Source organism: Peribacillus sp. YIM B13482 (assembly GCF_042787975.1).
In the GTDB taxonomy this organism is placed as follows: Bacteria; Bacillota; Bacilli; order Bacillales; family DSM-1321; genus Peribacillus; species Peribacillus simplex_A.
This window is the reverse complement of sequence record NZ_JBHZPF010000012.1, coordinates 1-57,671: the sequence shown is the minus strand read 5'-3', so window position 1 is coordinate 57,671 and position 57,671 is coordinate 1. Positions and strand designations below refer to the sequence as shown.

53 protein-coding genes, 1 pseudogene and 2 riboswitches (1 of these 56 running past the window's edge) are annotated in these 57,671 nt (G+C 37.4%); of the genes and pseudogenes, 12 read left to right on the top strand and 42 right to left on the bottom strand.

From position 1 onward, the window contains the following. The 8 genes from ACFX4L_RS08645 to ACFX4L_RS08610 all read right to left on the bottom strand — a co-directional run. Positions 1–3,711: the beginning of an amino acid adenylation domain-containing protein gene (locus ACFX4L_RS08645; RefSeq protein ID WP_377404762.1), read on the bottom strand. It extends 3,813 nt beyond the left edge of the window; only the first 3,711 of its 7,524 coding nucleotides appear in the window; the start codon lies at positions 3,709–3,711; its stop codon lies off the left edge, out of view. Between the two features lie 12 nt (positions 3,712–3,723). Next, the gene (locus tag ACFX4L_RS08640) at positions 3,724–4,380 is read right to left on the bottom strand and encodes a hypothetical protein (protein WP_377383581.1); all 657 of its coding nucleotides are present in this window, start codon (positions 4,378–4,380) and stop codon (positions 3,724–3,726) included. Positions 4,381–5,216: 836 nt separating this feature from the next. Beyond that, the gene (locus ACFX4L_RS08635) at positions 5,217–5,501 is read right to left on the bottom strand and encodes a transposase (protein WP_377383584.1); all 285 of its coding nucleotides are present in this window, start codon (positions 5,499–5,501) and stop codon (positions 5,217–5,219) included. An 88-nt stretch (positions 5,502–5,589) separates the two neighbouring features. After that, the gene (locus tag ACFX4L_RS08630) at positions 5,590–7,182 is read right to left on the bottom strand and encodes a hypothetical protein (protein ID WP_377404759.1); all 1,593 of its coding nucleotides are present in this window, start codon (positions 7,180–7,182) and stop codon (positions 5,590–5,592) included. Next, entirely contained in the window at positions 7,157–7,873 is a 717-nt protein-coding gene (locus ACFX4L_RS08625) for an ABC transporter ATP-binding protein (protein WP_317777769.1), read from the bottom strand. Before ACFX4L_RS08625 ends, ACFX4L_RS08630 begins: the two co-directional genes overlap by 26 nt. 48 nt (positions 7,874–7,921) lie before the next feature. After that, the gene (locus ACFX4L_RS08620) at positions 7,922–8,710 is read right to left on the bottom strand and encodes an ABC transporter permease (RefSeq protein WP_089362839.1); all 789 of its coding nucleotides are present in this window, start codon (positions 8,708–8,710) and stop codon (positions 7,922–7,924) included. Continuing rightward, on the bottom strand, positions 8,707–9,612 hold the full coding sequence (locus ACFX4L_RS08615) for an ABC transporter ATP-binding protein (RefSeq protein ID WP_377404755.1): 906 nt from the start codon (positions 9,610–9,612) through the stop codon (positions 8,707–8,709). The genes ACFX4L_RS08620 and ACFX4L_RS08615 overlap by 4 nt, the downstream gene beginning before the upstream one ends. Then, positions 9,609–9,848, bottom strand: coding sequence for a PLD nuclease N-terminal domain-containing protein (locus ACFX4L_RS08610; protein WP_061461669.1), 240 nt, complete (start codon positions 9,846–9,848; stop codon positions 9,609–9,611). The genes ACFX4L_RS08615 and ACFX4L_RS08610 overlap by 4 nt, the downstream gene beginning before the upstream one ends. 452 nt (positions 9,849–10,300) lie before the next feature. On the opposite strand from ACFX4L_RS08610, the gene ACFX4L_RS08605 reads away from it, so the two are divergent. Then, complete coding sequence (locus ACFX4L_RS08605; protein WP_089362838.1) at positions 10,301–10,846, top strand: helix-turn-helix domain-containing protein; 546 nt, start codon at positions 10,301–10,303, stop codon at positions 10,844–10,846. A 240-nt stretch (positions 10,847–11,086) separates the two neighbouring features. On the opposite strand, the gene ACFX4L_RS08600 is transcribed toward ACFX4L_RS08605, so the two are convergent. Continuing rightward, complete coding sequence (locus ACFX4L_RS08600) at positions 11,087–11,647, bottom strand: thioredoxin family protein (RefSeq protein WP_377404752.1); 561 nt, start codon at positions 11,645–11,647, stop codon at positions 11,087–11,089. A gap of 200 nt (positions 11,648–11,847) precedes the next feature. Between ACFX4L_RS08600 and ACFX4L_RS08595 the strand changes: the two genes are divergently transcribed. Next, positions 11,848–12,699: a GRP family sugar transporter gene (locus ACFX4L_RS08595; protein WP_377404749.1), complete on the top strand. Its 852-nt coding sequence runs from the start codon at positions 11,848–11,850 to the stop codon at positions 12,697–12,699. A gap of 18 nt (positions 12,700–12,717) precedes the next feature. Beyond that, a complete protein-coding gene (locus ACFX4L_RS08590; RefSeq protein ID WP_377404746.1) occupies positions 12,718–13,503 on the top strand; it encodes a glucose-1-dehydrogenase in 786 nt (261 codons plus the stop codon). An 83-nt stretch (positions 13,504–13,586) separates the two neighbouring features. On the opposite strand, the pseudogene ACFX4L_RS08585 reads toward ACFX4L_RS08590, so the two are convergent. The 4 genes and pseudogenes from ACFX4L_RS08585 to ACFX4L_RS08570 form a co-directional block, all read right to left on the bottom strand. Further along, positions 13,587–13,985: pseudogene (locus ACFX4L_RS08585) on the bottom strand (LysR family transcriptional regulator); the annotation flags it as partial. A 723-nt stretch (positions 13,986–14,708) separates the two neighbouring features. After that, a complete protein-coding gene (locus ACFX4L_RS08580) occupies positions 14,709–16,058 on the bottom strand; it encodes an FAD-binding oxidoreductase (RefSeq protein WP_377383600.1) in 1,350 nt (449 codons plus the stop codon). A 353-nt stretch (positions 16,059–16,411) separates the two neighbouring features. Beyond that, positions 16,412–18,004 carry a glutamate/serine transporter AimA gene (locus tag ACFX4L_RS08575; protein WP_289338198.1) on the bottom strand — a complete coding sequence of 531 codons (1,593 nt, stop codon included), beginning with the start codon at positions 18,002–18,004 and terminating at the stop codon, positions 16,412–16,414. Between the two features lie 52 nt (positions 18,005–18,056). After that, positions 18,057–18,135: riboswitch (ZMP/ZTP riboswitch) on the bottom strand. Between the two features lie 622 nt (positions 18,136–18,757). Beyond that, positions 18,758–20,146, bottom strand: coding sequence for an amino acid permease (locus tag ACFX4L_RS08570; RefSeq protein ID WP_284471787.1), 1,389 nt, complete (start codon positions 20,144–20,146; stop codon positions 18,758–18,760). Positions 20,147–20,699: 553 nt separating this feature from the next. Then, positions 20,700–20,778: riboswitch (glycine riboswitch) on the top strand. 199 nt (positions 20,779–20,977) lie between these two features. On the opposite strand from ACFX4L_RS08570, the gene ACFX4L_RS08565 reads away from it, so the two are divergent. The 3 genes from ACFX4L_RS08565 to ACFX4L_RS08555 all read left to right on the top strand — a co-directional run bounded on the left by ACFX4L_RS08565 (position 20,978) and on the right by ACFX4L_RS08555 (position 24,264). Beyond that, on the top strand, positions 20,978–22,318 hold the full coding sequence (locus ACFX4L_RS08565; protein ID WP_061461661.1) for an amino acid permease: 1,341 nt from the start codon (positions 20,978–20,980) through the stop codon (positions 22,316–22,318). A 267-nt stretch (positions 22,319–22,585) separates the two neighbouring features. Next, positions 22,586–22,786, top strand: coding sequence for a DUF3311 domain-containing protein (locus ACFX4L_RS08560; protein WP_061461660.1), 201 nt, complete (start codon positions 22,586–22,588; stop codon positions 22,784–22,786). Then, on the top strand, positions 22,783–24,264 hold the full coding sequence (locus ACFX4L_RS08555) for a sodium:solute symporter family protein (RefSeq protein WP_377404743.1): 1,482 nt from the start codon (positions 22,783–22,785) through the stop codon (positions 24,262–24,264). Before ACFX4L_RS08560 ends, ACFX4L_RS08555 begins: the two co-directional genes overlap by 4 nt. Positions 24,265–24,427: 163 nt before the next feature. On the opposite strand, the gene ACFX4L_RS08550 is transcribed toward ACFX4L_RS08555, so the two are convergent. Further along, positions 24,428–24,622 (bottom strand): hypothetical protein, encoded by a 195-nt coding sequence (locus ACFX4L_RS08550; RefSeq protein WP_377404740.1) that lies wholly within the window; start codon positions 24,620–24,622, stop codon positions 24,428–24,430. 147 nt (positions 24,623–24,769) lie between these two features. Here ACFX4L_RS08550 and ACFX4L_RS08545 point away from each other — a divergent pair, with 147 nt between their 5' ends. Both ACFX4L_RS08545 and ACFX4L_RS08540 read left to right on the top strand, forming a co-directional pair. Beyond that, entirely contained in the window at positions 24,770–25,075 is a 306-nt protein-coding gene (locus ACFX4L_RS08545) for a hypothetical protein (RefSeq protein WP_377404737.1), read from the top strand. After that, on the top strand, positions 25,032–25,217 hold the full coding sequence (locus ACFX4L_RS08540; protein WP_377404735.1) for a hypothetical protein: 186 nt from the start codon (positions 25,032–25,034) through the stop codon (positions 25,215–25,217). Before ACFX4L_RS08545 ends, ACFX4L_RS08540 begins: the two co-directional genes overlap by 44 nt. A 42-nt stretch (positions 25,218–25,259) precedes the next feature. Here the strand turns inward: ACFX4L_RS08540 and argH are convergent, their stop codons facing one another. From argH to ACFX4L_RS08515, 5 genes are read right to left on the bottom strand one after another with little or no spacing between them, the layout of a single operon-like run. Beyond that, complete coding sequence (gene argH / locus ACFX4L_RS08535) at positions 25,260–26,711, bottom strand: argininosuccinate lyase (RefSeq protein ID WP_377404732.1); 1,452 nt, start codon at positions 26,709–26,711, stop codon at positions 25,260–25,262. Between the two features lie 15 nt (positions 26,712–26,726). Continuing rightward, entirely contained in the window at positions 26,727–28,415 is a 1,689-nt protein-coding gene (locus tag ACFX4L_RS08530) for an ABC transporter permease (protein WP_377404729.1), read from the bottom strand. After that, entirely contained in the window at positions 28,412–29,524 is a 1,113-nt protein-coding gene (locus tag ACFX4L_RS08525) for an ABC transporter ATP-binding protein (protein ID WP_377383614.1), read from the bottom strand. The genes ACFX4L_RS08530 and ACFX4L_RS08525 overlap by 4 nt, the downstream gene beginning before the upstream one ends. A 14-nt stretch (positions 29,525–29,538) precedes the next feature. After that, positions 29,539–30,630, bottom strand: a complete 1,092-nt coding sequence (locus ACFX4L_RS08520) for an extracellular solute-binding protein (RefSeq protein WP_377404726.1) — start codon at positions 30,628–30,630, stop codon at positions 29,539–29,541. Positions 30,631–30,632: 2 nt separating this feature from the next. Continuing rightward, on the bottom strand, positions 30,633–31,856 hold the full coding sequence (locus ACFX4L_RS08515) for an ROK family transcriptional regulator (protein WP_377383620.1): 1,224 nt from the start codon (positions 31,854–31,856) through the stop codon (positions 30,633–30,635). Between the two features lie 264 nt (positions 31,857–32,120). Between ACFX4L_RS08515 and ACFX4L_RS08510 the strand changes: the two genes are divergently transcribed. Next, the gene (locus ACFX4L_RS08510) at positions 32,121–34,625 is read left to right on the top strand and encodes an NEW3 domain-containing protein (RefSeq protein ID WP_377404724.1); all 2,505 of its coding nucleotides are present in this window, start codon (positions 32,121–32,123) and stop codon (positions 34,623–34,625) included. Between the two features lie 379 nt (positions 34,626–35,004). On the opposite strand, the gene ACFX4L_RS08505 is transcribed toward ACFX4L_RS08510, so the two are convergent. The 9 genes from ACFX4L_RS08505 to ACFX4L_RS08465 form a co-directional block, all read right to left on the bottom strand. Continuing rightward, positions 35,005–35,616: a PadR family transcriptional regulator gene (locus ACFX4L_RS08505; RefSeq protein ID WP_284471795.1), complete on the bottom strand. Its 612-nt coding sequence runs from the start codon at positions 35,614–35,616 to the stop codon at positions 35,005–35,007. 79 nt (positions 35,617–35,695) lie between these two features. Continuing rightward, on the bottom strand, positions 35,696–36,409 hold the full coding sequence (locus tag ACFX4L_RS08500) for a HoxN/HupN/NixA family nickel/cobalt transporter (protein ID WP_061461649.1): 714 nt from the start codon (positions 36,407–36,409) through the stop codon (positions 35,696–35,698). A gap of 122 nt (positions 36,410–36,531) precedes the next feature. Then, a complete protein-coding gene (locus tag ACFX4L_RS08495; protein ID WP_377404722.1) occupies positions 36,532–37,356 on the bottom strand; it encodes an urease accessory protein UreD in 825 nt (274 codons plus the stop codon). Further along, complete coding sequence (ureG, locus tag ACFX4L_RS08490) at positions 37,356–37,967, bottom strand: urease accessory protein UreG (protein ID WP_061461647.1); 612 nt, start codon at positions 37,965–37,967, stop codon at positions 37,356–37,358. Before ureG ends, ACFX4L_RS08495 begins: the two co-directional genes overlap by 1 nt. A gap of 20 nt (positions 37,968–37,987) precedes the next feature. After that, on the bottom strand, positions 37,988–38,674 hold the full coding sequence (locus ACFX4L_RS08485) for an urease accessory protein UreF (protein WP_144529933.1): 687 nt from the start codon (positions 38,672–38,674) through the stop codon (positions 37,988–37,990). Further along, positions 38,664–39,122, bottom strand: coding sequence for an urease accessory protein UreE (gene ureE, locus ACFX4L_RS08480; RefSeq protein WP_284471797.1), 459 nt, complete (start codon positions 39,120–39,122; stop codon positions 38,664–38,666). The genes ACFX4L_RS08485 and ureE overlap by 11 nt, the downstream gene beginning before the upstream one ends. Before the next feature lie 22 nt (positions 39,123–39,144). Continuing rightward, entirely contained in the window at positions 39,145–40,857 is a 1,713-nt protein-coding gene (gene ureC / locus ACFX4L_RS08475) for an urease subunit alpha (RefSeq protein ID WP_284471798.1), read from the bottom strand. Continuing rightward, complete coding sequence (locus tag ACFX4L_RS08470) at positions 40,854–41,177, bottom strand: urease subunit beta (protein WP_089362802.1); 324 nt, start codon at positions 41,175–41,177, stop codon at positions 40,854–40,856. Before ACFX4L_RS08470 ends, ureC begins: the two co-directional genes overlap by 4 nt. A gap of 23 nt (positions 41,178–41,200) precedes the next feature. Beyond that, positions 41,201–41,503 (bottom strand): urease subunit gamma, encoded by a 303-nt coding sequence (locus ACFX4L_RS08465; protein WP_061465959.1) that lies wholly within the window; start codon positions 41,501–41,503, stop codon positions 41,201–41,203. 748 nt (positions 41,504–42,251) lie between these two features. Here ACFX4L_RS08465 and ACFX4L_RS08460 point away from each other — a divergent pair. Continuing rightward, entirely contained in the window at positions 42,252–43,196 is a 945-nt protein-coding gene (locus ACFX4L_RS08460) for an urea transporter (RefSeq protein WP_081108688.1), read from the top strand. Between the two features lie 429 nt (positions 43,197–43,625). Here ACFX4L_RS08460 and ACFX4L_RS08455 read toward each other — a convergent pair whose 3' ends face one another. Then, positions 43,626–44,042, bottom strand: coding sequence for a hypothetical protein (locus tag ACFX4L_RS08455; RefSeq protein ID WP_377404719.1), 417 nt, complete (start codon positions 44,040–44,042; stop codon positions 43,626–43,628). Positions 44,043–44,975: 933 nt separating this feature from the next. On the opposite strand from ACFX4L_RS08455, the gene ACFX4L_RS08450 reads away from it, so the two are divergent. Then, positions 44,976–46,166, top strand: a complete 1,191-nt coding sequence (locus ACFX4L_RS08450; protein WP_089362800.1) for an MFS transporter — start codon at positions 44,976–44,978, stop codon at positions 46,164–46,166. Between the two features lie 232 nt (positions 46,167–46,398). Here the strand turns inward: ACFX4L_RS08450 and ACFX4L_RS08445 are convergent, their stop codons facing one another. From ACFX4L_RS08445 to ACFX4L_RS08405, 9 genes are all read right to left on the bottom strand, one after another. Then, complete coding sequence (locus ACFX4L_RS08445) at positions 46,399–47,670, bottom strand: MFS transporter (protein WP_377383629.1); 1,272 nt, start codon at positions 47,668–47,670, stop codon at positions 46,399–46,401. An 11-nt stretch (positions 47,671–47,681) separates the two neighbouring features. After that, on the bottom strand, positions 47,682–48,335 hold the full coding sequence (locus ACFX4L_RS08440) for an ArsR/SmtB family transcription factor (RefSeq protein WP_377383632.1): 654 nt from the start codon (positions 48,333–48,335) through the stop codon (positions 47,682–47,684). A 377-nt stretch (positions 48,336–48,712) separates the two neighbouring features. Continuing rightward, entirely contained in the window at positions 48,713–49,099 is a 387-nt protein-coding gene (locus ACFX4L_RS08435) for a DUF1259 domain-containing protein (RefSeq protein ID WP_377383635.1), read from the bottom strand. Between the two features lie 307 nt (positions 49,100–49,406). Continuing rightward, positions 49,407–49,796 carry a cupredoxin domain-containing protein gene (locus ACFX4L_RS08430; RefSeq protein WP_377404716.1) on the bottom strand — a complete coding sequence of 130 codons (390 nt, stop codon included), beginning with the start codon at positions 49,794–49,796 and terminating at the stop codon, positions 49,407–49,409. Between the two features lie 441 nt (positions 49,797–50,237). After that, the gene (locus tag ACFX4L_RS08425; RefSeq protein ID WP_284471806.1) at positions 50,238–50,612 is read right to left on the bottom strand and encodes a metallophosphoesterase family protein; all 375 of its coding nucleotides are present in this window, start codon (positions 50,610–50,612) and stop codon (positions 50,238–50,240) included. 82 nt (positions 50,613–50,694) lie between these two features. Continuing rightward, on the bottom strand, positions 50,695–51,015 hold the full coding sequence (locus ACFX4L_RS08420) for a metallophosphoesterase family protein (RefSeq protein ID WP_284471807.1): 321 nt from the start codon (positions 51,013–51,015) through the stop codon (positions 50,695–50,697). A gap of 348 nt (positions 51,016–51,363) precedes the next feature. Next, a complete protein-coding gene (locus ACFX4L_RS08415) occupies positions 51,364–51,975 on the bottom strand; it encodes an FMN-binding negative transcriptional regulator (protein WP_284471808.1) in 612 nt (203 codons plus the stop codon). A gap of 181 nt (positions 51,976–52,156) precedes the next feature. Then, positions 52,157–52,675 carry a spermidine/spermine N(1)-acetyltransferase gene (gene paiA / locus ACFX4L_RS08410; RefSeq protein ID WP_284471809.1) on the bottom strand — a complete coding sequence of 173 codons (519 nt, stop codon included), beginning with the start codon at positions 52,673–52,675 and terminating at the stop codon, positions 52,157–52,159. A gap of 25 nt (positions 52,676–52,700) precedes the next feature. Then, positions 52,701–53,153: a MarR family winged helix-turn-helix transcriptional regulator gene (locus ACFX4L_RS08405; protein WP_284471810.1), complete on the bottom strand. Its 453-nt coding sequence runs from the start codon at positions 53,151–53,153 to the stop codon at positions 52,701–52,703. A 117-nt stretch (positions 53,154–53,270) separates the two neighbouring features. Here ACFX4L_RS08405 and ACFX4L_RS08400 point away from each other — a divergent pair, with 117 nt between their 5' ends. Then, positions 53,271–53,915, top strand: coding sequence for a YczE/YyaS/YitT family protein (locus ACFX4L_RS08400; RefSeq protein WP_377383652.1), 645 nt, complete (start codon positions 53,271–53,273; stop codon positions 53,913–53,915). A 114-nt stretch (positions 53,916–54,029) separates the two neighbouring features. On the opposite strand, the gene ACFX4L_RS08395 is transcribed toward ACFX4L_RS08400, so the two are convergent. From ACFX4L_RS08395 to ACFX4L_RS08380, 4 genes are all read right to left on the bottom strand, one after another. Then, on the bottom strand, positions 54,030–55,013 hold the full coding sequence (locus tag ACFX4L_RS08395; protein WP_377404711.1) for a ketoacyl-ACP synthase III: 984 nt from the start codon (positions 55,011–55,013) through the stop codon (positions 54,030–54,032). A 237-nt stretch (positions 55,014–55,250) separates the two neighbouring features. Further along, positions 55,251–55,343, bottom strand: coding sequence for a CPCC family cysteine-rich protein (locus tag ACFX4L_RS08390; protein WP_377404817.1), 93 nt, complete (start codon positions 55,341–55,343; stop codon positions 55,251–55,253). Between the two features lie 249 nt (positions 55,344–55,592). Further along, complete coding sequence (locus tag ACFX4L_RS08385) at positions 55,593–55,904, bottom strand: DUF6980 family protein (protein ID WP_377383657.1); 312 nt, start codon at positions 55,902–55,904, stop codon at positions 55,593–55,595. Positions 55,905–56,120: 216 nt separating this feature from the next. Then, on the bottom strand, positions 56,121–57,227 hold the full coding sequence (locus tag ACFX4L_RS08380) for a spore germination protein (protein WP_377404814.1): 1,107 nt from the start codon (positions 57,225–57,227) through the stop codon (positions 56,121–56,123). Between the last annotated feature and the right edge of the window lie 444 nt (positions 57,228–57,671).

The following is a 57,671-nucleotide window of genomic DNA, read 5'->3' as shown; positions in this document are numbered from 1 at the left end:
CCAATCACAGAGGTTTGCCAATCCGCCATGTTCAATCATGACTCCTTTAGGTTTTCCCGTTGTTCCTGAAGTGTAGATGATATAGGCCAAATCATTATCCGATAGCTTTCTTGAATCGAATTCTTCACATTCACTTTCTCTTACTTTTAGTATGTCTTCGATCAATATTAGTTTTCCTTCATCACCGGGATACTTTGAAAGTCCTTCTTCATTACTTAAACAATATATGATTTGAGAATCCTCAATCATATGTTTCAGCCGCGACTCTGGCTGTGACGGGTCCAAAGGCACGTACCCTGCCCCAACTTTCATAACGGCTAAAATAGCCGTTACCATATTGATCGATCGATCCATAAAAATACCTATTCTATCTTCTGCACCTACATCGTTTCGGAATAATTTATGTGCCACCTGATTTGCCCGGGCATTTAACTCGCTATACGATACTTGATCATCTCCATGAACAATGGCAATATCATTGAAATTTGTACGTACTTTATTCTCAAACCTAGTTATTACATCTTCAAAATGTTGATCTTCCATTTCTTGTTTTACGTTACTTGTCCCCATTTCGATTAGTGATTGTAACTGTGCAGGCTCTAAATAGGTAATGTCCTTTAATTTCCTGCTTTCCTGGGCTGTAATCTCTTGCAGCCAATATTTGAAATTTTTAGCCATTCTTTGAATCGTCGTTTTATTGAATAATGATTTGTTGAATTCAAACGAAATGACTAATTCATCCTCATCAATTTCCTCTACCTGAACAACCAAATCAAATTTAGCTTTAAAGGTATTGATTTTTTTTGGTTTTAATTTGAAATCTTTATACGCCAGCTTTTCTTTTTGGTTATTCTGCAGAACAAATACTGTATCGAACAAAGGCGTATTTTCCATGGTTCTTTCTTCCGATGAATATTTTAAAATTTCTTTAGTAGGTAAATTTTGATGGTCAAAAACACCTGCAATATTTTTTATATTTTTTCTTAAAATCCCTTTAAATGAATCATCCTGAGATACCTTTATTTTAAAGGGCAAGGTGTTGACGAAATAACCTATCAATTGTTCTGTATCCACATGGTTTCTCTTCGCCAATGGACTTCCGACGACAACTTCCTCTTCATCAAAATAAACAGACAAAAAGGTTTGATAGGCTGTAAGTAAACTCATGAACAAAGTCGACTTCGTTTTTTTATGAAGACTTTCTAGATTGTGTTGAATATCTTTTGGTAACAAGAAGCTGATAATATCGGAAGTGCTTTTACCTTCTCCTGTTTTTTGATGATCATATTGTAATAAGGACTTTTGCTGTAATGCAGTTATTTCATTACTCCAGAACTCATTATCCTTGCCACTTATATAATTTGGTGAGTTTTTTTGCCATAAAGCATAATCTCCATATTGAATGGATTTGTTATTTATATCATTTTGTTCCCCATTCTCGATTTCCTCATAAATGGAAAACCAATCATTGATCATTAATGGAATCGACCAACCATCAAAAATAATATGATGGATATTACATATTAATTGATATTCACATTCATTTTTCTTCACTAACGCAATCCATAAGAGAGGACCATTACTTATATCGAATTGTCGTTCCGTTTCTTCATTCACCAAGTGATTTATTTTTTCTTCCTGTATGTCTAAAGGAATGTCCGAAACATCAATATAGTTAATACAATGGTTAATCGACTCATCAAAAACCAAGATGCCTTTTCCAGATTGTTCTCTTATGATACTTTTTAAAATTTGATGTTTATTGCTCAGCTTATCTAAAGATATCTCCAGTTTTCCTTTATTCACTTCACCTGATATTTCATAAGAAAAAACTATGTTATATAACGATTTATCTACATTGGTTTGGTGAATGAACCACAAATTTTCTTGTTCATATGTTAAAGGGTATGTATTCATGTCATTTATAGGTATATAATCTTGCTTTACCTCTTCTTTTTTACGGGTTTCTAAAACTTGGGATAATTTCGCAATCGTATCGTTATCCAAAAAAACTGAAGGAGCGATTTCGGTATTGAATTGATCTTTTATCTTGACAATTAATCTCATTATCGATAATGAGTTCATTCCACTTTCAAGTAATGACTGATTATTTTTTATAACCTCATTACCTATGATGCTAACAACCACTTCTCTTACTTTTTCACTTATTTTTTCATCTGCTGGACTCTTAATACTCGATGCAGTTTCACTGTCTTTTATAATGACTTTGGGTAATAATGCTTTGTCCAGTTTTCCGTTTACAGTTAAAGGGATGTTGTCTACCTTGATAAAAAAGCTTGGTATCATATAGGACGGTAATGAGCTTCCTACACTTTCCCTCAAATAATCAGCAGCTAATTCCTCATCAGCAACATAGTATAAAAATAAATGCTTATCATCATTAAACGCTGTATCTATTGTAACGACAGCATTCTTGATGTTTTTCAATTCATTGTACGAGCTCTCAATTTCCCCTAATTCAATCCTGAAACCCCTTAGCTGCACTTGCTCATCATTCCTGGAGATATATTGCAGATCCCCATCATCTAAAACTTTCACTACATCCCCTGACTTATAGTAGCGAACATTATCGATATAAGTAAATTTCATCTTATTCATCATGGCATTTTTATAGTAACCTAGCGAAACACCTTTTCCTGAAACGTATAACTCGCCCTCTTCATCTCCAATTACTTCTTCTCCATTTTGATTCATTACTTTAAATCCAAGATGAGGCAGGACTTTTCCGATATTAGTGATTCCTTTTTCAACATCACTTTTAGCGATTTCTTTGTATGTTACATGAACGGTGGTTTCAGTTATTCCATACATATTTATTAGCTTTGGCAGCCTGCCGTTTTCTGGCGAAAACCACTGCGCCAATTTTTTGAAGTTTAATGCTTCCCCTCCAAATATAATGTATTTTAAACTCAATTCATTTTGACGATTTATGAGCTCTCCACTCACCTCGAAGAAAGCACTTGGCGTACAATTAAAAACGGTTGTTTGAGTACTTACCATTAAATCAACAAAAGATATTGGATTTCTGCTTTCTTCAAATGAAACCATTACGACTTCTCCGCCATAAATCCAAGCTCCCCACATCTCCCAAACGGAAAAGTCAAATGCGTAGGAATGGAAAAATGTCCATTTATCTTTATTACTAAACTCGAACAAACCCTCGCAACCTAAAAACAAGTTCATGACATTTTCATGTGAAACACAAACTCCTTTAGGCTTGCCGGTTGAGCCCGATGTAAAAATGATATAAGCTGGATCCTTTGGGTCAATTAAGGTATGTAAATTATCACCTGTCATATCTTTAGAATTCTCTACCACCTCATCAATGGTTAAATGCCCACAATCAATATCGTCAAGCTGACCTTTATCCCCTATTAATAACTTCAATTCCGAATTCCTTATTATATGCTTTACTCTTTCATCCGGACTTTTAGGGTCGATAGGTACATAGGTAACACCCAATTTAAGGAGTGCTATGATTAAAAATAAAACATACTCGGACTTTTCAATATAGATTCCGACATTGTCTCCTATATTTATCCCTTGATCCTTTATATACATCGCCATTTTATTTGCCAAAATATTTGTTTCTTTATATGAAAAGTGCATATCTTTATTTCTTACTGCAATATTGTCCTCATATTTCCTAACACTTGCCTCAAATAAATTCACTAAAGAATCCATATTCATCATTTTCCCCCATCATTTTAAATATGTGCCTGATGCGACCGTCAACATATGAAAAACTAAAGAAATTAAAGCTATGAAAATCGTTATGATTAATGCTTTTTTTCTCTTAATGAGTGCTAATTTTTCTAAGCTATAGCTGAATAAAATTAAACTGACAATATAAAACAATTCAAACTCAGCCATGAATGTGTGAAGAATTGAAGTTTTATCATGCACGAGTAAGGATAAACTAGTAAATGTCGTTTCCTTGCTCTTAACCAATAATGCGATTATTGCATTAACACCAGATCCAACTACAATGCATATCCCTGCATTAATGACAGCTTGACAAATCCCTTTTATATTTACCGATCTTTCTTTTGAGAATAAAAATAATAGGCATACAATTATTATTTGAATAATAAATGTAACCAATAATCCAAGAGCTCCCATAACAATTGTGTTTATGGCAAAACTCATGACCCCTATCTCTGAAATGGACATGCCATTTAATACATTCATCCCTTTTTGATCTGCAGAATATAACAAAAGCGTCGTCTCGATACCTGCAATTAAACTGAGGATCAATAACGAAATGATTAACTTATGTACTCTTTCCTCTTTTTTAAATAGATATTGTACTAGTTTGTTATTTTTAAATTCAGCATTTGCTTCCACTTTTAACTCCATTGGTATTCCCCCTCAATTTATTTCCTGGAATTTATTAGAAAATAAACTCCTTCACTTTCCTTAATCTTTTTTTGTCGGATTCCGTTAAATGCCTCCAAAAAGTCAGAGTCAGTTTTCGTTTTAGCTTCAATATCGATTCCCATTGGATGCAGTTGATCAAAAATCAAGATTCCAAAAGTTTTATCTGTATGAGTGATGGAAATACCGATGTTCATTGGTAAAAGACAAGTTATTAACAATTACCGGCTGTCCAAATTCTCCTTTCAACAGGGATATATTCTTTATTTCATCCAAACCTATATCTAAAAATTCATAATTGCTTTTTTTCACAAACAAACTTTTCTTTGCTTCGATGATTTTTTGGGGCCAGCTTGCAAATTAAATAATTCCATTCTTTTCGTTGAAAATATCATCAATTTATAGTCCAAATTGACTGAATCCGCTTCATAAAACTTTATCTAAGTTTTGAAAATTTTTTTCTTATTCATAAAATATTCAATCAATTATAATGACTCTCCTCCAAATTACATCCATTTTTATCCTGTAAAATTTCTTTTTTAAAACAAATATTTCATTTTCTAGGTTAATTATTGCCTATTATCATTATCGATAACACTTTATCACAACAATTTTGTCGAGTCCATTAAAAATTTGTAAATTATCTACATTAAATAATAACTTTACCAATTTACCTAATATTAATTTATTTAAATATTTTTATAAAAATATAAAAATTTTTAATTGGCCACCTTTATTTCTCCAATAAAAAAAGCCGTATTTTATTTTTCACTATAATTGTGAAAAATAAAAAATGGCTTTATATACTGTTCATTCATTTATGGTTGTTTCGTGAAAATATGCATTGCCTTTTTTAATATCTCATTCTCCTCCTGTAAGTCTTTGATTATTTTATCCTTTTCCTCTTTCAGACTTAGCCCTGTAAAACCATTACGGGAATCCTCCAAGCCCTGTTCATTTGTTTCTTTATAATTATTGATCCAATTTCTTAATGTAGGTATCGAGATATTGAGCTCTTCGGCCAATTCTCTAGGTTTTCTGCCTTCTTCCAATACTAATCGAGCAGCATAAATTTTAAAATCTTTATCATGGTGCTTCCCCATAATAAGACACTCCTTTTTTAAATTTATTTAGTGCCGATTTTCTGTACATCCTTTATCAACGAAAAAAATTTTTCTAATATAAAGACTTTCATAAATATAGTTTCAACCTATTAACCAAAACGGAATTGATTACTATTACGATCATTAAAATTATGAGAGCTCCCATAATTGGCTGGACACTGAACCAGACCAAGCCAAAATGAATGAGTGCAACCATGATTAAAAATGGAAATCCATAAAGTAGGCTTATTAATACATTGGGGTTTGATTTAATTGCAGCTGATGGGTTCTCCCATTCTATACTTGGGTTTTTCATATCATATATGGGTGTTAGAAGATTATAGCAAACCACTAAACAAGAAATAATTAACAACATGACTGCACTTTCCAATTCCCAATGGCCAAATAGAGCAAATATTAAAAAGCTGATCACTACGGCTATAATACTGATAATTGATGAAAATATCACTTTAGAAAAATAAACATATCTTTCATTAAAAGGGGCACTTTTCAGTAAATAATGATATTTCCCTTCTCTTGAATATGGGGTTCCGCTTATATTATTTATACAACTCAAAAAGAGGACAGAATATGAAAAGTATTTATCAAAGACTCCTTCTTTCGTTATATCCAAATAATTTGGAAACACTTCCTTCTGTATCAACAATAGCATTACTAGTGAAAAGATTGGCGGTAATAAAAGACCTAAAACTATTTGCATCTTAAAATATGCTTCAGACTTAATGATCCATATCTCTCTTTGTAAATAGTTACTCCATTGATTTTTGGAGATATTGACCTTTGAGTTTTTCATATTCATTTTATTATTTTCCAATAACCCGTTTTTAAAATAATTAACAGAAATGTTTTCTATAATGAATGTATATAATAGGAAACTGATTAATATTGTCGAAATATAGATAACAAGAAAATGAGCAGTTATTTCATTTGATACAAATGCATCTAGTATCCAATTAATCACTGGAATCATATTTGCGGTTTCAAACATATGTTTCATTATGAATTCCAACGAGTTTTTTAACCCTTCAATAGAATTCAAATCAATTTCCGAAATGACCTTTGATATAGCAATTGATGATTTTCCAGCAAAATAAACAATGGAAATAATCAAAAGCATTAGGATGACAGCAATGTTCACCATTAAATATGCTACTTTATTTTTGAATTTATAATAATACCTATTAATGCACGACAGAATGAATAGGAGGATTAATGCCGTTAATCCATTTACAATGGGTAAAAATATAAATAATTTAATCGCTTCCATAAACTTATGTCCGACTATCAAGAATCCCATGGTCGGCACTTGGATTACCATCGATAAGATGATAGGTACCCATAAGCTACTTAGTACCTTAGCCTTTGATATCTCCTTATAGGTCAGTGGCAGCGGAGCCAATACTTTAAATTCATAATAAGCAAAAATTTGCGATGTGGATAAATAGCAAACCAATGCAAAGACGAGAATGCTCGAAATGGTTAAATTGTAAAACAGGAAGACCTGGGTATCCCCAAGAAAATAAACAAAGGCATTTACGACAGTTAGCTGCAAAAACATATAAAAAACGGCTATTATCAAAACAGCCTGCAGCATTGTCTGCTTTGGCATTTTATAGAAGGAAGAAACGAAAAATCTAGTTAATTGAAGTTTTTCCTTCATATACCTGAGCCTCCATAAAGGTAGATTCTAAAGAACTTTCACCTATTATATTTTTTATTTCATCATGCAGGATGATTTTACCCTCTTTTAAAATAGCCACTGTATTACAAATTTTTTCTGCCACATCTAACAGATGTGTCGAGAAAAACACTGTACCGCCCATTTCAACATATTGTTTGATTAACCCCTTAAAAACTAAAACGGCGTTTGGATCTAATCCATTTAACGGTTCATCCATAATGATGATCGGGGGATTAATGGTAAAAGCCGCTATCAGGGATACCTTATGCATCATCCCATAAGAATAGCTTCCCATTGGCTTTTTAATGGAATCCTGCATCCCAAACCGATTGATATATTTCCCCAAACGTTCTTTGTCATCATTCCCATATAGGTTCATCAAGAACCGAATCCAATCAAACCCCGAAACATTTTTAAATACATTGATAGTATCAGGAATGAAGAAAAATTGTTTTTTAAATTCTATGCCGTCTTCCTTGGTCAGGCCATTTATTTCAACCCTTCCATTTTCATAATCCAATATGCCCGTAATAATATTCAGCGTAGTTGTTTTTCCTGCACCATTCGCACCTATAAAACCCAAAATTTCCCCTTTTTTGATTTTTAGATTTACACCATTCAATATCTTCTTTGTTGAGTAGCTTTTCTCTAAATCTGTGATGCTTAACAATGTTATCATCCTCCAATCACTTCATGAATAACACATTTCCTCCCAAACTTATTCGTTATTGAATTTCTTTTTTGAAATCCATATGTTCGTTACTAATATCGTTAGCGCCGTCAACGCAAGTGCGGCTAATGCACCCCAAATCGCCTGTGTATTGACTGTACCTAAAATCAGTACTTCCATGGCATGTTTACTCATGCTTGCTGGATTCAAATTGTCCATAACCGGATTTAAACCAACAATGATTCTGCAGCCGAGGAGAAATACAATCGAAATTATTGCAATAATACCCTGACTATTAAAAATGGTACTGATCATCGTCGTGAATGAAACGATAAATAGAATCCACAGCAGATAGAACAACAAAGCTATTATTAAATCCACAAAATCAACACTCGTAAACAAAAAAACTACATACAGATATGAAACCAAGTATCCTAATGCTACACTGCAGGCAACAAATAGATAGTTGGAAATGATTTTCCCGCTTATATAAGATACAACCGTCACGGGCCTTGTAAGAATGAAAGCCAGCATACCATTTGCTTTATCAGATTGTACGACCCCCATCATGGAAACGATGATGATCATGACCCCCAGCTGATCAAATTGGGACCCTAATGTACTTGCAAGAACTTCGCCGCCTTTTTGGGCAGCCATGCTTGGATCAATCGTGATTCCTTGGCCCCCACCCAGTGCCTCTAATATTGAAGGTAAGTAATAGCTTACAACTGGTTGAGTTATTCCTAAAAATATAAATACAAGTGGCAGCCAAATCACTTTAAATTCACGTACCATCTGAACAAATTCCTTTTTCGCTAAAACGGTAAAATTATTCATTTTTCCACCACCAATTTTAAGAATATCTCTTCCAATGTATCGTTATCTATTTCAAACCTTACAAGATCAACATTATGCTCAAGAGCACTCGCGAGTAACATGTTCTTGTTCGATTCAATATTTTCCACTTCTATCTTTAATTTATTTCCCGTTACCTCTACACCTTTTACAAAGTTCATGCTTTTAACGTTTTCAATCCATTTTTGACTTTTAGAGGTTATATCGACATTAATTTTATTTCCGCTATTCCTGTTTAATAATTCTGACATTGTTGTATCTTCGATTTTTTTACCACTCTTTATAATGACAAATCTCTCACATATTTCTTCTGCATCGCTTAATATATGTGTCGATATTAAAATTGTCGTATCTTTCTTTATTTCTTTTATTATATTTAACACTTCTCTCCGGCCGATTGGATCTAATGCCGAAACTGGTTCATCCATGACAATCAATGCTGGTTTATGTAACAACGCTTGTGCAATTCCAAGCCTCTGTTTCATTCCGCCTGAAAAAGTCCTCACCTTCGAATTCTCTTCCCCGCTCAAACCTACTTTCGACATTATCTCTGGAATGCCCCTTAATAATTCTTCCTTCTTGATGCCTGAGAGCTGCCCCATGAAAGTTAGTGTTTCTTTGGCAGTCATCCATTGAAAGAAGTTTGGGTATTGCGGTAAGTAGCCTATTTCCTTTTTCATTTTTGAAATTTTCTTACCATCAAGCAATACCTCTCCCATACTTGGATCTATAATATCTGCAATCACTTTTATTAGTGTCGATTTACCAGCCCCATTTGGCCCGATCAATCCAACACATTCCCCTGATTGCAGTTCCATTGAAAAATTATTGACCGCTGTTTTTTCTTTGAATTTTTTTGTAACATTTCTAATTTCTAATTTCATATTCTGTCACTGTCCTTTCTACCAATAACGAAGTACAGAATTGGACCAATAGTATTTGCAAAAATAATGATGAGTGTCCACAATAAAACATTTTTTCTCGTCTTTCGATGTCTGTATAAATCAATCAATGCTATAAGGACTAAAATCAATCCAATAACAATTACCGGTAAAATAATCGGCAGAATAGACATGAAATCAATATCTTTCAATTCGTTCCATCCATAATGCAATTCCATATATAATCACTCCTTTAATAACGAAATAATGTTATCATTATCAATAATGATAACATGTAAACTGGAATATTGCACCTATTTTTTTCTTTATAAAATATTGTTTTAGTTTTTATTGTTATTTATAATGATAATATTATCATTATAAATAACAATAAAAAATATAATGATATTTTTAACGCTTATTCGTGTAAATCCTCTATGCTTTATTGCATGGAGAGATTAGCTTTTAACAATTGAAAATATTTAAAAATGGCTTTTTATTTACTTCGAAAAAATATTTCGGTAATATTATTTTTCCAAATGTGTCATTTTCGTAAATGAAAATGATTCCAACATTACAATATATGATTAAATAAACTTATTATTCATGACCTATAAGGAAAGAGAACTGCTGAAACATCAAAATTGATTAACATTATCCAGTTATTAATTTCTAATGTAAGGAGAATACGATGATTAATAAAGCTGAAATTTTAATGCACCCTGTAAGAATAAAGATTTCTCAAGCTTTAATGAGAAACAGGGAAAATGGTTTAACACCATTAGAAATGTTAAAAATCATTAAAGATGTACCACAAGCAACATTATATAGACATATACAGGTTTTGTTGGATTCAGGGGTCATTCGCATTGTAAAAGAGAAAAAAGTGAGATCCGTTTCCGAAAAATACTATGTTTTAAATGAAGAAGAAGCGCGACTTAGCGGGGAAGAATGGAAAAAATCTTCAAATGAGAAAAAACTGAACTTTTTTTCTTATTATCAATTATCCCTTATGACTCAATATCAGAACTATCTTACTAAATTAGAAGAAAGAGACTGCTCAGAAGATGGGTCAACCTTTTCACTTTTAGAACTAAAGCTTGATGATGAAAGTTTTATTAACTTTCAAAATGAATTGAACGATTTAATGTTGAAATACTACAAAGCTACGGATCAAAGTGCTAAACAGGACTCTCCAATACGAACCATCGGCGTTACAATTATTCCAGAATCATAAACAAGTGAAAAAGGCTGTTCCAAAACCATGGTACCATAAACCATAAAAAATATAGAAAAAAACGTTAAAAACATATCTATATATTCACAAGCAATAGGTCCCAATCTCTTTTGGAACAGCCCCTTCATAATGGAAGAAACTCCAATAAAAAAAGTTTACCACCAAGTTTTTATTATTTGCTTTGAGGACATCAAAATGAGTATACCCGATGTCAGCTGCAAGAGGGTCACTCATCAACTATCAATTTTTCCCCAAAGCTTCCTTGATACTGCCGTATACTTCGTCCCAAAGGTGTTTATCTTCAGAAAAAGCCACTGTTATCTTTTTAAAAACTTCTTTTTGCTCTGCCTCAAAACTTTCATCATCCTTAGCAGGCAGGTCAGATCTCAACTCCATTACGTACTCTTGCACTTTTGGTGCGCGAGGTCCCCAAACCGCTTTTTCTTCACCATTCCTATCAATGAATATAAAGATTGGAATAGAACGCGCTGTTCCATTCGTTAAGTATTGATCGATCAGCTCAAGATTTTGATCTCGTAAAACCATGCGAGTATCAATATTTGCCGCTTCAGATATATTCAGCAGAATAGGTATATTCATCATTGCATCTCCGCACCAGTCTTCAGTAATGACAATTGCTCGAAGTTCCTTCGATTTTAATTCATTAAAAAAAACTTGATCCGCTTCAGTAATGGAAAAACGCTCCTGAATCGATTGTAAGTTTTCTTTATGGACTTTCATCGAAGATATAAATTCTTTAGCCGGAATCCCCTTTTCAAACCATTCATTCAGTGTCGTCATACTATTTCTCCTATCTATTTTTAAGTTAAAAGTACCATAAACCACTTATTATTTCATTGTTTCAGCCCTAAAATTACAAATGGTAAATTAAATCCATGTTTTCATTCCCGTGTAAAGGGAAAACTCTAAATACATTCAATAGCTTACTAACTATTTTATATTCATTAGAACATTGTTTTCTAGTTTAGGAGATGAAATTTGTGGAAGGTTTTCTCTTTGCGCTACTCCCTGCATTGACATGGGGCAGCTTAGTGCTTGTTTCCGAAAAACTTGGAGGCAACTCTTATAATCAAACACTTGGCATTACAATCGGTTCATTACTGTTTGCCATCTTGATGTCTATCATCAATCCACCGGAATGGAGCAGTCTAGTCTGGATTGTCGGCATCATATCCGGAATAGGGTGGGCATTCGGGCAATTATTTCAATTTAATAGCGTCAAGGAAATCGGAGTATCTAAAACCGTTCCAATCTCAACCGGACTGCAAATCCTGGGAAATACATTTTTTGCCGTTATCATTTTCAGGGAATGGAATGACAAAATTACAATCATCATCGGCATAGCTGCAATCATCTGCTTGATTACGGGTGTCTTGCTGACAAGCTATGGCGACGGTGTAAACAAAAAAGAAGGAAGCATGAAAAAAGGGATTTTTTATCTTTCCATTTCAACGTTGGGTTATGTTACATATGTCATTGTTGTCAGATGGAATGAAGTTGACGGATGGTCGGCCATCCTGCCACAAGCAATTGGCATGTTCCTAGCTGCCCTGCTCCTTTCCATCAAACATAAACCGTTTAATAAGTATGCCGGAAGAAATATTCTAACCGGAATGATGTGGGCAGTGGGTAATATCGGTCTCCTGCTCGCTAATCCAAAGGTTGGCGTTGCCATTGCATTCTCATTTTCCCAAATGGGAATCGTCATTTCCACTTTAGGAGGCATCTTTCTTTTAGGAGAGAGAAAATCCAAAAAGCAGATGGCCTTCGTCATCATCGGATGTGTACTCGTAATTGCTGGTGGAATCATGATTGGCTTTACAAAAGAATAGTAAAAGGAGCGATAAATGATGTATGAAGATTTAGAGAAAAAAGTAGTCGTGATCACTGGGGCGGCAAAAGGGTTAGGTAAAGCCATGGCCGAAAGGTTCGGTAAAGAAAAAGCACATGTCGTATTAAATTATCACACTGAAAATGGCGACCATAAGGAAATCATTAAAACGATTGAAGCAGCAGGCGGGAAAGCCGCAGCCATTCAAGGCGACGTTTCAAAGGAAGCAGATGTAAAGAAATTACTTTCATTTGCTATCGACACTTTCGGTACCATCGACATCATGATCAACAATGCAGGCATTGAAAATGAAGTCCCGAGCGAAAAGCTGACGCTTGAGGATTGGCAGAAAGTCATCGATGTAAATCTTACGGGTATGTTCCTCGCAAGCAGGGAAGCTATCAATTATATGCTCGATCATGGTATCAAGGGCAATATCATTAATATGTCTTCCGTTCATGACCGGATTCCATGGCCTCATTTTGTCCATTATGCAGCAAGTAAGGGCGGAGTGAAGATGATGACAGAAACCCTTGCACTTGAATATGCTCCTAAAGGGATACGGATAAATAACATTTCCCCCGGCGCAATCGACACACCCATCAATGCAGAGAAGTTCAATGACCCAAAATCTAAACAAGAAGTCATCGACCTGATACCGATGGGATATATCGGTAAACCGGAACAGATTGCCGCTTGTGCTGCCTGGCTAGCCTCAGCTGAATCAAGCTACGTAACGGGCATGACCTTATATGCTGATGGCGGAATGACCAAATATCCAGGATTCCAAGCAGGAAAAGGCTAAAGTTTTTCTGTTTTAGGTAGCTGTTGAAATTTCCCTTTTATAACAAGAAAAAGTCATGTATATGGATAGTAGAAAAGAATTTATTTTTCCATTAATACATCATTTGTTGCTGAAATAAATTTAAAGCGTAAATTGGGGTTTTCCATTTTCCATAGAGGAAGAGCAAATGGAATAAAGTATTGCGATGTAATGATATTAGCCCCTATCTTTATTTCCTCCAGTTCGCTTCCTGTTTTCAACTGTTTTTTCCCCTGTTGAAAGGTGCGAATAATTTGATCCGCAAATGGAATGAAGGCTTTCCCTTTTTCGGTTAAAATAATCCCTCTCCCTTGCCTCTCAAATAGTACTGAATCGAGTTCACTCTCAAGTGTCTTAATTCTTGCCGAAACCGTTGGCTGTGATAAAAACATTGCCTCTGCGGCTTTATGAAAACTATTAAGGTGAACAACATACATAAAAGCTTCAATATGGTCAATATTCATCTTCCCAACTCCTTTTTCCAAAATGAACGCAAAAAGCTCCTGTTCGCTTATCGCGTTCAGGAGCTTTTGGTTGTCCAATCAGCTCATCCTATTATAATAATTCTTTCACCGATTTTAATCCTATAAAACCAATAAGTAAAGGTGTAATTTAATTAACTGAACAATCAACAAGTCACGATATATTTATTGCGATTCATACAACATGGTATTCAAGGAACCTAATACTATTTATGCAGGTAGAGGATTCTAAGTAAATAAAACTAATAGTTCCATTCTCTTTTTGCCCGATTTTAAAAACTAAAGCTTCATGGATTTGGATGGTCACTTGATCATTTATTGTCCACAAGTTATGCACAGAATCCTTATCTATTCTTTGTTCGTCAATCTTTTTTGGACGTTTCGGGACTTTTCCAAGCGGTCCACTTTTTAGGAAATTGATGGACCATCATGTATATGTTATATTTTTTCTCCTTATAAAAGAAAAGAAGGGTCAACCTAATGTAGGGAATTCCAATAATGACATAAGGAAAGAAACTACATGCCTCAACAATAAATTGATAACAATCAATTAAATCAGGGAAAAGCAAACGTTACCTTACGCAAACCTTACTTTCATAAACATGATTTTGGGGATTACCTCAATTAATATACACAAACCTAAATAATAGAGTACCCATATTGAGGAATAAGCCTTTTAATAACAAATGATTTTGATGCTTCCATTCAACCCCACCTTTTTAATGGCGGTATGCTTTGAGGGAATCTAAACGTATTGTATGGATCATAGGTCGTTTTCACTTCTCGAAGCCGTTTGAAATTTTCTCCATAGTACGCAGTTGGCCAATCTTTGATGAGGGTATCCGGCCAATTCACATAGTCACCGGTCGTATACGGAGACAAGGCGTACTTAAGTTCCTTGATCCAATGAATGTTATGCCGCTCTTCTTCTGGATTAGTCCATGTAGCCAAATACTCCTGGGCGATTAAAGCATCCCGATAATAAAATGCCGTTTCCGTTGGTTCCGCACGGCCAGCCGCTCCTCCAAGGGATTGATGCCAAATGGCTGCATTTTCATTTGGAGCGTTTTCCAGAAAATGCTTCATCGTCAAGATTGCTCGCTGAGGAAAAGTTTTTTCAATGAAAGAACCTGACCTCTTACGATGGGCCGGTCGATTTCCACTCGGATCATTAAAGAATCTTACGGCTTCAATGTACGGGACTTCCTTTATCATGACATTTGTTGGTGAACCAGTTTTCGTCAAAGGTTTTAGAAGCTGCTTTAACCTATGTGACGTTCCAACAAATTCACCTTGAGCGATAATTTGGTTTACTTCCTTTGCCTTGAATTCAATTTCAGAAGTTAGACATTCATCAGCTTGAGGGGCCCAATCCTGCCAGGCATTAAACACCGCTTCGAAATCTTTCCACCCCCATGTGACGGAGAAAACCGATACCCTTGATACAGGGTGTACCCTGAAAGTAAGAGAAGTGACTATGCCAAAGTTTCCCCCTCCACCCCCGCAGCATGCCCAAAATAAATCACTATTAATTTTCCTATTTGCTTTAATGAGTTTGGCGCCCATCTTTCCACACGCCCTTACCATTTCTATTTCAACCAGATTGTCACAAGTAAGTCCAAAGCGCCTCGTTAACATCCCTATACCACCGCCAAGCGTAAGACCTACAAGACCTACACCGCTTTCGGTCCCAGCCGGAATCGTCGTTCCATACTTCCATAGCTTATTATATACTTGCCCTAAATCAGCTCCGGCTTCAATTTTTGCGATCATTTTTTCACGATTGACCTTGATCTTATACATTTCACTAATATCAATGATTAGACCGCCGTTCACTAATGAAAAGTTTTCATAACTATGCCTGCCGCTCCTAACCCGGAAAGGTGTATGATTTTCCCGGGCCCACTTCAGTGAATTCAACACATCATTGGTATTTTGACAAAACACAATGACCTTTGGGAATTTAGGAAAACTTAAGTTATTATTTATCCTGGCATGCTCATACTCGGCATCATTAGGTGTAACGATACGCCCGGTAAGCTTTGTTCTTTCCAAAATATAAACCCCTTTCTCAGATGATGTAGAGAATTATATATACTATGAAATTCTTTAGGAAAAGACACATTCTATAGGTGGAAGTGATTTAAAAACAATCCAATTCATACTTTTACCTCAACCTCCGCACTAAAAAGTAGGATATTTAGTTTTTCTATATGATAGAGCATACTTATCTCGCAAGATTTCATTATTTACTTGTGAATTCCACCAATTTACTCGCAAAGACTAAAAAACCCTTAAAACAAAATAACGTTACAATCGCCAGCACTTATTTTAAAATAAATAAAAAAACATGGTCATAAAATAACCATGTTTTCTTTATACTCATATAACTGTGTCTGCACAAAAAGTTATTTATTGATAAATTCTTTGTTGATTTTTTCAGCTTCATCCATGTATTCCGTTTTAATGCCGCTCTTAACTCCCCACCAAAAGAAGCCAAGTGCCAGACATGTAATGACCACCATATCCCAGCCAAATGTAAGAATATTTTTTCCGCCGAACTTCTCACTTCCAATATAAGAAATCAAAATCATACAACCTAAGTAAAGAAGCATCCAAACACCTGATAAAAATTGTTTTTTGAATCCATTCCATTTATTTTTAGCTTGATAATAAAAGTAAATAGGCAGTCCAATGGCAATGATGAAAGCGACTTCTCCTGTTAATGGCCAACGCGCCCAGTATAAAGTAAGCGATGCAAAAACAAATCCGCAAGGTGCAATAATAGAGGCACCTTTTAAGTGAAATGGACGGTTAAAATGTGAAGCGGTACGTCTTAATGTTGCCAATGCAACTGGCCCCATGATATACGAAATAAGTGTGGCAACTGAAATCACTTCTGCAAGTACGCCCCATCCGCGGAATAAAAATAAAAAGATAAAACATACACCTAAGTTTAATAACATCGCTGGACGCGGAACACCATAAAGTGGATGTAATGTACCAAAGATCCTCGGTAAGTACCCATTTTTCTGCATTCCATAAAGCATTCGCGAAGTTGTAGCTGTATAAGTGGCACCTGAACCAGACGGTGAAACAAACGCATCTACAAACAATACAATCGCTAACCAGTTAAGGCTTAGAGCAATTGCCAAATCTGCAAAAGGTGAATTAAAATTCAGATGACTCCATCCGTTCACGATCATTGACGGATCGACTACACCGATAAACACAACTTGTAACATAACGTATATAAAACCTGCAATTAGAATAGAGCCAATAACAGCAATAGGTATAGACTTATTCGGTGACTTCGCTTCACCTGCCATATTAACGGGACTTTGAAATCCGTTAAACGCAAACACTATACCAGAAGTAGCTACTGCTGTTAAAACGCTTGCCCAGCCATATGGTGCGATACCCTGAGAACTTGTAAAGTTTTCACCATGAAATCCAGCAAAAAATAACGATCCTGCCATTACACCTGGAACAATTAATTTAAAAATGGTAATAAATGAATTTGCCTTAGCAAAAAGGTTGACTGTCCAATAGTTGACGAAGAAATAGAACAATAGTAGTAAAGAAGCTATGAATAATCCTTTGGTCGTTAAGATATTGTTATCAACTAAAGAATGAGACCATCTGGCCCATTCCCAAGGCCACGTACTCATATATTGTACTGAAGCAATGGCCTCAACGGTAATAGTCGAAGCGATAGATATCCAGTTCGCCCACGCAGCTAAAAATCCAATAAAAGAGCCATGCGAATATTGAGGATACTTAACCATGCCTCCAGCTTCAGGAAACATTGCCCCAAGCTCTGCGTAAGATAATGCAATAAATAAAATTACCACCATACCGATAATCCAAGAAAAAATAGCTGCTGGTCCAGCAATCTGGGCAGCTTTCCACGCTCCGAACAACCAACCTGAGCCGATAATAGAACCAATACCTGTCATAGTTAAAGCAAAGGTCCCCATCTTTCTATGCATATTACTCATCTCTACCTACACCTCTTCCTAGGAAAATAAAAAACACTTGATCTATAAATCAAGTGTTTGCCCAGGCGCGCGGCTTATACTCTATATGCTCCCCCATGGTACTCCATGTTGCGCCAGTTACATATAGGAAAATAGTTTTTTTAAGTATATAAGATTATTTTAAATTCCACAACACTAAAAAAATATTTATATTTTTTAAATATTACCATTGATTTTTCGGAATTACCTATCAATATTCTTTTGAATTTGAAAAAATTAGGTGAATAAAGTCTCAAAAAACAAACATTCGATTTTTAGAACATATGTTAAAACCTATAATCATTCCCCTAAAACATTATACTTAAAAACCTTAAATAGCCTATATGTGCAAAAATGAACCGTTCATTTTTTACAAATTATATCCCAAAACCATTTACATAGAATTCATGCACTAGTTAGGAAAATCTTATTTTCTGCCAAAGGAAATACTTGAAATACTCCATATCTTTATTAAGAATTTTTTCTACAATAACCAAAAAAAGTCATGCACAAGTTGGGAAAAAGCCTGAGGGATGAAGATTTCTCTTTATCTCTCTTTGTTTTATCCACAATTTATGCACAACTTTAATTAGTGTCTATTATATTTATACTAAGGGGAAACACACTCGGCAAAGCTCGAGTCATGTACGTAGATTAAACAAGATGATCTCCCAAAATCCTTATTATAGAAAAACTCGTATCACTCATCTTTTTATCAAAATGGCACGAGACTTCTTAACTGGAAATCTCATCATCGGATTTAGCATCCAATGGTATTCGTTTATCCATTTTCAGCATGTAATAACTTACTACGACCAATGCTAGGAAAACAATCCCGACAACCAAGGAAATCCTGGTACTTGGATTGATCCACATACCCACCAGCACCATCAGTAAAAAGGCAATTGTCGCATAATTACTGTAAGGGGCAAACGGCATTTTGAACGGATGTTTCTCCATTTCAGCGGCATTTACCTTTCTGAATTTAAGCTCACTGATAAGTATGACAAACCATGGAATCATTCCGGGTAAAACACTCGCACTGTACACATAAAGGAATAATTCCGGCGGTGCAAGGTAATTCAGGACAACCCCGATACCCAATCCTAATAGTACAGCGATCGTACAATATGCCGGCACTCCACTTTTAGATACTTTTGCAAAGATTTTAGGAGCTTGGCCATTCAATGCCAGTGTGTAAAGCATACGCCCTGCACTGAAGATCCCACTGTTGCATCCGGACATTGCCGCAGTGATTACGACAAAGTTAATGATGCCTGCAGCTGCTGTGATACCGATTTTAGCAAAGGTTGAAACGAATGGACTTCCGATGTCATCTAGTTTATCCCATGGATAAACCGTCACGATGACGAATATAGCGCCAATGTAGAAAATTAAAATGCGCCATATGATTGATTGGATCGCTTTTGTTACGGTCTTCGTTGGATTCTTCGCTTCTCCGGCCGCGATGCCGATGAGCTCAACCCCTTGATAGGAAGCCACGACAAGGGAAAGCGCAAAGAAGAATCCTGTCCAGCCTCCCGTAAAGAAGCCGCCATTTGCCCAAAGATTCGATAATCCAATTGCGTCTCCGCCATTCCCTATTCCAAAGAAAATAAGGCCAAGGCCGGCAATGATCATCAATACAATCGTTATTATTTTTATAAGCGCAAACCAAAATTCAAATTCCCCGAAAGATTTTACGGAAATGAGGTTGGCTGCCCCCAAGATGATCATGGCGACCACACCTGGTATCCAAGCTGGTAACTCCGGGAACCAATACTGCATATACATTCCAACGGCGATGATTTCGGACATTCCTACGATTACCCATTGAAACCAATTGCTCCAAGCAGTCATATAACCTGCTAAAGGATGTATATAGCTGCTAGCAAAGGATGCAAAAGAACCCGTAGTCGGTTCTAAATATAGCATCTCCCCCATAGAACGCATGATGAAAAATATAAATATACCTGCGATGGCATATGCAAGCATTACAGAAGGCCCTGTCCATTTGATCGTGCTCGCCGATCCCATAAATAACCCGACCCCAATGGTTCCGCCCAAAGCTATCATTTGAATGTGACGTGCCTCCAGCCCTCTCTTTAATTCCTTGTTTGACATGATTAACTCCCCCAGATGCAATATTAGCAGCAATGCTCTTCCATCCTTACCGCCAATCGACTCTATTTATTATTGTGGTTAGAAATGCCTTATCGTAATCATATAAATAACACTTTAATTTTGTTTTCTTATCTTATAATAGTAAATACTCTGTAAAAACACAAATGTATTTTTCAAAAAAACAGTTGTCAAATATATCTTGGCGATTTTTCCTATCTTAAAATACCTTTTTTAAAAAAAGTGAATCAGTATTTTATAATAGTGATTACATAAAAAAAAAGAGTAGAAAACAATCACTTCTGCTTTGAACCATTCAAAGTCTTTTCAAGTGAACGTTTAAAAAAATTAAAACCATTTCAATGTGTTATAAACCTCCTATAAGACTGGCTAACTCCCAAAAAAAATTGTTGACCTTCAGAAAAATAGATGATAGAATTCCAATATTATTTTATAAGTATAATGAATGCTTCAGCAGTGGAAGATCACCGCAGACAGACATTTTTACACAACCGCATACAAGCAAGCGATGAATGCTATGGATGACACTATAGCAGGAGCAGCTTCTGGAGAGACTGTACAAGATGCAGCGCCGAAGGATTCACAATCTCAGGCAAAAGGACAGAAGAGTAACGAATGATAAATTGTTATTCTGAACCCTTTAAGAGATTGGTATATCCAATCTCTTTTTTTATTGTCCACTTTGTGATTGGACTTAAAACAACACTCGTGAAAACCATTGGCAAGCTGGGTGAAAAAATCACCTCTCTCTCCAAGACCATGCAGGTTTGAAATCATTCACTACCAAGACTATAAAAGACGGGGGCGTACGAATTGGCTAAACAGGAATTAAAAAGAGATTTAAAAAATCGTCATGTACAACTTATTGCAATAGGAGGAACCATTGGAACCGGTTTATTTTTGGGATCCGGAAAAGCCATACAAATGGCAGGTCCATCTATCATCTTCTCCTATCTAATAATTGGAATTGCCTTGTTTTTTGTGATGAGAGCCCTAGGCGAATTGCTCTTATCCAATGCAGGGTATACGTCATTCACTGAATTCGCAACCGAATATGTCGGCCCATGGGCTGGCTTCGTGACCGGTTGGACATATTGGTTCTGTTGGATCATGACCGCAATGGCCGATATCATAGCTGTCGGTGTCTATATACAATACTGGTTCGATATCCCTCAATGGATACCGGCTCTAATATGCCTTGTCATTCTGTTAGGATTGAACCTATTGACCGTTAAGTTATTTGGCGAATTGGAATTCTGGTTTGCCATCATAAAAGTAATCACGATCATCACCTTGATATTCGTAGGAATCATTCTCTTGGCCATCGGCTTCAATACCAATACGGGAACGGTTTCCCTAACGAACCTATGGACTCATGGAGGCATGTTCCCAAATGGAATTTCCGGATTCCTGTTGTCTTTACAGCTGGTCGTCTTCTCCTTTGTAGGTGTCGAATTGGTCGGGGTTTCAGCAGCAGAAACGGCGAACCCGAGAAAGAACATTCCGTCTGCCATCAATAAAATCCCAGTCCGGATTTTACTTTTCTATGTAGGTGCCATATTCGTCATTCTCTGTGTCAACCCTTGGACACAACTGGATGCCACGAGCAGCCCATTTGTAGAAGTCTTTGCGCTAATCGGCATTCCTGTCGCTGCAGGGATCATCAATTTCGTCGTTTTGACATCAGCTGCTTCTGCATGCAACAGCGGTTTATTTTCAACAAGCCGAATACTCTATACGTTAAGCAGGAATGGAGAAGCCCCTGCTAAACTTGAAAAATTAAATCAACAGGCTGTTCCTAGCAATGCCTTATTAACATCAACAATCGTTGTATCACTAGGAGCATTGTTAAGCAAACTGATACCGGAACAGGCATTTACCGTTGTGACAACCATCAGTGCCATCTGTTTCATATGGGTATGGAGCATCATCTTGATCTCACATATCAAATATTCGAAAACACGGCCGGACCTAAGAGCCGAATCAACTTTCAGGGCTCCTTTTACACCCTTTATCAATTACGCCATTTTAGGATTATTCCTGTTCATCCTTATTGTTATGCTATTCGCTGAAGCCACACGGCTATCACTGCTCATGACGCCAATCTGGTTCATGGTCTTGGTGATACTATATAACTATCAGAAAAAAAGATAGTAAAAGGATAAAGCCTTGAACTCAATAAGAATTCAAGGCTTTATCTTTTATCAGCGGCTCTGTTGCTAAAAATATATCAAGCAACTGCATTAAATTTCATATCAAAATAGTGTAAGCTTATATTTATCATCGGTTCCTTATCAAAGAAGGAATATCCGTCATGTATGAATTTTCCATCCAGTTTGGTTCACCCATCCATCAGTGGCACTGAAGTAAAACCCCCATTGTTGGACGTTTCACTTTATTTAAAACGGAGGGGTTTGTTTAATGAAGATTCTATATATCCTTACTCTAGTTCCTTTTATAGGCATACTAGGATTTCTACCTTTTGTTAATAGAATAGAACCTTATGTATTAGGGATGCCTTTCAATATGTTCTGGATGGCTATGTGGGTGGTCCTTACCTCTGCCATCTTGGGCATCATGTATAAGCTGGATCCCCGGAATCGGGAAGGTGACCAGGAATGAATATTGCCCTCATAATCATTTTAGCTTTTTTACTACTATCGATATTTTTAGGCATTCGTTCTTCAAAAGGAAAAGATATGAACTTGGAACAATGGACGGTGGGCGGACGCGGTTTTGGTGCAATATTCGTCTTCCTGCTGATGGCTGGGGAAATCTATACGACCTTCTCCTTCCTTGGCGGCAGCGGCTGGGCCTATGGCAAGGGCGCACCCGCTCTATATGTTCTTATTTACATTACTTTGTCTTACGTATTATCCTATTGGCTCCTTCCTGAAATATGGAAATATGCCAAAGAAAATAAACTGATGTCCCAATCCGATTTTTTTGTAAGCAAATATAAGAGTCCCAGTTTAGGAATTTTGGCTGCGCTTGTTGGTGTGGTGTCGATGATTCCAGTGATCGTCGTGCAGCTGAAAGGATTGGGGATCATTGTCTCAGAGGCATCTTATGGTGCAATCTCAATGTCTGCGGCGGTATGGATGGGGGCAATCGGCCTTACCATTTATGTAATGATTTCCGGTATACACGGCTCAGTCTGGACAGCAGTCATTAAAGATATCATGATGATCGCTATTATAGGATTCTTAGGAATTTATCTGCCCATTCATTACTTTGGTGGATTTCAGCCGATGTTCGAAGCAATTGATGCGGCCAAGCCTGGTTTTCTAAAGTTCCCCGAGCAGGGACTTAGCATATCATGGTTCATCTCCACGGTAATATTGCTCGTATTTGGTTTCTATATGTGGCCCCAAGTTTTCAGCGCGGTTTATTCAGCTCGCAGCGGGAAGGTATTTCGAAAAAATGCCATCATCAGCCCTTTATATACGCTCATGCTGTTATTCGTATTTTTTGTAGGGTTTACAGCTATATTGAAAGTGCCTGGACTCGTAGGGGCAGATGCAGACCTCTCATTGCTGCGCCTTTCGATCGAGACCTTTGACCCATGGTTTATAGGTATAATCGGCGGCGCTGGGTTGCTGACCGCATTGGTGCCGGGATCCATGCTTTTGATGAGCGTCGCTACACTGCTCGCTAAAAACGTCTATAAGGAATTTGCACCTACAGTATCAGATCGCCACGTTGTAAGATTGGCAAAGATCCTTGTGCCAATCATTGCCCTTATAGCCGTCTACTTCACCTTAAACGGCGGCGAAACGATGTCAGCATTAATTCTCATGGGATACAGTCTCATCACACAGCTATTCCCGTCCCTTCTATTTAGTCTGAAGAAGAAAAAGAATCAAATCAATAAATATGGCGCAATCGCCGGTATCCTCACCGGATTGGCCATTGTGATCTGCATTACACTCAGTCATTCAACAATAGGGACCCTGTTTCCATCCTTGCCACAAGCAGCGAAAGATTTGAATGTGGGAATCATCGCCTTGGCATTCAATTTCATTGTGATGATAACGGTAAGTCTTGCCCTCAGGAATCATGCGGTTCAGTTGGAACCAAAATCCGTTAACGATATATGAAGCACTCATTGATGCTGATTATTTTGGAAATCCTGTGAATGAACATCGGAAGGCTCAGTCAAAAGACTGAGCCTTCCTTCGAATAATACAGTAATAATGTCCTTTTTCTTAAGAGTGATTATAGAAAGTTAATAGCCGTCAAAAAACAATGTCTCATAATAAACTACCAATCTTTTTTGTTTATAATCAAATCCCCTATTTTAACTAATAAATTCATCAAGGTTCTGACTACTACCAGACCATCCATAGCTAAATCATATCCACCTTTTAATAAGGCTTCCGGATTAAAGCAAAAAGTAATCGATATTACAAAAGCTATTAAAATCAGGATAAAACCGAACTGAGATCTATTTGACATTAACGTTCCGCCTTATATTATGTATTTTACAAATAATAGCATCGTTTTGGAAATAATCTTCATTTACTATCATTAGGGAAATCTCAGTTGTAATAGAAATCAAAATAAATAGCCACCCTAATAAAGAATGACTATATATTATGAAATATGAACTTTAAAATACATCCCGCATTGCTTTTACTCGCGATTGGAGCAAATACTCGTGAATTCCACGCTTTTACTCGTGAATTTGGAGCAAATACTCGTGAATTCCACGCTTTTACTCGTGAGTTTGGAGCAAATACTCGTGAATTCCATGCTTTTACTCGTGAGTTTGGTGCAAATACTCGTGAATTCCATGCTTTTACTCGTGAGTTTGTGCAAATACTCGTGAGTTTCACGCTTTTACTCGCGATTGGAGCAAATACTCGTGAGTTTCACGCTTTTACTCGCGATTGGAGCAAATACTCGTGAATTCCACACTTTTACTCGTGAGTTTGGTGCAAATACTCGTGAATTCCATGCTTTTACTCGTGAGTTTGGTGCAAATACTCGTGAGTTTCATGCTTTTACTCGTGAGTTTGGAGCAAATACTCGTGAATTTAATGCCCGTTAAAACTCATAACTTAGTAATCCACTAAAGCCTTCCTTCCATCATTCAATGTTTTAACCATTTCCTTATACTCTGCAACGCTTGTTCCAGTTTTTGTTTTCTATTTACAATCATCCTCGAAACCTCTTTCGGGCTGGGCCCGCCTTGAATGCTTCTAATTTCCACAAAGTATTCAGGAGAGATGATTTTTTTCCATTCGTCTTCAGTTAAATTCACTGCAACGAATTCATTGATGATCTTGTTGATTTCTTGTGTGTCCCAATCATATAGCTCTTTCCCTTCACTTATCGACCGTTTTGCAATTGTACTTGCTATGGAATGGGCTTTTCTAAATGATATCTCGTAATCTCTTGATAGGGTATCAGCTAATTCAGTAACCGTTATACTGGATTTTGCGGCCATTTTTTTTGTATGTTCTTCATTTACTTTCAATGTTGATATGACTGCATACATTAGTTTCATGACACGGCCTGCATTCGAAAAAGCCCGATATAAATGCGGCTGTAAATCATCTTCCGTATCGACGATATCACCAAATGGTGTGTTGTGGATCATATTCATTGCAGCAAGTGCATCACCATACGCACTGCTTGCAATCGAACGGGAATGTTCAATTGATACTGGGTTTCTTTTTTGCGGCATGATGCTGCTAACTTGAACATAAGGATCTGCCACATGAAATGTACCAAACTCCCTTGTCACATGCTGCAAGAAATCTTGAATCCACCTCCCAGTATTAACCATGCACGTCATAATGGCAGTTGCGGTTTCCAATAAATAATCAGCCCCGCCTATCGAGTCATAGGAATTTTCAACAACCGCCTCAAACCCAAGCAGTTCAGCGGTACGGTTGCGGCTGATTGGAAAACCAGTAGTTGTTAACGCAGCCGCGCCCAGGGGGGATTGGTTCACCGTTTCATAGGCTGCCCATAACCGTCCAATATCCCTTTGAAGAACGTCATAAATGGCTAAAAAATAATGGCCTAATGTAGTCGGCTGAGCCGGTTGGGTATGCGTGTAACCAGTAATATAGGTTTCTATATGTTTTTCTGCCTGCACCAAGAATGCCTCGCTCAATTGGTTTGCATAGCCGATCAATTGGAGAAGATGACCTCTTATAACAAGCCGATACATCGCAACTCCCATATCATTACGGCTGCGGCCGATATGAATCTTTCCTGCGAGCTCGTGACCGATTTCCTCGCCAATCTTTGCCTCCATCATGAAAAATAAGTCTTCGAATTGAGGTTGATAGGTCAGGAGAGTGAGATCTGTTTGAGCCACTTTCCGAATCCCCTCCAGCATGGTTTTCGCTTCTTCTTCTTTAATGATCTTTTGTTCCGAAAGCATGATGACATGTGCCCGATGAATATCGAACATAACATGAAATAAGTAATCTCTTTGATCATTAAAAACAGGCATTAAAAGCTCTTCTGCATATGTTTTTCCGGGAAAAACACTGCCTTCATTTTTGATAAATTCTTCAAGCTTACTCATCTTTGAACCTCCGATTTATAAAGCTTTTTCCGCTTTGATTCCAAAAAACTTGTTCGAAATAAAAAGAACGATAACTATCAGCGTGATTTGAATCATCCCATAGGCAGCTGCCTGCCCCATATTGAACATCCGAAGCTGATTCATGATTTCAATAGATATCGGTCTGTTTGAAATCGTGTACAACAGGACTGAGGTTGGGAATTCTCCTACAGACTCTATAAAGGCTAATAATGCACCTGATAAAACACCAGGCAAAATAATCGGTAATATGACCTTTCTGAAGGTATAAAACCACTTTGCCCCCAAGTTTCTTGCCGCTTCCTCAATTGAGTCATCAAGCTGCTCCAGAACGGCGTTAGTTGAGCGAACAACAAGGGGAATATGTCTGATGAAATAGGCAAGGGGCAAAATCCAAAATGTTCCTACTAATATTTGACCGAAAGAAAAAACGCTAGGTTCATTAAATGCGAATATCAAGTTCATCCCAATAACCGTTGCAGGCAAGGCCCACGGAATCATGACTAGGATATCAATAAAGCTTTTCCCGACGAATTTCCGTTTGACAAGAACATAGGACGCGATGACCCCAAACACCAAATTTGCTAGTGTGGCAATAACAGCCATCAGTAAACTATTTCGTAACGGTTTAAAGATATTGGGGTCTTCAAACAAAAGTCGGTAATTTTCCGCATTAAATACTGTCGGGTACGTTTGAAACGTCCAGGTTCCATCCGGCACAAGCGAAAGCAATAGAATCGTAAAGTGCGGTAAAAGCAGAATAAGTACGCCGATGATACCCGTTCCGACCATCACCCACTTCATAAATGGATTTTTCACTTCACTCCTGTGTGCCCCAATCCCTTTCGAAGCCATTCGGTAATCTTTCCTATTCTGATACCAACGCATGAATAATAGAAATGAAATTGAAACAATGGATAGAATGACGGATTGAGTAGCAGCAATTTCCATATCACCATTGATTTTCGAAAAATAAATTTGCAGGCTCAACACCCTGTACCCGCCAGCTAATAGAAACGGGGCACTGAAAGAAGCCATTGATATCATGAAAACAAGTAAAGAAGCGGCAACGATGGCAGGTGTCAATAATGGAAATGTCACCTTCCAAAAAACCTTGAATTTATTTGCGCCTAAGTTATATGCAGCTTCTTCCAGGGACGGATCAATTTTATTGATTGCAGCGGATACGGTCATATAAAAATAGACATACATCGTATAGGCATGCACGATCAGGATTCCTGATACCCCGCCAATTTTAAATGGAACTTTATCGAGACCGAACATATCCTTGATAGCATTTGGAATTAATCCCGATTCTCCATATAAAAACATAAAGGCCATAACCCCCACCAATGATGGAAGAACAATCGGCAAAATCGCAGCTGATGAAAAGAAGCTTCTGCCTGGAAAATCGTAACGGTTAAAAATGAATGCGAGCGGAATGCCAATCAAGGCACTGACCAATACACTCAATATGGATATATAAACAGATTTCCATAGAGCCTCTAAGTTCGTTTTTGATTCCTGTACGAAGAAGTCCTGATAATTCCCCAGTGATATCGATCCGTCTTTTTGCAAACTTTCTATAAAGGTCCTCAACGATGGGTAGAGAACATAAGCCACGAGCACTAATACAACTGGTATTAAGAGCCAAATCGTTAGTCTAGTATCACGATTTTTAATCATGGAGCATCACCGCTTATGACAGGGATAAGGCGCAGCTGTTTCCCAGGAAGTTGAACATATACTTCCTTCCCTTGATAAAAGTATCCAAATTCATGAGTATTAAATACATCCACCCTTAATAACACGTTTTGAACATCCACCATGACATTTACTACAGATCCAAAGAATTGGACGGAATTGATTTTACCTTTAAAGATATTCATTCCCTCTTCGGCCACATCGAGAATTCTGATTGCTTCAGGACGAATCGAAACAGCAAGGTCATAATCAGTCTGCAGAATAGAAATTCCTTCACTAACTTGATTTTGCACATTGAATTTAATCGGTTGTTCACTGTTTTTTAGGGTTACCACTATATTATCTTGTTGAACTTTTTCGAATTGAACGGGCAATAGATTAATCTCACCTATGAAACTCGCCACGAAATCATTGGCCGGCCGATTATAAATTTCTGCCGGCGTCCCGACCTGGTGGCATACACCATAATTGAACACAGCGATCCGATCACTCATGGACAATGCCTCAGCTTGATCATGTGTGACATAAATGGTGGTAATCTTAAAATCACGCTGCAGCCTTAAGATTTCTACCCTCATTTCATCACGAAGCTTGGCATCCAGATTACTTAATGGTTCATCCAGCAGCAATATTTCCGGTTCAATAACCAGGGCCCTGGCAAGGGCAACACGCTGCTGCTGTCCTCCGCTTAACTGGCTCACTTGACGACTCGAGTAGCTCTCCAGCCTGACTTTGCGAAGTGCATCCAGCACTTTCCCCTTTAAATCGCTTGAAGAAACTTTTCTCACGCGCAAACCAAATGCAACATTTTCAAATACAGTCATGTGGGGAAAGAGGGCATAGTTTTGAAATACCATGCCTGTATTCCTTTTCTCCGGAGGTACACGCGTCATATCTTTGTCGCCAAATCGGACGACGCCTTTTGTTGGATAATAAAAACCGGCAATCATCCGAAGCGTTGTCGTTTTACCGCAGCCACTTGGGCCAAGAAAGGTAAAAAACTCGCCTTCTTTGATTTCCAGATTTAAATGATCAACAGCTATCGTTTTCCCGAAGGCTTTTTGGACATTCTCTATTTTTATTGACGCCATCCAACGACACTTCCTTATTCTTTAATTTCTTTATCCCCACTTTTAATATTTTCGTCCCAATATTTCATCCACTCGTCACCTTTTTCTTGGAATGCGTTCCAATCAATATCCATCGCTTTAATTTCTGTATCCGTGATCCATTCAGGTAAATCCTTCACATCACTTCTGGTCGGAATCCTGTAAAAGTCTTCTGCCAAAATCTTTGCGGTTTCTTGTGAATTCACAAACTCATAAAACGCTTCAGCCGCTTTGGGATGTTTGGCACCTTCAACGATGGCAATTCCTTCTGTCAATACTGGCGTTCCGCTTTCAGGAATGACGAACTCAAACGGATAATTTTTATTTTCTTTCAGCATGACAACATCCGGCATTGCCCAAACGGAAAGCGAGCCCTCTCCTTTTGCCACCTTGTTATACATCATTTCTGGATTGGCTGAATATTCCTTTGTATTTTGGTCGAGCTTCTTTAACCAGTCATATCCTTCTTGTGGATCATTTGTATCCTTATACGTACGATAGATCATCGCAGAAAAAATTGTCCTCATCGTCCCGGAGGCTAGCGGATAGCGGATGATGATTTCATCTTTCCACTTCGGATCAAGCAGCTCATCCCAATCTTTCGGCACTTCGGCTTTGGATAGTTCTTTGCTGTTGTACATGATTACTTCCGGTGTCTGGCTCGTTCCCGTCCAATACCATTCCGGATCGCGGAATCCTTCATCGAGACTATCGGAATAGGTAGGCTTATAAGCAGCTAGCAGCCCCTCATCCTTTGCTTGATTGAAGTTTGTGGAAGGTGCTCCCCACCAAACGTCTGCTTGCGGATTATTCTTTTCTGAGCGAACACGGTCAAGGATTTCCTGTGACCCCATGTCAAGCCACTCAACATCAATGCCATATTTACCTTCGAACTGCTTTTCGAATTTTGATAAAATATCTTTGCCATGCGGTGAATAAACGACGATTTTATCTTCCAACTCACCTTTTTCTCCCTTGGCACCGCCAGCATCCGAATTCGTTTTCGTATCTGTACCGTTACATCCTGAAAACAATATTGCTGCCGATAAAGTCAGTACTGAAACAAGCGACTTTTTCCTGTTTTTCATTATTAATCCCCCTCATCATGAAAATTCAAAATGCTATCATGTTCCCTTAAGAATAGGGAAACCGCGCCTAATACTCCTGCGTTTTCTCCCAGTTGTGAAATTTTCATTTCTACTAAACTTGGAAGATATCGATCAACGATTTCACGAACTCTAGGTAAAATGTATTCAGATGAATTTAATACACCACCTCCTAAAATGATTACATCTGGATTTAGCAAACTAGCCGCATTGACAATTCCGCAGGCTAAATGTTCGATTGCTTCATTAATGACGGCCATGGCTGTCGTGTCCCCTTTTTTCGCGGACAAAAAGGCATCTTCCCCTGTCAGTTCGGAAGACTTGGCCCGTTCAAATAAAGAATGCTGAGGATCTTTGAGAACAGCTCTCGTAAAATGACCGCCAATCGATTTTCCTCCTGCGACACTTTCCAAATAACCGTATCTATGGAAAATCGGCTTGAATTCACGCTTCATATCCTCTTTGTCCGTCACCATATATCCCATCTCCCCAGCTGCACTGGAAGCCCCTCTGTATAACTGGTTATTCAAGATAATGCCGCTTCCTATACCGGTTCCAACCGCAATGAACAACAAATTTCGCTTATTTTGTGCATTACCCAGCCACTGTTCACCGAGGGCTGCCGCGTTTACATCATTGTCGAGAAAAATAGGGAAATCAAAATACCGTTTCGCTTCGGCTATAAACGGATATTGAACCCATCCTAAACTCGGTGCCTCTATGACTAATCCGCTTGCCGTTTGCGTTATACCAGGAATCCCAACCCCCATCCCTAATATCCTGTTTTTCACAATCTGATTCTTTGCAATTAACCGTTCCGTTTCAATCGCCATTTGTTTAAGAAGACCTGATTGCAAATAATTTTTTGTTGAAAAACTAGTTTCAGCAAGGATTTTCCCACTTAAATCACATAAAACGATTTTCACTTTCGTCCCGCCAATATCAGTCCCAATGATATAGGCAGCCTTCTCATTGAAAAAGAGCTGGATAGGCCTCCTCCCACCTTGAGAAGAGGACTCTCCAATCCCTTTCTCAAATACCCATTTCTCCTGTATAAGCTCATCCACAGCCAGAGAAACAGTCGGTTTACTCAACTGAAGCTTAACGGCGATTTCCGCTCTTGAAATGGGTGAACATTGTTGAATGCATTGAATGATCCTTTTTTTATTAGCATATTTTTGATGACTGGGTGTTCTTTTAAAACTCATCACATCACGGCCTTACATCATTTAGTTAGTAATTCTTCCTAATTAAGTAAAAATATAACTTAAAGGGATTTAACACACAAGTTATTTTTCCAATTTTTAAAATATTCTTATTTTAATAGTTACTTCGCATTATTTACATTTATAACCATCAGTGATATTTATTAGATATGTTTTTTCCGTCTGGTTGGTTAGAAAATATTACTAACCTACATTAATTTCTTCACAAAAGTTTAGGTATTTTAGTTGAAGGAGGTTCAAAGAAAAATGAAAAAAGCTCTGGTATCTTTGCTTTCTCTTTGGTTCGTTCTTGCATCATTTCCGCTCGGGGGCAGCGCTGCAAAAACGGAGAAAGCCAACGTTGAGTTATGGAATGCAGTCAAGCCACTCGAGACGACCGTGACATTCTTAAACAGCGGAGCCCATCCAGATGATGAACGAAGTGACTTTCTCGCTTATCTATCGAGAGGATTAGGTGTGAAGACATCCAGCCTGATTGCAAATCGGGGTGAAGGGGGACAAAATGAAATTGGGGATGAACTGGACAATGCTCTTGGAATCATCCGTTCAAGGGAAATGATAGAAGCTGCAAAAATCACTGGAGTGAAGGCGTATCATCTAAGTGAAACAACCTCTGATCCCATTTATGATTTCGGCTTCTCTAAAACACCAGGGGAAACATTAGAAAAGTGGGGTGAGGAACTCACGTATGAACGGCTTATCCGCTTTATTCGAACGTATCAGCCTGATATATTAATGCCTTCCTTCCAAAATGATGATACCCAGCATGGACATCATCGAACAATGACAATCTTAAGTGAACGTGCCTTTAAGGATGCCGCTGATCCAACTGTTTTTCCACAACAATTGAAACAAGGTCTATCTGTATGGCAAGTGAGAAAGTTATATTTACCTGTTTCCTCCACAGATCAAGCAACCACTTCGATTGAAATCGGAAAATATGATCCAATATACGGTATGACTTACCCGCAGCTTGGGGAACAATCCCGCTATCTTCATAAAAGCCAAGGCATGGGTTCTGATATTCCTGCAGCACCTCGACAGATCCATCTGGATTTGAAACAAAGTGCCGTTGATACAAAAAAACAGTCGGACCTTTTTGCAGGTGTACCTTATAATTTTACAGAATGGGCTGAAAAACTCCCTCACTCAGCATCAAAGTTAAAGGGTGAATTTAAATACTTACAACGAAATTTGGATGCCGTTATTGCGGCTTATCCAAATGATAAACGTGTTTTTTCAGCATCCCAAACAGCGCTCTCCAATGTTCGTTCAATTATTGCGCAAATCAAAAAAGAAAAGCTAAGCCCTGCCACGAAGAACGACTTGATTCATAAGCTCTCATTAAAAGATGAGCAATTGCAAAACGTAAGTTATGTCTCCTCAGGACTGGATATTCAAGCTAAAGCTGCTTCAATGATTCTTACAAAAGGCCAAATTACGAACGTAACCGTAACCTTGAAGAATAACGGGAAACAAACATTGAAAAAAGTCGCGGCTGCATTGAACGTGCCTAAAGGATGGACAGCTAAAACAAAATCTAAAGAAATCAATCTAAAACCAAATGAATCAGCAAAAATAACCTACCAGGTTAAAGTCCCAGAAGATGCAGCTTATTACCATGCTTATGATGAATCAACCATTACAACCAATATTTCTTATAAATACGGCAGCACCAAAACTGCCATAAAGGAAGAATTGGATGGAACGATAGCTGTCCTTCCTGACGTTGGCCTTACCCTATCTCCTGAAGATATCGTGGTAAATACAATAGATGTAAAAGAAGAAATACCAGTGACCGTAACCTTGAAAAATTATACAGAGGGAAAGACATCAGCAAAGGTCGCTTTGAAAATCCCTGAAAATTGGGAAGTTCATCCTAAAAAAGCCACCGTATCATTTAATGAAAAATCAGAAGAAAAACAAGTGAAGTTCACCCTCACACCACCGAAGGCAATTCAAAATGGGGAATATCAGGTTAAGGCAGTTGCCACTGTCAATGGAAAAACCTTTGATTCAACCATCCAGGAAATTTCCTATGACCATATCGGAACATTCTATTACCAATACCCAGCAGCCATCAACACCGTTGCATTTGAGCTTTTAATGCCGGCTTCATTAAAAGTGGGTTACATTGAAAGTGGATTTGATAAAGTGGCAGATTACTTAAGCAATGCAGGCCTTAACATTACAAAGTTAACAGCAGCTGATTTAGCAGAAGGTGATTTGAGCCAATACGACACGATCGTTACAGGCATACGTGCCTATCTATCCAGGGAAGATTTGAAGGCAAATAACGCTCGCTTACTTGAATATGTGGAAAATGGCGGTCATCTCGTCGTTCAATACCATAAACCTGGTGATGGATGGGATGCCCTGAAGACTGCCCCATATCCACTTACCCTCGGGAATCCTTCCATTCGCTGGCGGGTAACAGATGAAAATGCCGCGGTAAACGTCTTGAAACCAGAATCAGCGCTTTTTAATTATCCAAATAAAATAACATCGGACGACTGGAACAATTGGGTTCAAGAAAGAGGATTGTACTTCCCAATGAAATGGGATGATCGATTTGAAACGTTCATTTCCATGGCTGATCCGAATGAAGAACCATTTGATGGCGGAATCCTTATGGCAAAATACGGTAAAGGCACCTACCTTTACACGAACCTTGTCCTATACAGACAAATTCAAGGTCAGGTTCCAGGCGGATATCGAATCATGACGAACCTGATTAGTTATGGGCAGTAAATAGGGAAGAAACCTATGCAAGTGTTGACTGCATAGGTTTCTTTTTTCTGATGTTTGCCCAATTGAAGCTTTACTAGATTTCCGATTTCCCTGCCTACGATTAAAAGAGGCTGTTTTGTCAGCGGTGATTAAAGACTCCAAATTTTGAGGTGCATCTTCAAATATATACTTAATATCTTCAACGAATACCTCTCCTCTTAAATATTCATTAGAGGGAACCTTTCGCTTTGATTGTAGGAAAACTACCCAACAACATCAAAAGGAGGGCTGTGCTTTTAAACAGCCCTCCTTTTTTTGGTATCAGATTCAATAATTAAGCTTTTGGGATGATTGGGATGCACAGGCACCGAAACAAAGCTGGAATTTTTGATTATAGTCATTAAATCAATATCTTGTCTTGAATGATTATATTAAGTTTTCCTACAATGATTCCTAACAATAAATTGTTTAATCTTGCTTTCTCAATCAAATTCAGAACCCACTTACACCATGAAATTTCTTCTTCATCTAACATACTCCTTCTATTAAAAAGAATATAACCACCAAAATGTTTAGATGTCATTTCTAACCCATTCTTCCCATGTGTTTGTTCAATTCTAGCTATATTTTCATCTCGCAAAGCCACGGTTTGTTCTAATTTAGCAATTCGGTCCTGAATTAATTTTTTCGCATTTTCTTCATTCGATAACCAAATCGAATACATCTTAATAAGAAATTCATCTCGAATGATCGGATCAGAAGGCGATTCAGTGACCCATTTTTCCAGAGTTTCTCTTCCCTTTTCTGTGAGTGAATATATTTTCTTATCAGGTTTACCCGTTTGTTCAATATGTTCAAATTCCAAAAGCCCATTCTTCTCCATTTTAGTTAACAGAGGATATATTTGACTATGCTTCGCAGGCCATAATACCTCTAAATATCCAACTAATTGATAGCCGGAACATGGATTTCTACCAAGCGAACTAAGTATCGCATATCCAAGAGTATTCATCTAATCCCCCTTCATCCATATATAGCATTCAATAATAGTGTGTATGTTAGCACGCTTCGATTCAACATTCCTTACTGACTTAAAACCAAAGGTTAAATAATCCTTCATTAACCCCTAAATTATACATATAATATATTCCAAAAACCATGCTAATTGTGCCCATTGTGAATACAAGTGTTCTACTAATTTTAACACGCTTCATACTTAACACAAAAGGGATACCAATAATCGTAGTGAAAAAAAGCATACCAATGACCGTTCCTACTCCAAATAAGAGGATATAAATAGCCGCTTCCCAAACACTCTTTACTGTACTCATCGTCAATATAACCATAGTGCCACTTCCTGCAAGACCATGGACTAGACCAATAGACATCGATTTCAAATATGAAACATGTTTATGTTTGTGTTTATGCTCATGTTTACCACCATGTTCATGGGTATGGACATGTTTATGTTCATCTCCATCATGTCCATGCGTATGTACATGGATACTTTTGAAAGAAAGAATCGTTGTAACACCAAGATAAACAAGCATGATTCCTACTAAAAATTCTAGGGACATAGACCATTTCCCTGGTATTTCACCCTTCATAAGAATAAGAATAATACCAACTATAAATAATGTTATCGTATGACCTATCCCCCAAAATACCCCTGCTAGAGAAGCGTGCCATAACTTTTTGCTTTGACTTGCAATTGTTGATACTGCAATCACATGATCAGGCTCAATTGCATGCCTGATCCCCAAAACAAAACCTATCGTTAAAACTGAAAACAATGTAACATCCATAAATATTTCTCCTTCAAACTTTTTGTCCCTTATAAAGTGAAACTTCCATAAGTGGCGGTTTTTTACAGCCTGATTAACCCGGATAAAAGCCCGGCAACCTTTTGATTGCCGGGTTCTAAGTATTAATACTTTCTTAGAAAACACGGTTTTGTAATAAACCACTCTTGACTAATAATTCGGTGACACTCAGTAAAGATTTTCTCTATTTCTTGTGTCGAGTTAGCTAATACACGAACCGTAAATCCTGGTACAGATAATAAAGATAGTCCAATTTTATATCGATCTGTATTCCCATTAATAGCCTGATATAGCCGATCAAGGAGGTCAGGGCTTGTTTGTTCGCCAACCACAATCATGGAACCTAAATGCGAAAACCCTTCCATGAATCCAATCTTCTCTATATTTTGGGCAGCAGGATTCAATTGAATATGATCATAGGCCACAAGCTCATCGTCCATATAAATTTCATTGATGAATTGAAGCCGATTATAACTGAAACGATCTCCATCCGGAGACCACCCAGGGGTCAAAATGTCGGAATAAAGGAAAGTCGCCCCTTTCTCCATGCGAATGACATTTTTTTGTTTATAGCGCGCGTCCTGATACATAATAAGCGGATCCGGAATATATTCGAGATAACATCCAGACTGTAGAATGATCTCTGTTTCCTGGTAGGCATGAGTGTTAGGTGTCTTATAAACCTTTGTTGCGGATTGTGTCGTTAAGGTTAGTCTCGCTTGCTTCTCGAGCGTAATTTGTATTTTATAGCGATCTCCGTCTAAATAGCCTCCACCGGGGTTCAATATATAATAACAAGCTTGTCCAGAGTCGTTATGATAAACCGGACGCATCACTTTCAATGCGCCCTGAAAATATACATTTTTCGCTACAGTCTTTCCATTCCTATCTTCGACATCTAGACACAAAACTCCAGTCCAGTCTTCCATTATTCCAATCCTTTTAATAATGCATTCTTCATAAGCCAGTTAATGACCTGATCAAGCCCCGTGTTATCTTTTAAATTGGTGAAAACAAACGGTTTATTCCCGCGAAAAACCTTCGTATCAGACTCCATCACTTCGAGGCTTGCGCCAACGAAAGGAGCTAAATCCGTTTTATTAATGATGAATAAATCTGATTTAATCATCCCTTGGCCACCTTTACGCGGAATTTTTTCGCCTTGAGCTACATCAATAATATAGATGGAGAAATCCACAAGCTCTGGGCTGAAAGTCGCCGCAAGATTATCGCCTCCACTTTCCACAAAAATGAGCTCTACGTCCGGATGCTTCTCTTTTAATTCATCTATAGCCGCAAAATTCATGGAGGCGTCTTCACGAATAGCTGTATGTGGACATCCGCCTGTTTCAACCCCAATAATACGGTCTGCCGGTAGGACTCCATTCTGCATTAAAAATTTGGCATCTTCTTTTGTATAAATATCATTCGTCACAACGGCCATGCTGATTTCACCTTCTAAATGACGGGTTAGCCTTTCAACCAACATCGTTTTTCCGGCTCCAACAGGTCCGCCTACTCCAATTTTAATCGGTTCCATATAAAAACACTCCTTCTATATTAAGACATGAAAATACGAATGTTCACACGTTCATGTTTCATTTGAGATAACTCTAAACCTGGTGAAATGATTCCAAAATCCTCTTTATCCAAAGTTTGAATTTTTTCTGTCGCCTCTATTAAAGCACTTTGAAACTCATGAATCGTCTTCTGTCCCGCGGTTTGTCCTAACGGAATCGCACGAACGGCATTTTGAACAAGACTTGAAATAGTAGAATACAAATAATAGAGGGTGGTAGTTGATTTCGGAACACCAAGATGGTGCCCTATCATCGTAAAAGCAATAGCTGGATGTCCAAAGGAGTGCTTCTCCTTAATCCGTTTTTGATATTGCGAGTGAACAGGAAACTCATATAAAGATCCCACAAGGTTCACCATGCGTTCTCCCATTCTTTTGGTACCTTCTCTCGTTTCACGCGGCAAATTTTGAACCGTCAGCATTCGATCGACCTTCCACACCGTTTGTACATCCTCATTTTCCAAGGCATCATAGACAAGACGGGTTGCCAGCCCATCTGAATAGACAAGCTGTTCATTTAAATATACGTGAAGCCACTTGGAAAACGATGCTTGATCATACACTTGATCTTCTTGAATATACGTCTCTAGACCATATGAATGACTAAAAGCACCAGTTGGAAAATTCGAATCACATAGTTGGAATAAAGAAAGAATATTAGGATTCATGGCTATGTCCAATATGGCGAAAAGCCTGTTTTACCTTCCGATCTTCACGTGTAAAAGGAATTTGAAACTCTTGAAGCAATTCTTCAACAAGATAATCATACTGAACGAGCATATTATTCTCTTCAAATTGAGCTGGAAGGTGACGATTCCCCAATTGGTGGGCAATCGTTCCCATTTCATTTAAACTTCGCGGGCTAATGACTAATAGATCATCGGTAAGGACATCTACGACAATCATATTTTTATCATCCATATATAAAACATCGCCCGCCTTAAGGTCACGCAGTTCTTTTAAGCGAATGCCAATTTCGTGGCCGTGGTCGGTGGTCACTCTTTGAATCCGTTTCACTAAATTAGCACTTTCCAGGTACACCTTTTCCATATGGCGTTTCGCAATTTCTTCTCTGTCCATTGCGTCGATATTTGTAACAATTTTTTCAATGATCAATATTTTCACCTCAAAATAAGACTTAAAATAAGAAATAGCGTTGTCCCATCGGTACTATGTCCACAGGTTCACAAGTAATGAGTTCCCCGTTTACTTTTACCTCATACGTTTGTGGATCAACCGTAATCTCAGGCGTTTCGGAATTAAGCTTCATATCTTTTTTCGTTAAGTTTCGAATACCATGAACTGGAAGAACCGTTTTTTCCAAGCCTAATTTTTCATGCACTTTATCATCAAAAGCGACTTGAGAAACAAAGGTAATTGAGCTCTTAGACAAGGCTTTTCCATAAGATCCATACATTGGCCGATAAATAACTGGCTGTGGTGTCGGAATGGACGCATTGGCATCACCCATTAAGCTTTCTACGACAAAGCCATTTTTAAGAATCATTTCAGGCTTCACGCCGAAAAATGCCGGTGACCAAATGACAAGGTCCGCCATTTTTCCGACTTCAATCGAACCGACATATTCAGAAATACCATGAGTGATAGCAGGGTTAATCGTATATTTAGCTACATAACGCTTTGCGCGATTATTATCAGAAAGCTTGCTGTCACCTTCCAACGCTCCTCGCTGTTTTTTCATTTTATCTGCTGTTTGCCATGTACGTAAAATAACCTCGCCAATTCGTCCCATTGCTTGTGCATCTGAGCTAACCATACTGAATACACCCATGTCTTGAAGAATATCTTCAGCCGCAATCGTTTCGCGTCTAATCCTTGAATCAGCAAAGGCAAGATCTTCAGGAATAGATGGGTTTAAATGGTGACACACCATTAACATATCCAAATGCTCGTCAATCGTATTAATTGTATATGGCAATGTCGGGTTTGTAGATGATGGAAGAACATTCATAAAGCTCGCTGATTTAATTAAATCAGGAGCATGTCCGCCCCCTGCCCCTTCCGTATGGTACATATGAATAACTCGGTCTTTAATCGCCGCTAGCGTGTTTTCCAAAAATCCGCCTTCATTCAACGTGTCTGCATGAAGGGCAACTTGTACGTCATATTGGTCCGCTACTCGGAGAGCGTGGTCGATAGCAGAGGCTGTAGCTCCCCAGTCTTCATGCACTTTTAATCCAATTGCGCCAGCACGGACTTGCTCAGCTAACGCCTCATCGTTCGCAGCTTGTCCTTTTCCAGTGAAGCCTACGTTAATTGGAAATCCTTCCGCTGCTTGCAGCATTCTATGAATATTCCATTCACCTGGCGTAACAGTTGTGGCTTTTGATCCTGCAGCAGGACCCGTGCCTCCTCCAATTAAAGTTGTAAGACCGGAAGCTAATGCAGTCTCAACCTGTGCTGGATTAATAAAATGTACATGGGAGTCGATTCCACCAGCTGTGACGATCATCCCTTCCCCAGCAATAATTTCTGTAGAAGCCCCAATTACAATATCCACATTATCCATTACTAAAGGATTTCCGGCTTTTCCGATTCCAGCAATTTTTCCGTCACGGATTGCCATATCCGCTTTATAAATTCCGGTATAGTCTAGAATAACAGCATTTGTAATGACTACATCTGGAACTCCATCTTCGCGAGTTGCAAGAGGATGTTGCCCCATCCCGTCACGGATTACTTTTCCGCCGCCAAAAATGACTTCTTCACCATATGTAGTATAATCTTTCTCAATTTGGATCACTAAATCTGTATCCGCTAAACGAATGGAATCTCCTGTCGTTGGACCATACATCTCGGCATATTGCTTTCGTGACATTTTGAAACTCATTGATTTCCCCCTCTTTCCACGGATCCATCTGTTTTATTATTTAATCCATACACACGACGTTCTCCACCAAAATCAATCAATTCTATTTCTTTTTCATCTCCAGGCTCAAAACGAACGGCAGCACCCGCAGGAACGTTTAACCGTTTCCCAAACGCTTCTTCGCGATTGAATTGAAGAGCTTCATTGACTTCATAAAAATGGAAATGGGAGCCAATTTGAACAGGCCGATCTCCTGTATTAATTACAGACAGCTTTGTGACTATTTTCCCGGCATTACAAATAATTTCTTCTTCTTTTAAAAATAGTTGCCCTGGTATCATTTAGCATGCCTCCTTGTCGATTCTTATCTGATTGGATTATGAACAGTTACTAGTTTCGTTCCATCAGGAAAAGTAGCTTCTACTTGAATATCGTGGATCATCTCTGGAATACCTTCCATAACATCTTCGCGCGACAAAATCATTGCACCATATTCCATCAATTGTGCAACTGTTCTTCCATCCCTTGCCCCTTCTAACACTTCATAGGTGATAAGTGCTACGGCTTCTGGATGATTTAATTTTAATCCTCTTTCTTTTCGTCGCTTAGCAAGATCAGCTGCCACTACAATCATGAGCTTATCTATCTCACGCGGTAATAATTGCATCGTAAAGCCTCCCCATTTTTAAAATGACTAAGTATAGCGAAAATTCCATCAATTTTTGAGACCTTTCTTCCAAACCAATTGGGATGTATGAACTATTTATCCCCCTTCAAATGCTCGCCTGACTCCTCAAAGATATAAGGTAGACATTACACCCTGTTATCTGAGATAAACGGAAAATCCCTCTTTATATGGCCTGCTTTTTTACTAATGGAGAATCAAATATTCATCAAAAACGTTACCTGAATTATCTGAAATCAAATGATAAAAAAATACCATTAAACCCCATGCGGAACATCACTATTTTAGAAAAACAATGATGTAGGAATTAACCTTATTTTTACTTCATTGATAAAAAAATTCAGATTTTACAATAAAATGAAGGATTGATTCCCCTGAAACATTAATATATCATAATATACATATATATCAAATTATATATGGTTTTATGTATTTAATAGTTAAGTGAATGGACTTTGTAAGGAGGAAATTTAAGAAAAGCTATTAAAGGAGGGAGAACTCTTTCCGGAAACATAGGACTTGCAAAAATCCCCTATAAAAAAAGTAAACTTGGAAAAATGATTATCTTACATTTTTCGTTTAGGTTATTACATTGCCCTTCTGCTGAACTTAAACTCTTGATGCATGATTAACAAGTTATGTGTCAGAGGATATTTTTTAAAACTGTAGAAAATGAAATGATTGTATCTGAACCTATTTTTTTTAATATCTTAATTGAGGGGTTAGTATTATGCAAAAAGACAAACGGACTTCATTGACCGATGGAATGTTTCTTTCTTTAATGAAGTCATCACTGAAAGGAATCTCTCAAGTCATATTGATTGAGAATGCTGTTACTGGTTTCATAATTCTAATGGCGATCACGATTTACTCTTATCATTTAGGGATTATTACTCTATCTTCTGCTATCATAGGAACGCTAATCGGAAAACTGGGAGGTGCTAATGAAAACAGTGTGAATTCAGGTTTATACGGATATAACTCCGTGTTAACAGGCATTGCACTAACATTGTTTTTAACTGGACCGTCTCAGTGGTTTATCGCTTTAGTTGGAGCTGCTTTAGCCGCAATCTTTTCCGCAGCAATGGTGCATTTCATGAGAAACACAGGGATTCCCATCCTTACATTCCCTTTTATCATTCTGACCTGGTTTATGTTGCTTGTATCTTACAAGTTAAAGGCTTTCCAGTTAAGTCCGGGACTAGTTCCTCAAGACTTATCACACTGGACCTTAAACATCTCTGGAAAAGTTAATTGGCTGGAAGGGAGTTTTAATGGGATAGGGCAAATTTTTTTTCTAGATAGTACCTTAGCTGGCATTCTGTTATTTATTGGCGTATTTTGGGCCGGATGGAAATATGGTCTTTTTTCCATTTTAGGTAATGCTTTCGCATTACTCATATCATTCGTACTTGGAGGGGAACACTCGCTAATTATCATGGGTCTTTATGGCTACAATGCGATTTTAACCTGCATTGCCGTATCTATAGTTTTTAAAGAGGACCATAATCGATTTGCGCCTATATCAGGGATTATCGCAGCTTGTGTGACAGTACCCTTATCGGCAAGTGTTGCTACCTGGCTTTTACCCTATGGACTCCCAGCCCTGACAATGCCTTTCGTTCTTAGTACCTGGCTTTTCCTAGGCGCGAGAAAAGTCCTTCCCAGGTTGTAACAAATTTGACTTTTGAGAATGGAGCATGGGGCATTACTTCCAAAGACCGCTACCTTTTAAGTAACCAGCGGGAAACATTAAGTGGTTCTCATGTTATGGCTTGATCAATAAAGAAAATAAAAATCGCTCCTTTAGTTAGCTTGTTGTGTTGACTTACATTTACTAATTCGCATTCCCTAACGCATCGTCAATTGCCCTGTAGCCATTGTTTAGATAAGGTTTTCAAATGAACTTAATTTTCGATTCATTGAATTAGCTGATTAGTTCAATTAGAAAAAGACTGGCGCTGCACCCCCTGTTGTAATGCACCTGTTAGCGAAATAAGGGAAGCGATTTAGGAACACGGTTTATAAAGAAGATGAAACTCTACCAATTATATTAATAAGAAATAGAGCAAGCTCAAATTCTTCTTGCTCTCTTCTTAAGCTATTATTCTATAACAAATCTATCTGTGTGTACTTTTTTATCTTTTTCCCAAGTAACAGAAGCTTTATAGGTATTTTCTTTTTTTGGTGCATCCCCTAAATAAAGTGACTCATAATAAAAAGGATGTAATTTAGTCTCTGTTCCATCTTCTGCTCTTCCTTCTTTAAAACTTGTAAGAGTTATTAGAGTTTTATCATTCTCTAATAGCGCTATTTCTTTGACAACAACTTTGTCATCATTAAGTTGTTTAATCGAGGCATCCCAGCCAGTTGGTTCACTTGGATCTCTATTTTCTTTATAACTCACTTTCCACATATCGTTATCCGATTTCCCAGAAATAGATCCAGTGGAGTTATACCAATAAATACCTAACAAAATTACTAATAGCGGTATAAAGAAAACTAAATAACTTTTTTTCATTGTATTCCCTCCAAGTTAAAATTTAAGGCAATTTCTTGCTTGTGACACTCGAAGGTGATAATCATCAACTCCATTGTTTCTTAAGAAATCAAAAGGCATATTCATGCAATTTTTTCCTAGACCCTCTCCACGTTTTTTTGTATTAAGTAATATAAATTTACATATCCAATTTTGTTTACTTATCACGCTTAGTAAGTTCAAGTTGACCAATGGGTGTTCTGTGTTCTATCACTAATACAAATTCTTCAGGGAATAAAACAATTTGTTTTTCAAGCCAACCAAGATATTCATCTTCGTTTCCGAAGTCTTTATCTGCCAAAACTAATAATGAAAGAATCTCTTCGAAAAGGAATCACATAATTCCGATGCTTTTTAAATCTATTGGTTCAAAATCCAAAAATAACTCTCACTTCTTATAAAGATATAATTATACATCCAGGCATTGATATCCTTGTTGAACTCCCTCAGATTGAAAAAGGTGCTCCAAAGGATCCTGAAAATCGTCAACATGATAGGCAGAAAACTCAGTTTTACTTATTTCTATTGTAAAACACCTCATTAATTCTCCACACAATGACTGTTCAGATACAGATAAAGGCCCTCTGTTCTTTCAGAAAACCTTTACTGGCCTTTTCCAAAACTCCATCTATCTCCTATATATGAAAATCCCCAAAATAAGTTTACACGACAAAAAGTATCTTGAAATAAGTACGCTTTGCTATTTAGTTCATTTCTTTTAAAGTAATGAATCAGGTTTGAGTTTCATTTGATGATGTTTCTATAAAATGTACTTTTAACGTTATTTAATTTTTATAGAAGTAATCAACGATAACTAAGCAAGGGTTTTCCTCGTGAAAATGTTTTATGGTATGATAATTAGATTGTTTATCTACCCTGTGACACATTTACATTCATCTAAGAAAAGAGGTATTTATGCACGCTACAAAACTATCCAAGCGACATTGGTTACTCATCTTAACACTTACTTTATTAACATTTGTTCTCGGGACAAGCGAATTTGTTATCATCGGGATCTTAACCGATATTTCCTCGAGTCTCCATATTACAAATGCAAAAGCAGGCACACTCGTTTCTGCGTTTGCGATTACGTTTGCCATTGCCACACCACTCGTAATGTCGGCAACAAGTCATTTTCCAAAGCGTAAATGGATGTTGTTTTTGATAGGTTCGTTCATCATCCTGAATGCTTTGTGCGTGATTTCGACAAGCTACATCATGCTCCTTGCACTTCGGATGATGACTGCGATTGTAACAGGAGTTTTAATTTCTCTTGCCATGATTGTTGCAAGTGAAGCCATGCCGATCGCAAAACGTGGACTTGCTATATCATTCGTTTTCGGTGGTTTTACTCTTGCAAACGTGATTGGAGTACCAATAGGCACGGTCATAGCCGAAATGTACGACTGGAATGCAACCTTCCTGTTAACGACTTTTCTCGGTGGAATTGCATTTTTGGCATCTTTCTTCATTTTGCCTACTATGCACAGCCCATTTCGCAGTTCGATGCGCGAGCAATTTTCTTTGTTAACACACCCACGAATCTTAATGGCTTTTTTCATTCCATCTCTTGGATTTGGGGCTACGTATGCCGTTTATACGTATCTTGTTCCGATCCTGAAAGTAATGGAAGCACCAAGTAGTTCAATCAGTTTGATTTTGTTTGGCTATGGATTCATTTCCATTTTCAGCAACATACTCGCTGGTAAAATTGCCAGCTACAATGCTATCGGGCGCCTCCGGTTTGTTTTCCTCGTGCAAGCAATTGTTCTGATCAGTTTATATTGGACGACAAATAATTTTATCTTTGGATTGGTTAACATTGGCTTGATGTCATTAATGGCCATCCTTTTAACAACATCTACTCAGCTTTATTTGATAGACCTTGCCGGTATTTATCAACCAAAAGCTACAGGACTAGCTGCTTCACTGATGCCAGTGGCAAGCAATGTCGGTATCGCCTTTGGTTCCGCATTAGGCGGAATTGTTTACCATCAGGGAAATTTGATGAGTGTGTCATTGGTCGGTGGGCTGGTTGCTATCTGTGCAAGTCTTCTCACTTTCCTAAGTTATCGCTTAGACCAAAAACAAAAGAAAGCAGCATAACCTTGGGAATGGAATTTCACTATCTGGGATTCAATTGCTTCATTCTTTTGCCCGTCGTTTCATCGAAATGACGTCTCTGTCGAATAAAGTAAATGAGGGACACTGATTGTGTCAGCACCCCCATACGACTGCCTGTCGCACAAAAAGCTGCCTTAAAGACAGCTCCGATTTTAAGCTAGCGCACCTGTTAGTTTCAAGAAAAAAAACTGATTTCGTAGTGAAATTGGTTTTTTTATTTTTTACTTCCTCGAGACCAGATAACCACTGGAATCAATAATATAGATAATAACCCTCCAATAAATGATAATGTTGTATAACTTGAACCAGCCACAATCATTCCAGATAAGGCTCCACCAGAAGCTCCTGATAATGCAATTAAAACATCCACTGTACCTTGAGTTTTAGCCCGAGTTGAAGTTTCAGTTGAATCAACAATAAGAGCAGTCCCACTTATTAAACCAAAATTCCATCCTAATCCAAGTAAAGAAAGAGCAATTACTAGGAGAATCATAGAATCACCTGGTGCAATCGCTGATATTAAACCTGCCAGAAGCAACGTAGCTCCAGAGGCAATAGCCATAGCAGTACGACCAAACTTATCAACAAGGACACCTGTAACCAGTGAAGGGAGATACATTGCCCCTATATGAAAACCAATAACAAGACCTATTTCACCCAAGTTATGTCCATGATGTCTCATATGAACTGGTGTCATTGTCATAATAGCCACCATTACGATTTGAGTAAGAACCATAACTGTCGCACCAACAATAATACCTCTTTTGTTTGCTATTTGTTCAGTATCAGCCGAATGTCCTATTCGATCACTATCTTGGTTGGAAGCTTCTATCGTTCTTGCGATAACTAATGGGTCTGGGCGAAGCATGACGAAAAGTACAAGACCTGCCAGGATAAATGCTGCTGCTGATAAAATGAAAGGACCAGCAAGTGATGGAATGCCAATAGATGTAGCAAAATCCCCCATTACATTCACTAAATTCGGACCTGCAACTGCACCAAATGTTGTAAACACCATTGTAATACTAATAGCAGTAGCTCGTTGTTTATTGTTCGCTAAGTCCGTACCAGCGTAACGAGCTTGTAAATTTGTCGCTGTTCCTGCACCATAAATAAGCAGGGAAGCAAATAAAAGGAAAACACTATTTATTATAGCTGCAGTTATGACTCCTATTGCTCCAAGTCCACCTATCATAAAACCTGCTGTTAGACCTGTACGACGACCGTAACGTTGAGAAAGTCTCCCTACGATTAAAGCAGCCCCTGCAGACCCTAAAGTAAATAAACCCGAAGGAAGTCCAGCAAATGCATCAGTGCCAAGCATTTGTTGTGCAAGAAGTGCCCCCACCGTAATTCCAGCCGCTAACCCAGCACCACCAAAAATTTGTGAAATACTTATAATAATTAATGTGCGTTTGTATAACATTTTTTGTTTTTCTTGAGAATCTACATAACTCTGGTTCAATTGATATGCTTTATTAGACATTTGTTAATACCTCATTTATCATTCTGTAATTTCCAATCATGTACACCTTCCTCTAGACGAAATGCATTAAAACCTTTGGATCTTAAAAGTTCAACAGCTTCCACTGACATTAAACAGTAACAACCACGACAATAAGCAATCACATCACAATTGGTTGGTAAAGTTGAGAGTTTCTCGCTTAACTCTTCAATTGGCATAGAAACTGCACCAGGAATATGAGCTTCTTCATACTCCTCCATAGGTCTTACATCCAACAAAATAGCTTCACCTTTATCCATCCGTTCTTTAAGTTCTGAAAGTGAAACCCCATCCGTGCCAAGATTGGCATTTAAGAACTCTTGCTTAATTTGTTGAACCTGTACAAACTGTTTTTCTGCTAATGTATGCAAGGAAGTTAAAAAATCCGAAATGGCTGCATCTGCTAGTTCGTAAATGACGTAGTTCCCTTTCTTCTGAAACTTTACCAATCTAGAATTAGCAAGGGTTTGTAAATGTTGAGATACATTCGCCACAGACATATTAGTAGCTTTAGATAATGCCTCCACCGACTTTGGACCATGAGATAAAATATCAAGAATTTCCAACCGTTTTGGACTAGAAAGACTTTTACCTATTCTTGCGAACTCTTGATACAATAAATCCTTTAAATATCGATCATCAAACATGTAAAATCACCCTCTATCTATTCAAGTGTTTTATTCAATACTTGAATATTAATCAAAACTATAAGAATTGTAAAATAATTCCTTAACTCCAACCGTTTGTTAAAAGTTCCCCTTTTGTACTTAGTATGGCACTAAACCATATAAATGGGTATATAAAACAGTCTGTTTTCATGCAGAAAAGACTGCAGAGTCATCTCCAGACCATTTTCGCACAATATGAATACACTAAGCTTGTTGAACGAACCCCCCTTTAGTTCTATAAGAAAAAGCCGCCTTTAAGACAGCTCCAATCTTCAGCTAACGCACATGTCAGTTCAACAAAACCGGGTTTTCACCGTGTATTATGTTCATCAAAAATCAAACTAGTGGGAAATCCGTTAGTTCCTTAGCGCTTTTCTAACTTTCTTTGCAAAAACTAATGGATCATCAACAGCTTCGATATTAACGTAAATCAAATTCGGATTATCAAATAGCCACTCATTGTGTATGGATGAAACTATTATTCCTTGTTTAAGAATCAAAGCAACAAAATTCTTGACTTCTTTTTGCAAGAGTGCAACCCTACCTAGGCACAATGCTCGTCCAGTCTGATTATCTCTTGATTCAAATGAGAAAGAAGAGGTTACTCTAAAACGTTTTCCTAAAATTTTTGCTTTTATTTCATTTCGGTTTATGGTTGTTACACATTTCCCACCCGCAAAACCTTCTTGTCCACCGATAATTCTAGCAAACTTTTGACAAATTAATTCATCATTAGATGCCATCTATTCATCCCCTCCCTAATATTAATAGAATATGAATCAATGAATAGATCCGAAACGGATATGAATCTATTTTGAAATGAAAACTATTTTTATATCTTGTTCAAACTATACTGCTCCTGTTAGCTCCATAAGAAAAGAGCTGATCACCAAAGCTCACTAATGAACCATTTATTAGAGGTGGAACAATTATTATTCAAGCATCAATATCCTCTGTAATGAAAAACAAGCTTAATAAAAATCTCTCTAAAACTTAATCGATAATACAAGCCTTGCCTATAAAAAAACAAGGCCTTATTGGCCCTGCATTTTATTCGACTATTACTTTCCCAACCATTCCTTTCTCGAAATGGTACCGACATATCAGTTCATATGTACCGGACTGTTTCGGATTCACGGTAATGTTTTTTTCTTCACCTGGCTGGAGCTCAACGTCAATTCCGAGCTTTTCCAGTGTGAAGGTGTGCTCTTTACTGCCTTTGTTTTTCAATATCAACGTTGTGCCTGTTCCATTCGGAATAGTGATGACTTTCGGATTAAAGAAATCATCGTTCAACTCGACCTCAATCGATTTCCCCGTCTCCATAGGCTGATTTATAACACCGGATTCGGCAAATACGCCGAGTGAGCCTACTGTTGCCACAACTACAACAATTGCAAGCACAACGCCCAATCCTGTTACCCACTTTTTCATAGACATTCGCAATCCCTCCTTTCCTCTATTTTTTTCTAATTCATTAAATATTATTACTATAAATTTGGTTGCGTGCTTTCAAATAGTAACTTTTTTATCTGAAACAGTGAAAAGAGGGTGATCGACTCTAATCTTCTGGAGTCTATTCTTATGCAACTAAACTGCCCGTTTATCCATAAGAAAACGAGCTGCCAAGGCAGCTCCCTTATTTGAAGTAAAGCACTTGTTATCTGAATAAGTAGTTACCTTTTATTTCTCGTTTAATTGCTCTACCCACTCTATAAACCAATCTTGAGGTTTCTTAACAATATTTTTAGTAGGTGGGTCAATTTCAAGATTTACTTGAGAAAAGGCTTTCCCATTAGAATAAGCTTGAACGATCAGTTTACCGGCTACAACGGTATTGGCATATTCATGGCTGTGACCGGTAAAAATGAATCGACCTCATCATCGATTTTTGGAGCCATCTATAGCTCCACTGGAATTTGCCCCTGACTGATCTGATTTAGCTGAATCATGTGCCAGTACAACAATTACTTTGATCCCTTTTTCCTTTAAAAGCTTAACGGTTCGGTTAATAGCTGTAACTTCATCCGTAATTTCTACTTCCTTTCGATTTTCAGGCGCCACATACAGGTTAGTCTCTTTTGTGACGACACCGATAAAGCCAATATTTATTCCGTCAATTTGTTTAATAACATACGGTGGTAACAAGGGAGTACCCGATTTTGTATCGATGATATTTGCAGAACTGTAAGAAGTATTGGCACCTTGAAAATAACCTGTTTTTTTATTGAATCCTCCATAAATAAGACGTTTCATCTCATTTACGCCTTGGTCTAATTCATGATTTCCAGGTGTCCCGACATCAAAGTGCAGGAGATTTAAAAATTCAATCGTGGGTTCATCGAGAAGAGATTGGAGGACTTCCTCCTACCATATCACCAGAATGAACAAGTAGTGTATTTGGGTTTTCTTTTATATACTTTTTTAAATAGGCAGCCAGGTATTCAGCACCCCCTGCCATGGTTCCTGAAACCATTTGATATTTGTTTAGTTGGCCGTGAAAATCATTAACGCCTAACAATTGAACTTGAATGTGGCGGTTGGATGTGGAATGATTCGTTGTGGAATGTTTGGATGATAATGCTGTGATTTTATAAGTTACGAGAATGATGATAAATACCAAGATGAACAAAGAAGTTATGGCCTGAAACTTTGACAACTTCCGATCCCTCCCTCTAGATGTAAATTAAGAATAACTCTGGAATTTTATATCCGTATAAAGGGACCGTGATTTTTTGTTATATTTTAGATAATAATTATTAAATTAACCCAGCACATGCATATCCTTTTAAAAATATTCATACTGCTTAACATTTAGAAATCTGTTAAGATTTTGACTAGATTATTTAAAAAAGGATCCAATTTATTTTCCATTAACCCGATAGTAAAAAAATGCAGCTGCTAATTCAGTTAGTATTGAAATCTGCTCCGTTGTAAAAGAAGTCCAACAAAAGGAGTGTTAATCCTTTTTGGATCAACACTCCCGTTAGTGCAGCAACATTCAACGTTATTTTTTTAGGTTTGCCTTCATTAAAGAGGAAATTTTTTGCTCATCTGTATTTTGGATTTCTTCCAGCTGATTAATAATCAGCTCTTGTCGATGTAAGGAATGGTTTTGACTTAACTTCGCTTTCCCCTCTATCTTGTTGATTTTTATTTTGAAGCCTTGAATTCCTTTGTTCATCCCAGCGAGAAAGTCAGCGTCTAAATCTTGCAATTTGTATGAACTATCAGGGGCTTCATACTTCAATACCATGTCCTGCAAGGAATCCGTTAACTCCTGTTCATCCTCAATAAGTTCGGCTTCGCCGTATACATGAACAGTCACATAATTCCATGTTGGTACTGCTTGATTGGTCTCATACCAAGAGGAGGAGATATAACAGTGAGGACCATGAAAAACTGCTAAGACTGTTTGATTTTTAATATCTTTCCATTGATGGTTCGGACGAGCAAAATGACCATACAAATAGTTTTTCTCCTTATTCAACAGCAGTGGTAAATGTGTAGCAAAAGGCAAGCCTTCATGCATTGAACACAATGTCGCAAAACCATTCTCCTGTATTACATCGTAGGCTACTGCTAATTCTTTTATTTCAAATTGCTTAGGGATATACATAAAAAATCTCCTTTCCACCTGATATAAACTTTTAAACAGACAATTGATTCGTAAAAATTATTAAACACAATCATAGCAACTTTTACTAAATGTCTATCCTCGAGAACCTCATCTATAATTATCCTACCTCACTCTACTTCATTAAAAAAAATACCCCTTAATTATGACCTTTCAAAAAAAGTTATAGTAGTGTTTTGGTCATTATAAAGTCCATTTGTTCTTCATCACCCATATAAAAAGAGTGGGCTCCAGTTTGAACAAACCCCAGTTTCTTGTAAAAGGCAATAGCATTTTCATTTTTCTCCCATACGCCTAGCCAAATTTTCTTTTTGTTATGTTCCATCGCAATTTCCATTGCTTTATTTTGCAGACATTTACCAATCCCAAGTTTTTGAAATTTGTCCTTTATATAAATCCTCTCAATTTCAAGTGATTCATCACCCATTTCTTCAGACTGAGCATCATTGGTATTGATCTTTAAATATCCAGCGACTTCATTATTAAAATAAACAAAAAAGAATTGCGAAGAAATATTGGATAATTCTTTTTCTAATTGTTTTAAGTTAAATGCCTTTTCCAAATAGGCATTCATATTTTCGGGTGTGTTCTGATGCTTAAATGTCTCATTAAACGTTTCATAACTAATTTCTTGAAGTTTGCGTGAATCTTCAAGGGTACACTTTTTTGTATTAATAGTCATTTAAATATATCGCTCCTTTATATAATTAGTAATTTCTCTTGTTTCCCTTTTTTACAAATCCCCAGTCTTTTTCTATATTTTTTCTTACCCTTTGAAGAAGATTGAAAGTGGTTTCTACTTCTCTTTCGGAAAATCCCGCTAATGCAACGATATTGGAATAATCATTTTCTCTTTTTATAAAAGGATAAACATTTTTCCCTTTCTCTGTTGGAAAGAGTTTTTTAATTTTTTTGTTATGTTTATCTTCTTTCTTTTCAATAAATCCATTAATTTCAAGTTTTTTTATAGCACGAGCTGCTGTTGTTCGATCTACTTTTATCATTTCAGCTAACTTTTCTTGAATGATTCCTGGATTTTCACATATCCGTACAAGGTACAAATACTGCCCTTTTGTAAGGTCATATTCTTTAAATTCTATATTACTTATAGAATCTAATGCCCTTGCTATCATTCCAATTTCACGAAGAATTTCCTTCATAATTAACTCCTTAGTACGTATTTTTGTTGCAAATGCAATAAAAAGGATATATATTAAATTTAACTTAAATTCGTTGCATTTGCAACAAAAAAAATAATGATAAAGGGGTCGAGTAAATTGAAATATATTTTTTATGTATTAGGAATTTTAATATTAACCCTTGGTATTTCTTTCACTATACAATCAGACCTTGGAACTTCACCTTTTGATGCACTTTTAGTAGGACTGTCCATAAATGTGGGGCTTACTGTGGGAAGCTGGGAAATAATAATAGCTTTAATATTGATAGGTTGTAATTCATTTTTAAAAAGACAAAGACCAGAAGTTTTGGGGTTGTTAACAGCATTTATAACGGGTATAGGTATTGATATGTGGCTTTTTTTATTGCACAATTTGATAAGACCTGAACTATGGTACAGCAAAGTTGTTTGTTTTGGAATCGGCTTAGTTGTTATAGGATTAGGAACTGCAACATATTTAAACACAAATTTTGCACCGATTCCAGTTGACCGATTAACATTAATCATACAAGAATTAACTAGCACAAATATATTTTTTTCGAGAACATTCATTTACCTCGTATTCTTGATAATGGCAATGATTTCAAATGGACCAATTGGCGTTGGAACCTTATTAACCGTTTGTTTAGGGGGGCTAATACTTAATTACTTTATGCCATTTACTGAAAAAGTATTAGACCGGATATTATCACACTCTAGTACATCACCAAATTATGCTAAAGATAAAAACCATTTAATATAGAATACTTTTTATTTTTCTTGTTCAACTATCCTGCCCCGATAGTTGCATAAAAAAAAGCTGCCTTAAAGACAGCTCCGATCTAGCTAAGGCACCTGTTGGTTTAAGAAAAAAGCGTTATAGGGTCCAATTGATAAGCAATCCTGCTTGTGCTAATCCACCACCGAAACCATATAATAAAATCTTCTCACCATTACTGAGCTTTCCTTCACTTACTCCTTTATCTAAAGCTAATGGTATTGATGCTGAGGAAGTATTTCCATACTCCACTAAGCTATATAATGTACGCTCAATTGGAAAACCACTTCTATCACATATTGACTCAATCATTCTTAAATTTGCACTATGCGGAACAAACCAATCAACATCATTCAAATGGAATTCAGTATTTTTCATCACAGTTTGCATTCCTTTTGGAACAGTAGTAACAGCCCATTTATAAACCTCACGTCCATTTTGCACAAGGTTACCACTATTATTCAAGTCTTCACCATTTATACGTGTCGATAGGTTTGTACTATATAAATGTTTTCCGCCTGCTCCTTCCGAATATAAATGTGAAGAAATAAAACTTGGTTGTTGTTCATCATATTCTACAAGAACTGCTCCTCCACCATCTCCAAATAAAATACAAGTGGCTCGGTCTTCATAGTCCATAATTTTAGATAGAGTATCAGCTCCAATAACAAGGACTTTCTTGTTTAAACCAGATGTTACTAATCCATTAGCTACATGCAACCCATAAGTAAATCCTGCACAAGCAGCGTTTAAATCAATAGCTCCAGTATTCTTAATACCTAGCTTTGCTTGGACTAAAGAAGCTACACTTGGTGTGTTGAAATCAGGTGAAAAGGTACAGACAATAATCATATCAACATCTTCGACTGATTTATCATACCGTTCCATTAAATCCTTTACAGCTTTATAACTTATATCACTAGTAAACTCTTCTTCATGTGATATTCTTCGTTCTTTAATTCCAGTACGTTTAACAATCCATTCATCATTGGTTTCAATCATTTTTTCTAAGTCTTTATTTGTTAACCTTTTTTCTGGAACATAAGAACCTATCGCAGTAATACGTGCTTTAGATTTAATCACAGAGTAACCACCTCGTTGTATGAATTATATCAATTTCACCACTTGATATTATTACCTGGTACTAATTATAAAGTAAAAAAAATCTTATGCAACTATCCTATCCCTTTAGTTTTATAAAGAAAAGACTGTCTTAAAGACAGTTCCTATCTTCAGTGACATTTTAGTTGGAGAACAACGTATTACTTATAGAAAATATGAGATTACACCTATGAGACATAAGAGTAATGCTACTTTCGTTCAGTTTTGTTGTGACTCTCTAAATGAAATTTTATTTGCAACGTCTTCATCTGGATATTCATATTGGTAATTATCATCTTCCCAAAAACAAATTCTGAGTCCAGTCCTTTCAATATCTTTTTAAAAAGTTTAACATTACATCCCAGTAATTCCCTTCCAAAGTTCTATAATTACGTAGATCTTCTTGTTCAACAATCCTGCCCCGTTAATGCCATAAGAAAAAGGCTGCCGAAGCAACCTTCCTTATTGAAGTAAAGCACCCGTTAGTTTAAGTACAATCCTTCACAAATCATAAGAAAAATGCACCCAAAGTATCTCTCAACAAGCTAGTGAAACTTCTGCTCATTTACTATTTTTATACCATTTATCTGTTTCAAATTCCTCTGGAATCGATTGCTCAACAGCGTCATCAAATCCTAATTGTTCAAGGATTTCCAACCATAAATCTCTTTTAAAATCAGGTAATTTCGTGCCACACCAGGGACAATAGGTTATCTCTATACTTGAGCTACCTCCATCGTGGATTAGTAACCCATATTCATCAAACCTTTTATTATAATTAATCAAAATGTCTGGACAATCAAATGGGTTAGCGTGAATCATGCAATTAATATTAACTTGGTCTTTCATAACCTCGCAGCAGTGATTATTCATAATTATAGTCTAACCCACTGCTTTTGGATTAATAATTTGCCAGGTTAATGTTAGGGGAGTGCTTTTTTGATATTCGCCTCTATCTGTTGATTCTTCTCCTATATCTTTTGCCGCACCTACGATCAAGTTCATATCTTCAATTTCATGACTGCTCCAGCATCCCGTAAGAGACAGAAGCAAAAGAACTAGCAGCGAAATCGAGATAAACCGTACATGTTACGACTGGGCAGCATGCTTTTTCCCCCCCTTCAATCTCGAGATAATGAGTAGCAGAAGTGGCATTATACCAATCAAAAACAACGCGACTTTTCCGATCATATCCCCCAGATTAAATACGTCATTAACATTTTTCGGGATCATGGAAACGATGTATATAACAGGAAGCAAGCCATACATAAATGAATGAATGTTCTTTTTGAAGAGTTGAGCCAGCCCCAAAGCAGCAGCATAGTAACCAATGGTAAAGCTAGTAAATAATTTCATAATCCATATCGTGAGCAACAAAGAATCATACCGTTCAAATACCAAACCGGTTATTTCAAAACTACGTATGAGGTCCATTGTCGGCCATGTTCTCGTTACCACTCCATCGACGGATAACCCTCCTATGACCATCACGACTGTCATCAAGTAAAAGATCAAGGGAATGCTTATTCCAAACAGAACTGCTTTTACGGCTTTATTTGGCTGTTTCATAAACGCCACAAGGAGAAACATGATTTCAAAACCTGTATACGAGAGAGAAGTTGTCTCTATTCCCTTTAGTAAAGGTTTAATTCCCAATCCTAGTACCGGGCGTAGATTATTCAGCTCAAATATTTTAAAGCTCAGTAAGGTAACCAGAAAAAAAATGATGACTGTAATAGGGAATATAATTTCACACAGACGTGCGATCGGATTGATACCTCCTCTGATAAAATAGAGACCTATCCACATAAATGGCAGGATGATGGCCCAGTGGGGGGTGCCTTCCAGCAAAAACACGCTTGTTACGTCGGCCAATGCACGCGCCTGATACCCACAAAGTGTAATAAAATAACCTACAAGGAGGAGACTAAGTAACCATCCCCCCCATTTTCCTACTATTTCTTGGCTATATTGATAAAAGGTTTTTTCAGGAAACTGCTGGCCTAATTTGACAATGATAACTCCTGCCAGCATTGCGATCAAACCACCTAAAATAACGGTTATCCATACATCTGGTGTTTTTACCTTCTCCACAGATGTTCGGGACAAGGTGAAAATTCCTGTTCCAATTATAAAATTGAGAACGATAACTGCTGCTTGCGAAGTCGTAATGCGGTCTTTGGGACTGATTATCATCGCTGGTTCACTTCCTTTCATAAGGAGCTATTACGTGTGGAATCTTTCGTATGCATCATCTTCGGACGACGCTTCATCATCATAAGTGGCATACGAACCATAAAACCTTTCCAGTCCCTTAAGTAATAAAGAAAAAAATAAGTAAAATAAGGATATTTTCTATAACATCAGATGTCCCTTTTTATTTGTCAAAAAAATCAATATAAACACCAGTAAAAGTTACTGGAGCCCAAATAATTAATCCATATTAATATCGCTATGTATTTTAAGCTTTTCATCATGTTATTATTATGGCTTTTATAATTGAAGACTATGTAAAAGAGCAAGCCATTAGCACAGTCCGTAAACACTACGCTTGTTGAACTAACTCCCTCAATAAAGAAAGCAAAACCTCTCGATATCTCCGTTTTTCTTAGATTTTCATAGTAGTTTACCTGCCGGTAA

Bases quoted from the DNA above. Each gene is read 5' to 3' on its own strand.
- ACFX4L_RS08640 (WP_377383581.1), bottom strand. From the start codon at position 4,380: ATGGAGTTAAAAGTGGAAGCAAATGCTGAATTTAAAAATAACAAACTA.
- ACFX4L_RS08635 (WP_377383584.1), bottom strand. From the start codon at position 5,501: ATGGGGAAGCACCATGATAAAGATTTTAAAATTTATGCTGCTCGATTA.
- ACFX4L_RS08630 (WP_377404759.1), bottom strand. From the start codon at position 7,182: ATGAAGGAAAAACTTCAATTAACTAGATTTTTCGTTTCTTCCTTCTAT.
- ACFX4L_RS08620 (WP_089362839.1), bottom strand. From the start codon at position 8,710: ATGAATAATTTTACCGTTTTAGCGAAAAAGGAATTTGTTCAGATGGTA.
- ACFX4L_RS08615 (WP_377404755.1), bottom strand. From the start codon at position 9,612: ATGAAATTAGAAATTAGAAATGTTACAAAAAAATTCAAAGAAAAAACA.
- ACFX4L_RS08610 (WP_061461669.1), bottom strand. From the start codon at position 9,848: ATGGAATTGCATTATGGATGGAACGAATTGAAAGATATTGATTTCATG.
- ACFX4L_RS08605 (WP_089362838.1), top strand. From the start codon at position 10,301: ATGATTAATAAAGCTGAAATTTTAATGCACCCTGTAAGAATAAAGATT.
- ACFX4L_RS08600 (WP_377404752.1), bottom strand. From the start codon at position 11,647: ATGACGACACTGAATGAATGGTTTGAAAAGGGGATTCCGGCTAAAGAA.
- ACFX4L_RS08590 (WP_377404746.1), top strand. From the start codon at position 12,718: ATGTATGAAGATTTAGAGAAAAAAGTAGTCGTGATCACTGGGGCGGCA.
- ACFX4L_RS08575 (WP_289338198.1), bottom strand. From the start codon at position 18,004: ATGAGTAATATGCATAGAAAGATGGGGACCTTTGCTTTAACTATGACA.
- ACFX4L_RS08570 (WP_284471787.1), bottom strand. From the start codon at position 20,146: ATGTCAAACAAGGAATTAAAGAGAGGGCTGGAGGCACGTCACATTCAA.
- ACFX4L_RS08560 (WP_061461660.1), top strand. From the start codon at position 22,586: ATGAAGATTCTATATATCCTTACTCTAGTTCCTTTTATAGGCATACTA.
- ACFX4L_RS08555 (WP_377404743.1), top strand. From the start codon at position 22,783: ATGAATATTGCCCTCATAATCATTTTAGCTTTTTTACTACTATCGATA.
- ACFX4L_RS08550 (WP_377404740.1), bottom strand. From the start codon at position 24,622: ATGTCAAATAGATCTCAGTTCGGTTTTATCCTGATTTTAATAGCTTTT.
- ACFX4L_RS08545 (WP_377404737.1), top strand. From the start codon at position 24,770: ATGAACTTTAAAATACATCCCGCATTGCTTTTACTCGCGATTGGAGCA.
- argH (WP_377404732.1), bottom strand. From the start codon at position 26,711: ATGAGTAAGCTTGAAGAATTTATCAAAAATGAAGGCAGTGTTTTTCCC.
- ACFX4L_RS08530 (WP_377404729.1), bottom strand. From the start codon at position 28,415: ATGATTAAAAATCGTGATACTAGACTAACGATTTGGCTCTTAATACCA.
- ACFX4L_RS08525 (WP_377383614.1), bottom strand. From the start codon at position 29,524: ATGGCGTCAATAAAAATAGAGAATGTCCAAAAAGCCTTCGGGAAAACG.
- ACFX4L_RS08520 (WP_377404726.1), bottom strand. From the start codon at position 30,630: ATGAAAAACAGGAAAAAGTCGCTTGTTTCAGTACTGACTTTATCGGCA.
- ACFX4L_RS08515 (WP_377383620.1), bottom strand. From the start codon at position 31,856: ATGAGTTTTAAAAGAACACCCAGTCATCAAAAATATGCTAATAAAAAA.
- ACFX4L_RS08510 (WP_377404724.1), top strand. From the start codon at position 32,121: ATGAAAAAAGCTCTGGTATCTTTGCTTTCTCTTTGGTTCGTTCTTGCA.
- ACFX4L_RS08505 (WP_284471795.1), bottom strand. From the start codon at position 35,616: ATGAATACTCTTGGATATGCGATACTTAGTTCGCTTGGTAGAAATCCA.
- ACFX4L_RS08500 (WP_061461649.1), bottom strand. From the start codon at position 36,409: ATGGATGTTACATTGTTTTCAGTTTTAACGATAGGTTTTGTTTTGGGG.
- ACFX4L_RS08495 (WP_377404722.1), bottom strand. From the start codon at position 37,356: ATGGAAGACTGGACTGGAGTTTTGTGTCTAGATGTCGAAGATAGGAAT.
- ureG (WP_061461647.1), bottom strand. From the start codon at position 37,967: ATGGAACCGATTAAAATTGGAGTAGGCGGACCTGTTGGAGCCGGAAAA.
- ACFX4L_RS08485 (WP_144529933.1), bottom strand. From the start codon at position 38,674: ATGAATCCTAATATTCTTTCTTTATTCCAACTATGTGATTCGAATTTT.
- ureC (WP_284471798.1), bottom strand. From the start codon at position 40,857: ATGAGTTTCAAAATGTCACGAAAGCAATATGCCGAGATGTATGGTCCA.
- ACFX4L_RS08470 (WP_089362802.1), bottom strand. From the start codon at position 41,177: ATGATACCAGGGCAACTATTTTTAAAAGAAGAAGAAATTATTTGTAAT.
- ACFX4L_RS08465 (WP_061465959.1), bottom strand. From the start codon at position 41,503: ATGCAATTATTACCGCGTGAGATAGATAAGCTCATGATTGTAGTGGCA.
- ACFX4L_RS08460 (WP_081108688.1), top strand. From the start codon at position 42,252: ATGCAAAAAGACAAACGGACTTCATTGACCGATGGAATGTTTCTTTCT.
- ACFX4L_RS08455 (WP_377404719.1), bottom strand. From the start codon at position 44,042: ATGAAAAAAAGTTATTTAGTTTTCTTTATACCGCTATTAGTAATTTTG.
- ACFX4L_RS08450 (WP_089362800.1), top strand. From the start codon at position 44,976: ATGCACGCTACAAAACTATCCAAGCGACATTGGTTACTCATCTTAACA.
- ACFX4L_RS08445 (WP_377383629.1), bottom strand. From the start codon at position 47,670: ATGTCTAATAAAGCATATCAATTGAACCAGAGTTATGTAGATTCTCAA.
- ACFX4L_RS08440 (WP_377383632.1), bottom strand. From the start codon at position 48,335: ATGTTTGATGATCGATATTTAAAGGATTTATTGTATCAAGAGTTCGCA.
- ACFX4L_RS08435 (WP_377383635.1), bottom strand. From the start codon at position 49,099: ATGGCATCTAATGATGAATTAATTTGTCAAAAGTTTGCTAGAATTATC.
- ACFX4L_RS08430 (WP_377404716.1), bottom strand. From the start codon at position 49,796: ATGTCTATGAAAAAGTGGGTAACAGGATTGGGCGTTGTGCTTGCAATT.
- ACFX4L_RS08425 (WP_284471806.1), bottom strand. From the start codon at position 50,612: ATGAAACGTCTTATTTATGGAGGATTCAATAAAAAAACAGGTTATTTT.
- ACFX4L_RS08415 (WP_284471808.1), bottom strand. From the start codon at position 51,975: ATGTATATCCCTAAGCAATTTGAAATAAAAGAATTAGCAGTAGCCTAC.
- paiA (WP_284471809.1), bottom strand. From the start codon at position 52,675: ATGACTATTAATACAAAAAAGTGTACCCTTGAAGATTCACGCAAACTT.
- ACFX4L_RS08405 (WP_284471810.1), bottom strand. From the start codon at position 53,153: ATGAAGGAAATTCTTCGTGAAATTGGAATGATAGCAAGGGCATTAGAT.
- ACFX4L_RS08385 (WP_377383657.1), bottom strand. From the start codon at position 55,904: ATGAATAATCACTGCTGCGAGGTTATGAAAGACCAAGTTAATATTAAT.
- ACFX4L_RS08380 (WP_377404814.1), bottom strand. From the start codon at position 57,227: ATGATAATCAGTCCCAAAGACCGCATTACGACTTCGCAAGCAGCAGTT.